This is a genomic window from Pseudanabaena sp. FACHB-2040, assembly GCF_014696715.1.
GTDB lineage: Bacteria > Cyanobacteriota > Cyanobacteriia > Phormidesmidales > Phormidesmidaceae > JACVSF01.
This window is the reverse complement of sequence record NZ_JACJQO010000018.1, coordinates 1-57,232: the sequence shown is the minus strand read 5'-3', so window position 1 is coordinate 57,232 and position 57,232 is coordinate 1. Positions and strand designations below refer to the sequence as shown.

The 57,232-nt window shown below is 54.8% G+C and carries 52 protein-coding genes and 1 pseudogene (1 of these 53 cut by a window edge); 31 read left to right on the top strand and 22 right to left on the bottom strand.

Annotated elements, in window-relative coordinates:
• The 4 genes from H6G13_RS29230 to rpsT form a co-directional block, all read right to left on the bottom strand.
• Positions 1-1,008, bottom strand: partial view of a DNA-directed RNA polymerase subunit gamma gene (locus tag H6G13_RS29230; RefSeq protein WP_190486041.1) — the 5' portion only. Its footprint begins 867 nt before the window's first position; the window shows 1,008 of its 1,875 coding nt (coding positions 1-1,008); its start codon is at positions 1,006-1,008; its stop codon lies beyond the left edge, outside the window.
• Between the two features lie 118 nt (positions 1,009-1,126).
• A complete protein-coding gene (rpoB, locus tag H6G13_RS19840; protein WP_190486039.1) occupies positions 1,127-4,426 on the bottom strand; it encodes a DNA-directed RNA polymerase subunit beta in 3,300 nt (1,099 codons plus the stop codon).
• 488 nt (positions 4,427-4,914) lie between these two features.
• On the bottom strand, positions 4,915-5,763 hold the full coding sequence (locus H6G13_RS19835) for a TatD family hydrolase (protein WP_190486037.1): 849 nt from the start codon (positions 5,761-5,763) through the stop codon (positions 4,915-4,917).
• Positions 5,764-5,812: 49 nt separating this feature from the next.
• Positions 5,813-6,112: a 30S ribosomal protein S20 gene (rpsT, locus tag H6G13_RS19830; RefSeq protein WP_190486130.1), complete on the bottom strand. Its 300-nt coding sequence runs from the start codon at positions 6,110-6,112 to the stop codon at positions 5,813-5,815.
• Between the two features lie 221 nt (positions 6,113-6,333).
• Here rpsT and hisD point away from each other — a divergent pair, with 221 nt between their 5' ends.
• Together hisD and H6G13_RS19820 are read left to right on the top strand one after the other, a co-directional pair.
• Positions 6,334-7,680 carry a histidinol dehydrogenase gene (hisD, locus tag H6G13_RS19825; RefSeq protein ID WP_190486035.1) on the top strand — a complete coding sequence of 449 codons (1,347 nt, stop codon included), beginning with the start codon at positions 6,334-6,336 and terminating at the stop codon, positions 7,678-7,680.
• 154 nt (positions 7,681-7,834) lie between these two features.
• A complete protein-coding gene (locus H6G13_RS19820) occupies positions 7,835-8,281 on the top strand; it encodes a universal stress protein (RefSeq protein ID WP_190486033.1) in 447 nt (148 codons plus the stop codon).
• Between the two features lie 51 nt (positions 8,282-8,332).
• Here the strand turns inward: H6G13_RS19820 and H6G13_RS19815 are convergent, their stop codons facing one another.
• The gene (locus H6G13_RS19815) at positions 8,333-8,722 is read right to left on the bottom strand and encodes a hypothetical protein (protein ID WP_190486127.1); all 390 of its coding nucleotides are present in this window, start codon (positions 8,720-8,722) and stop codon (positions 8,333-8,335) included.
• 145 nt (positions 8,723-8,867) lie between these two features.
• On the opposite strand from H6G13_RS19815, the gene hslO reads away from it, so the two are divergent.
• A complete protein-coding gene (gene hslO / locus H6G13_RS19810) occupies positions 8,868-9,779 on the top strand; it encodes an Hsp33 family molecular chaperone HslO (RefSeq protein WP_190486030.1) in 912 nt (303 codons plus the stop codon).
• Positions 9,780-10,005: 226 nt separating this feature from the next.
• On the opposite strand, the gene H6G13_RS19805 is transcribed toward hslO, so the two are convergent.
• Positions 10,006-11,331, bottom strand: a complete 1,326-nt coding sequence (locus H6G13_RS19805) for a four-carbon acid sugar kinase family protein (RefSeq protein WP_190486028.1) — start codon at positions 11,329-11,331, stop codon at positions 10,006-10,008.
• A gap of 291 nt (positions 11,332-11,622) precedes the next feature.
• On the opposite strand from H6G13_RS19805, the gene H6G13_RS19800 reads away from it, so the two are divergent.
• Positions 11,623-12,570: a LysR family transcriptional regulator gene (locus H6G13_RS19800; protein WP_190486026.1), complete on the top strand. Its 948-nt coding sequence runs from the start codon at positions 11,623-11,625 to the stop codon at positions 12,568-12,570.
• A 145-nt stretch (positions 12,571-12,715) separates the two neighbouring features.
• On the top strand, positions 12,716-14,704 hold the full coding sequence (gene speA, locus H6G13_RS19795; RefSeq protein WP_190486024.1) for a biosynthetic arginine decarboxylase: 1,989 nt from the start codon (positions 12,716-12,718) through the stop codon (positions 14,702-14,704).
• Between the two features lie 98 nt (positions 14,705-14,802).
• Here the strand turns inward: speA and H6G13_RS19790 are convergent, their stop codons facing one another.
• The gene (locus H6G13_RS19790) at positions 14,803-15,444 is read right to left on the bottom strand and encodes an ABC transporter permease (protein ID WP_190486022.1); all 642 of its coding nucleotides are present in this window, start codon (positions 15,442-15,444) and stop codon (positions 14,803-14,805) included.
• A gap of 179 nt (positions 15,445-15,623) precedes the next feature.
• Entirely contained in the window at positions 15,624-15,881 is a 258-nt protein-coding gene (locus tag H6G13_RS19785) for a hypothetical protein (protein WP_190486020.1), read from the bottom strand.
• A gap of 168 nt (positions 15,882-16,049) precedes the next feature.
• Here H6G13_RS19785 and H6G13_RS19780 point away from each other — a divergent pair, with 168 nt between their 5' ends.
• A complete protein-coding gene (locus H6G13_RS19780; protein ID WP_190486018.1) occupies positions 16,050-16,550 on the top strand; it encodes a hypothetical protein in 501 nt (166 codons plus the stop codon).
• A gap of 95 nt (positions 16,551-16,645) precedes the next feature.
• On the opposite strand, the gene glmM is transcribed toward H6G13_RS19780, so the two are convergent.
• Positions 16,646-18,121 (bottom strand): phosphoglucosamine mutase, encoded by a 1,476-nt coding sequence (gene glmM, locus H6G13_RS19775; RefSeq protein ID WP_190486016.1) that lies wholly within the window; start codon positions 18,119-18,121, stop codon positions 16,646-16,648.
• Between the two features lie 91 nt (positions 18,122-18,212).
• Between glmM and H6G13_RS19770 the strand changes: the two genes are divergently transcribed.
• The 4 genes from H6G13_RS19770 (at position 18,213) to H6G13_RS19755 (ending at position 21,503) form a co-directional block, all read left to right on the top strand.
• A complete protein-coding gene (locus H6G13_RS19770) occupies positions 18,213-18,680 on the top strand; it encodes a DUF309 domain-containing protein (RefSeq protein ID WP_199306480.1) in 468 nt (155 codons plus the stop codon).
• 215 nt (positions 18,681-18,895) lie between these two features.
• Entirely contained in the window at positions 18,896-19,444 is a 549-nt protein-coding gene (locus H6G13_RS19765) for an LptA/OstA family protein (RefSeq protein ID WP_190486014.1), read from the top strand.
• 100 nt (positions 19,445-19,544) lie between these two features.
• The gene (gene lptB, locus H6G13_RS19760) at positions 19,545-20,273 is read left to right on the top strand and encodes an LPS export ABC transporter ATP-binding protein (RefSeq protein ID WP_190486012.1); all 729 of its coding nucleotides are present in this window, start codon (positions 19,545-19,547) and stop codon (positions 20,271-20,273) included.
• Between the two features lie 123 nt (positions 20,274-20,396).
• Positions 20,397-21,503 carry an LptF/LptG family permease gene (locus H6G13_RS19755; RefSeq protein ID WP_190486124.1) on the top strand — a complete coding sequence of 369 codons (1,107 nt, stop codon included), beginning with the start codon at positions 20,397-20,399 and terminating at the stop codon, positions 21,501-21,503.
• Positions 21,504-21,617: 114 nt separating this feature from the next.
• Here H6G13_RS19755 and H6G13_RS19750 read toward each other — a convergent pair whose 3' ends face one another.
• On the bottom strand, positions 21,618-22,142 hold the full coding sequence (locus tag H6G13_RS19750) for a hypothetical protein (protein WP_190486011.1): 525 nt from the start codon (positions 22,140-22,142) through the stop codon (positions 21,618-21,620).
• A gap of 206 nt (positions 22,143-22,348) precedes the next feature.
• On the opposite strand from H6G13_RS19750, the gene dxs reads away from it, so the two are divergent.
• Positions 22,349-24,256: a 1-deoxy-D-xylulose-5-phosphate synthase gene (gene dxs, locus H6G13_RS19745; protein WP_190486009.1), complete on the top strand. Its 1,908-nt coding sequence runs from the start codon at positions 22,349-22,351 to the stop codon at positions 24,254-24,256.
• 252 nt (positions 24,257-24,508) lie between these two features.
• Positions 24,509-25,573, top strand: coding sequence for an S-methyl-5-thioribose-1-phosphate isomerase (gene mtnA / locus H6G13_RS19740; protein WP_190486006.1), 1,065 nt, complete (start codon positions 24,509-24,511; stop codon positions 25,571-25,573).
• Positions 25,574-25,578: 5 nt separating this feature from the next.
• Here mtnA and H6G13_RS19735 read toward each other — a convergent pair whose 3' ends face one another.
• Positions 25,579-26,742, bottom strand: coding sequence for a pyridoxal phosphate-dependent aminotransferase (locus H6G13_RS19735; protein WP_190486004.1), 1,164 nt, complete (start codon positions 26,740-26,742; stop codon positions 25,579-25,581).
• Positions 26,743-26,982: 240 nt separating this feature from the next.
• Positions 26,983-27,537 carry a hypothetical protein gene (locus H6G13_RS19730; protein WP_190486002.1) on the bottom strand — a complete coding sequence of 185 codons (555 nt, stop codon included), beginning with the start codon at positions 27,535-27,537 and terminating at the stop codon, positions 26,983-26,985.
• A gap of 401 nt (positions 27,538-27,938) precedes the next feature.
• Between H6G13_RS19730 and H6G13_RS19725 the strand changes: the two genes are divergently transcribed.
• From H6G13_RS19725 to H6G13_RS19710, 4 genes are all read left to right on the top strand, one after another.
• On the top strand, positions 27,939-28,640 hold the full coding sequence (locus tag H6G13_RS19725; RefSeq protein WP_190486000.1) for a hypothetical protein: 702 nt from the start codon (positions 27,939-27,941) through the stop codon (positions 28,638-28,640).
• On the top strand, positions 28,637-28,867 hold the full coding sequence (locus H6G13_RS19720) for a DUF167 domain-containing protein (RefSeq protein ID WP_190485998.1): 231 nt from the start codon (positions 28,637-28,639) through the stop codon (positions 28,865-28,867). Before H6G13_RS19725 ends, H6G13_RS19720 begins: the two co-directional genes overlap by 4 nt.
• A gap of 74 nt (positions 28,868-28,941) precedes the next feature.
• Positions 28,942-29,562: a molybdenum cofactor guanylyltransferase gene (locus tag H6G13_RS19715; protein ID WP_190485996.1), complete on the top strand. Its 621-nt coding sequence runs from the start codon at positions 28,942-28,944 to the stop codon at positions 29,560-29,562.
• 134 nt (positions 29,563-29,696) lie between these two features.
• On the top strand, positions 29,697-30,335 hold the full coding sequence (locus H6G13_RS19710) for a hypothetical protein (RefSeq protein WP_190485994.1): 639 nt from the start codon (positions 29,697-29,699) through the stop codon (positions 30,333-30,335).
• Positions 30,336-30,516: 181 nt separating this feature from the next.
• Here H6G13_RS19710 and dps read toward each other — a convergent pair whose 3' ends face one another.
• Complete coding sequence (dps, locus tag H6G13_RS19705) at positions 30,517-31,047, bottom strand: DNA starvation/stationary phase protection protein Dps (protein ID WP_190485991.1); 531 nt, start codon at positions 31,045-31,047, stop codon at positions 30,517-30,519.
• Between the two features lie 143 nt (positions 31,048-31,190).
• Positions 31,191-31,652 (bottom strand): GNAT family N-acetyltransferase, encoded by a 462-nt coding sequence (locus H6G13_RS19700; RefSeq protein WP_190485989.1) that lies wholly within the window; start codon positions 31,650-31,652, stop codon positions 31,191-31,193.
• A 279-nt stretch (positions 31,653-31,931) separates the two neighbouring features.
• On the opposite strand from H6G13_RS19700, the gene H6G13_RS19695 reads away from it, so the two are divergent.
• The 10 genes from H6G13_RS19695 (at position 31,932) to H6G13_RS19650 (ending at position 38,278) form a co-directional block, all read left to right on the top strand.
• Complete coding sequence (locus H6G13_RS19695) at positions 31,932-32,495, top strand: DUF2808 domain-containing protein (RefSeq protein WP_190485988.1); 564 nt, start codon at positions 31,932-31,934, stop codon at positions 32,493-32,495.
• 77 nt (positions 32,496-32,572) lie between these two features.
• The gene (gene rpmH, locus H6G13_RS19690; RefSeq protein ID WP_190485985.1) at positions 32,573-32,710 is read left to right on the top strand and encodes a 50S ribosomal protein L34; all 138 of its coding nucleotides are present in this window, start codon (positions 32,573-32,575) and stop codon (positions 32,708-32,710) included.
• 95 nt (positions 32,711-32,805) lie between these two features.
• Positions 32,806-33,192 carry a ribonuclease P protein component gene (rnpA, locus tag H6G13_RS19685; protein ID WP_190485983.1) on the top strand — a complete coding sequence of 129 codons (387 nt, stop codon included), beginning with the start codon at positions 32,806-32,808 and terminating at the stop codon, positions 33,190-33,192.
• Positions 33,179-33,574, top strand: a complete 396-nt coding sequence (locus H6G13_RS19680; protein WP_190485982.1) for a PH domain-containing protein — start codon at positions 33,179-33,181, stop codon at positions 33,572-33,574. The genes rnpA and H6G13_RS19680 overlap by 14 nt, the downstream gene beginning before the upstream one ends.
• 76 nt (positions 33,575-33,650) lie before the next feature.
• A complete protein-coding gene (gene yidC, locus H6G13_RS19675; RefSeq protein ID WP_190485980.1) occupies positions 33,651-34,799 on the top strand; it encodes a membrane protein insertase YidC in 1,149 nt (382 codons plus the stop codon).
• 6 nt (positions 34,800-34,805) lie between these two features.
• Positions 34,806-35,315, top strand: coding sequence for a R3H domain-containing nucleic acid-binding protein (locus tag H6G13_RS19670; RefSeq protein WP_190485978.1), 510 nt, complete (start codon positions 34,806-34,808; stop codon positions 35,313-35,315).
• Positions 35,305-35,835 (top strand): YceD family protein, encoded by a 531-nt coding sequence (locus H6G13_RS19665; protein ID WP_190485976.1) that lies wholly within the window; start codon positions 35,305-35,307, stop codon positions 35,833-35,835. Before H6G13_RS19670 ends, H6G13_RS19665 begins: the two co-directional genes overlap by 11 nt.
• Positions 35,836-35,906: 71 nt before the next feature.
• Entirely contained in the window at positions 35,907-37,430 is a 1,524-nt protein-coding gene (locus H6G13_RS19660; protein WP_190485973.1) for an AAA family ATPase, read from the top strand.
• 48 nt (positions 37,431-37,478) lie between these two features.
• Positions 37,479-37,943 carry an SH3 domain-containing protein gene (locus tag H6G13_RS19655; protein WP_190485971.1) on the top strand — a complete coding sequence of 155 codons (465 nt, stop codon included), beginning with the start codon at positions 37,479-37,481 and terminating at the stop codon, positions 37,941-37,943.
• Between the two features lie 170 nt (positions 37,944-38,113).
• Positions 38,114-38,278, top strand: a complete 165-nt coding sequence (locus tag H6G13_RS19650; RefSeq protein ID WP_190485969.1) for a hypothetical protein — start codon at positions 38,114-38,116, stop codon at positions 38,276-38,278.
• Positions 38,279-38,444: 166 nt separating this feature from the next.
• Here H6G13_RS19650 and sigC read toward each other — a convergent pair whose 3' ends face one another.
• Positions 38,445-39,701 (bottom strand): RNA polymerase sigma factor SigC, encoded by a 1,257-nt coding sequence (sigC, locus tag H6G13_RS19645; protein ID WP_242028432.1) that lies wholly within the window; start codon positions 39,699-39,701, stop codon positions 38,445-38,447.
• Positions 39,702-40,059: 358 nt separating this feature from the next.
• Between sigC and H6G13_RS19640 the strand changes: the two genes are divergently transcribed.
• Positions 40,060-40,245, top strand: coding sequence for a PCP reductase family protein (locus tag H6G13_RS19640; protein ID WP_190485967.1), 186 nt, complete (start codon positions 40,060-40,062; stop codon positions 40,243-40,245).
• A 30-nt stretch (positions 40,246-40,275) separates the two neighbouring features.
• Here H6G13_RS19640 and H6G13_RS19635 read toward each other — a convergent pair whose 3' ends face one another.
• The gene (locus H6G13_RS19635) at positions 40,276-43,554 is read right to left on the bottom strand and encodes a DEAD/DEAH box helicase (RefSeq protein ID WP_190485965.1); all 3,279 of its coding nucleotides are present in this window, start codon (positions 43,552-43,554) and stop codon (positions 40,276-40,278) included.
• A 407-nt stretch (positions 43,555-43,961) separates the two neighbouring features.
• Positions 43,962-44,753, bottom strand: a complete 792-nt coding sequence (gene xth / locus H6G13_RS19630; protein ID WP_190485963.1) for an exodeoxyribonuclease III — start codon at positions 44,751-44,753, stop codon at positions 43,962-43,964.
• 98 nt (positions 44,754-44,851) lie between these two features.
• Here xth and H6G13_RS19625 point away from each other — a divergent pair, with 98 nt between their 5' ends.
• Both H6G13_RS19625 and H6G13_RS19620 read left to right on the top strand, forming a co-directional pair.
• Complete coding sequence (locus tag H6G13_RS19625) at positions 44,852-45,157, top strand: Precorrin-3B methylase (RefSeq protein WP_190486120.1); 306 nt, start codon at positions 44,852-44,854, stop codon at positions 45,155-45,157.
• Between the two features lie 1,700 nt (positions 45,158-46,857).
• A pseudogene (locus tag H6G13_RS19620) lies at positions 46,858-47,868 on the top strand (DUF4912 domain-containing protein); the annotation flags it as partial.
• Positions 47,869-47,896: 28 nt separating this feature from the next.
• On the opposite strand, the gene H6G13_RS19615 reads toward H6G13_RS19620, so the two are convergent.
• The 4 genes from H6G13_RS19615 to H6G13_RS19600 form a co-directional block, all read right to left on the bottom strand.
• Positions 47,897-48,706: a hypothetical protein gene (locus H6G13_RS19615; RefSeq protein ID WP_190485961.1), complete on the bottom strand. Its 810-nt coding sequence runs from the start codon at positions 48,704-48,706 to the stop codon at positions 47,897-47,899.
• 105 nt (positions 48,707-48,811) lie between these two features.
• Entirely contained in the window at positions 48,812-51,103 is a 2,292-nt protein-coding gene (locus tag H6G13_RS19610; RefSeq protein WP_190485959.1) for a DUF3769 domain-containing protein, read from the bottom strand.
• A 142-nt stretch (positions 51,104-51,245) separates the two neighbouring features.
• The gene (locus tag H6G13_RS19605) at positions 51,246-51,362 is read right to left on the bottom strand and encodes a photosystem II reaction center protein I (RefSeq protein WP_190485957.1); all 117 of its coding nucleotides are present in this window, start codon (positions 51,360-51,362) and stop codon (positions 51,246-51,248) included.
• A gap of 128 nt (positions 51,363-51,490) precedes the next feature.
• Entirely contained in the window at positions 51,491-52,648 is a 1,158-nt protein-coding gene (locus H6G13_RS19600; RefSeq protein WP_190485955.1) for a hypothetical protein, read from the bottom strand.
• A 43-nt stretch (positions 52,649-52,691) separates the two neighbouring features.
• On the opposite strand from H6G13_RS19600, the gene H6G13_RS19595 reads away from it, so the two are divergent.
• A complete protein-coding gene (locus H6G13_RS19595; protein ID WP_190485953.1) occupies positions 52,692-55,889 on the top strand; it encodes an alpha-mannosidase in 3,198 nt (1,065 codons plus the stop codon).
• Positions 55,890-56,066: 177 nt separating this feature from the next.
• On the opposite strand, the gene H6G13_RS19590 is transcribed toward H6G13_RS19595, so the two are convergent.
• Positions 56,067-56,876, bottom strand: coding sequence for a glucose 1-dehydrogenase (locus H6G13_RS19590; protein ID WP_190485951.1), 810 nt, complete (start codon positions 56,874-56,876; stop codon positions 56,067-56,069).
• A gap of 146 nt (positions 56,877-57,022) precedes the next feature.
• On the opposite strand from H6G13_RS19590, the gene H6G13_RS28475 reads away from it, so the two are divergent.
• The coding region (locus H6G13_RS28475) for a hypothetical protein (protein ID WP_206756532.1) at positions 57,023-57,232 on the top strand (210 nt) is incomplete at its 3' end.

The window sequence follows — 57,232 nt, the reverse complement described above, 5'->3', positions numbered from 1 at the left end:
GATGTCGGATAGGGACTTCAGAGGCCGATTGTTGGCACCAACTACAGTTCGACCCCGACGACCATTGTCGATTAGGGCGTCTACTGCTTCCTGCAGCATCCGCTTTTCATTGCGAACGATGATCTCAGGAGCCAAGATTTCCTGGAGTCGGGCCAACCGGTTGTTCCGGTTGATCACTCGGCGATACAGGTCGTTTAGGTCAGAGGTGGCAAAGCGTCCACCGTCAAGTTGCACCATCGGGCGCAGGTCGGGCGGAATAACCGGAATATAAGACAGCACCATCCAGTCAGGCTTAGAGCCCGTGGCGACGAAGTTGTCGATCACCCGCAGACGTTTGATCAGCTTGGCTCGCTTCTGGCCTTTGGCGGTAGTAATCTCTTCCCGCAGCCGCTCTGCTTCAGATTCCAAGGCTAGATCTTCTAACAGCCGCTGCAGCGCTTCGGCTCCAATGCCGACCTCTACGCCTGAGAGCTGAGACTCTTCGTCATAGAGCTGGTCCTCAATTTCAATCCACTGGTCCTCTGTCAGCAGCTGCTTATAGCTGAGATTGTCAGCATTGCCAGGATCAAGGACAACATAGGCATTGAAGTAGACAATCTGCTCAACATCCCGCAGGGGCATATCCAGCAAAATAGCGATATAGCTGGGAATGCCTTTGAGATACCAGACGTGGGCAACGGGCGCTGCCAGCTTGATATAGCCCATGCGATGGCGGCGAACCCGAGATTCAGTCACCTCTACCCCGCACCGTTCGCAGACAATACCACGGTGACGAACTCGCTTGTATTTACCGCAGTGGCATTCCCAATCCTTGGCTGGGCCAAAAATGCGCTCACAGAAAAGCCCGTCCATCTCAGGCTTGAGGGTGCGGTAGTTGATGGTTTCTGGCTTGGTCACTTCGCCGACCAACATGCCATTAGGCAACGTCCGCTCTCCCCACTGACGAATGCGATCAGGAGAGGCCAGACCAATTTTGACGTAATCGAAACGCTGTTCTAGCTTGGGCATGCTCAGTGATTTCCTTCTAAGCGCGTGCTAAGTGGGAGGCTGGGGCTTGGAGGGGATGAACTAGAAGCAGGGAAACCCTGCTGTCATCACCCTCTTTCGCACCTGGGTAGAGTGAGGATTAATCCTCGACTTCTTCGAGTTCGTCTCGGGTGATGGACTCGTAGGTAGGCCGGGAGGGGGTGCGGCGATTGCTTAGATCAACCATCAGGTCAACCTCTGAATCTCGGCTGGTACCATCTTCGCGAGTTTCGACTTTGTGAACGGCAATATCCAAGCAGAGAGATTGCAGCTCTCGCATGAGCACCTTAAAGGACTCAGGCGTACCCGGACGTGGAATTGATTTGCCTTTGACGATCGCATTGAGCGCCTCGTTACGGCCCTGCATATCGTCAGACTTCACGGTTAGCAACTCCTGCAGGGTGTAGGCCGCCCCAAAGGCTTCCAGAGCCCACACTTCCATCTCTCCGAATCGCTGGCCGCCCTGCTGCGCCTTACCGCCTAGAGGCTGTTGCGTCACGAGAGAGTAGGGACCAGTAGACCGTGCGTGAATCTTGTCGTCTACCAGGTGCACCAGCTTCAGCATGTAGGCTTTACCCACAGTCACAGGCCGGTCAAAAGGCTCACCCGTACGACCGTCATAAACCTGGATTTTGCCGGGTTCGTCAGGGTTAAATACCCAGTCTTTGCCGGTTAAGTCTCTGGCTTCCTGAAGTTTGCCGTGGGTAGAGTTACGAGAGGCTTCCTGGCCGTACATCTCGTCAAAGGGAATGACCTTAAAGCGAACATCTAGATTTTCAGCAGCCCAACCGAGTAGACATTCAAACACCTGGCCCACGTTCATCCGCGAAGGCACGCCCAGCGGATTGAGTACGATGTCGACGGTGGAGCCATCAGGCAGGTAGGGCATGTCCTCAATCGGCAAAATCCGGGAAATGATGCCCTTATTGCCGTGGCGACCAGCCATCTTGTCACCGACCTGAATCTTCCGTTTCTGAGCTACATAGACCCGAACGACCATATTGGCCCCTGGAGGCAGTTCGTCGCCCTGCTCTCGCGTGAAGACCCGAACATCAACTACGCGCCCTTTCTCACCGTTGGGAACCCGCAGAGAGTTATCCCGCACGTCCCTGGCTTTTTCACCGAAGATGGCCCGCAGCAGCTTTTCTTCAGGCGGCTGGTCCGACTCTCCTTTAGGCGTCACTTTACCCACCAGGATGTCGCTAGCATCAACCCAAGCCCCAATCCGGATGATGCCGGTTTCGTCTAGCTGACGCAGCGCGTCTTCACCAACGTTGGGAATTTCCCGAGTGATCTCCTCAGGGCCTAGCTTGGTCTGCCGAGCTTCGATTTCGTACTTCTCAATGTGAATGGAGGTGTAGACGTCTTCATACACCAGCCGCTCACTGATTAAGATGGCGTCCTCGTAGTTGTAGCCTTCCCAAGGCATGTAGGAGATGGTTACGTTCTGACCCAGCGCCAATTCTCCGCCTTCAGTAGCCGAGCCGTCAGCTAGTACCTGGCCCGCCTTCACCTGTTCGCCGGGGAAAACTAGAGGACGCTGGTTTAAGCAGGTGTCCTGGTTGGAGCGCTGGTACTTTTGCAGTTCGTACTCATGCACCCGGCCTTCGGAACTCCGCACCCGAATGTAGTTGGCATCTAGGAAGATCACTTCACCATCCGTACGGCTGATAATCACCATGCCCGAGTCACGGGCAGCCTGAGCCTCTAATCCTGTACCAACTAGGGGCCGCTCCGGACGCAGCAGCGGTACTGCCTGACGCTGCATGTTAGAGCCCATGAGAGCCCGGTTAGCATCGTCGTGCTCTAGGAAAGGAATCAGTGAGGTGGCTACCGAAATAATCTGTACCGGCGAAACCGCGACATAGTCCACCTCATCGGAGGTCGTAGTCGTAAAGTCCTGGCGGTAGCGAACCGGCACCGTATCGCCAATGATGTAGCCATTCTCATCAGTAGCGATATCGCCAGGTGCAACCCGCAGATCGTCCTCCTCATCGGCGGTCATATTAGCGGGAAGGAGGTCTTTGCGCACTCGTCCCCCTTCAACCTTATAGAAGGGCGTTTCGATAAAGCCAAACTCATTGACGCGAGCGTGAGTAGCTAGGGAACCGATTAGACCCGCATTCGGACCTTCTGGTGTTTCGATGGGGCAAATCCGGCCGTAGTGGGAGGGGTGAATGTCTCGCACAGCAAAGCCTGCCCGCTCACGGGTTAGACCTCCAGGACCGAGGGCGCTCAAACGGCGCTTGTGAGTTAGCTCGGCCAACGGGTTGGTTTGGTCCATGAACTGGGAGAGCTGGCTAGAGCCGAAAAACTCTTTAATGGCGGCAACCAGAGGTTTGGGGTTAACCAGAGAAGCAGGCGTTAGCGAATCGGCGTCAGAAACAGTCATGCGCTCGCGGATTATCCGCTCTAAGCGGTTAAGACCGACTCGCACCTGGTTTTGCAGCAGCTCGCCTACAGACCGAACTCGACGGTTGCCCAAGTGGTCAATGTCATCGATATTGCCGACATCGAATTCTAGGTTGATCAGGTAATCGATTGCGGCCAGGATGTCTTGAGGAGTCAGAACGCGAGTGGATTCAGGGACGTTCAGGCGCAGCTTGCGGTTGAGCTTATAACGACCCACTCGACCTAGGTCATAGCGCTTGGGATCGGAGAAGCGAGAATGCAGCAGCTGTTCTCCGCCTGCAACGGTGGGAGGCTCACCGGGGCGCAGCTTGCGGTACAGCTCAAGCAGGGCTTCTTCTTCACTGAACTGCCCTTCTTTTTCAATGGTCTTCTGAAAATACTCTGGGTTTCGCAGAGCATCAAAGATCTCGCCGTCTGTGAGACCTAAGGCTTTCAGAAGGACTTGAGCAGAGAGCTTGCGGGTCTTATCGATCCGCACCCAAACCAGATCGTTTTTGTCTGTCTCAAACTTCAACCAGGCTCCTCGGTTAGGGATCAGGTTGGCGTTGTAGGTGCGGCGACCGTTTTTGTCGATTTCTGCTTTGTAATAAACGCCGGGGCTACGGACGATTTGGTTGACAATCACCCGCTCAGCACCGTTGATAATAAAGGTACCCCGATCGGTCATTAGCGGCAGATCGCCAATGAAAACTTCCTGGTCCTTGATTTCCCCAGTTTCTTTGTTGATCAGGCGGGTCGGGACATACATTTGAACTGCATAAGTAGCGTCCCGACGCTTGGCTTCGTCCACATCGTACTTGGGACTCTTGAGCTTGTAATCTTTGCCGAGGAAATGCAGTTCTAGCTTGCCGGTGTAGTCTGTGATTGGGGAAAAACTTTCCAGTTCCTCAATCAAGCCCTCTTCCAGAAACCAGCGAAAACTGGAGCGTTGGATTTCAACAAGGTCTGGTAGGACAAAGTTTGGGGTGGTGTAGTTCTGGTCAGTCATGCGTCTCCTCAAGCGAGCCAGGCTCTGGGTACAGAAGTTGAACGAGGAAAGTGCGGGGGCGCACTCGTCAATAGCGATTGAATAAGCTGTCGGTTAAATAAAAATGTCTAGGTCACGGGTTGCTTAGTTTAGAAACACTTAGAAACACCTAAGAAAGGAAAATTTTAGAGGGTGGGCTAACGAAAGGGCTAGGCGTGAAAAGCAGATGGAATAAAAGGTGTTTAACGCCTGTAGAGAGTTAGGGGCCTGTAGAGAGTTGGGCAGTCTGGCTAGAAACCACAGCAGCAATAATCTCGTCTACCTTGTCAGCTAGCTCAGCAGCTATCTCAAACGACAAACCGAAACAGCACCTTGATTCCCCTGCCAGCAACAAAACACCCCACGAACCAGGTCCGTGTGGCTTGTCTGCTGCTGATCGCCCTGTAAAGCATGCTCACTATAAACGAACGCATTTTACCGAAATAGTCAAGCTTTTTAATAAAACTTGACTATTGAGGAGGGCAGGCGGCAAGCTCTTGTAAATCAGAGGATCCTCCCAAAGCGGAAGTGGACTGTTCTAGCGGTAGATTAAACAGCCGAACTGCATTCGCCGTTGTCTGGGCAGCAAATTTTTCCAGATCAACACCCCGAAGCTGGGCCAGATATTCTGCTACATGGCGAACGTATGCAGGCTGGTTGCGTCGCTCTTTACGGCGGGGCTCAGGCGAGAGAAAAGGACAATCGGTTTCTACCAAAATGCGATCGCACGGCACCATTGCAGCGGCAGCTTTTACCTGATGAGCATTTTTAAAGGTCACAATACCGCTAAAGCTGATGTAGAAACCCAGATCTAGAAACAGCTGAGTTTCTTCTGGTGTTCCAGACCAGCAGTGCATTACGCCCTTCACCGGACCTTGCTGCTGCCAAAACAATCCTAGCAATTCGGCCATCGGAACGGCAGCATCTCGACAGTGGATAATTACCGGCAGCCCAAGGAACCGAGCAATCTCCAGCTGAGTCTGAAAAGCTGCTTTTTGAGTTTCTTGATCGCTGGACTTATAAAAGTCCAGCCCTATCTCTCCGATGGCGACTACTCGGGGATCAGACTGAGCCAGACTGGCAATCCGTTTAGGCAGCTCGGCTGACCACTTATCCATATCAAGTGGGTGAAGCCCCACTGCAAAAGACACTTCAGGAAAGCGATCGGCAATTGCCCGAATGGCCGGAAATTCGTCTGGCTCAACGCAGGAATGGACCAAGTGAGCCACACCTGCTTTTCGCCAAGCTTGAGCCACCTCGTTCAAATCAGATGAAAAGGTTTCAAAGTTTATGTGAACGTGGGTGTCAACGAGTTGCATGAATCCCCAAGCAATGAGTCAACGGCTAGCTGTAGTGGGCTGCACACCCTTAGGAAGCCACCGGAGTCTCGTGCTGCTTTAGGGTGCGAGCCAGATGGGATTTGCGGCGAGCCCCCGCATTGGGATGAATAACGCCCCGCTTTACGGCCTTGTCAATCTTGCTAAAGGCAGCAGACATGCGAGTTTGAACAGTAGCCATCGCTTCCGGAGAGGGATTGGCTGCATATTCGTCTACCGCTGCCAGGTAGTTTTTGATCATCGTCTTAACAGCAGACTTGTAAGACTTATTGCGGAGTCGGTTGCGTTCAGAAGTTTGAATACGCTTTTGTGCAGACTTGATATTTGCCACAGTTCGCCCTAGCTTGCTTGGAATATTGACCGGATAAAGTATCATAGCACTTAATCCAGCGAATTGATGTCCTACCCTGAGATCCACGTTAAGCTAGAGATCGACTAGGATGGTAAGACCCAGCCTCCGGGGCAGTCTGTCTGCTTGTTGGACTGCTTGACGAACGGGTGAATCTTCAGAACTGTCTTCAGAACTGGTTTACCTCAACGAAACACGACCTAATGCTGCGCATCATACATCAGCCAACCGAGGCCAGAACGGAGCTGCAGCGCATCTGTGCTCGCACCCATGACGATCAGGTTGTTCACAAGGAGGCGACCGTCCGCGAAGTCCTTCAAACGGTGAAGCGGCAGGGAGATCAGGCGCTGATTCGGTACACTGCTGATTTCGATCAGCTCACCTTGACTCCAGAGCAGCTGCGGATTCGAGGGCCAGAGCTGGATGCTGCCTATCAGCAGGTTTCCAAAGAGTTCATAGATGCTGTTCGCGTGGCCTGCCGAAACATTGAGGCCTTTCATCGGCAGCGGATGCCTAAGAGTTGGGTGCAGTTTGAGGAAGATGGGGTAGTTCTAGGCAAGCGGTATACGCCAGTCGATCGAGCCGGCATTTACATCCCGGGAGGCCGAGCAGCTTATCCTAGTACCGTTTTGATGAACGCCATTCCGGCTAGAGTTGCTGGCGTGCAGCGCATCGTCATGGTGACACCCCCAGGAGACAGCTTGACCTTGAATCCTGCTGTATTAGTAGCGGCCCAGGAAGCGGGGATCTCAGAAATTTATCGGGTGGGTGGGGCGCAAGCAGTTGCAGCTTTGGCCTACGGCACTGAAACTGTGCCCAAAGTAGATGTGATCACTGGACCTGGCAACATTTACGTCACGCTGGCGAAAAAGCTTGTGTTTGGCACAGTGGGAATTGACTCCCTGGCAGGGCCGTCAGAGGTACTCATTATCGCTGACAGCAGCGCTAACCCAACCCACGTAGCAGCAGACATGCTAGCCCAGGCCGAGCACGATCCGATAGCGGCTGCTATTTTAATTACGCCCGATGCTGCCCTAGCTGAAAAAGTGGCAAAGGAAGTGGGCCGTCAACTTGAGGGGCACCCGCGTCAAACCCTGACAGAAAAAGCCATTGCCAACTACAGCGTAGCCGTTGTCGTAGATTCACTGGAGACAGCGGCACTGCTCTCTAACGAGTTTGCCCCCGAACACCTCGAGCTAGAGGTGGCTGAGCCTTGGGATCTCCTAGAGCACATTCGCCACGCTGGCGCTATCTTCTTGGGCCATGCTACGCCCGAAGCGGTAGGAGACTACCTCGCAGGCCCGAACCACACCCTGCCAACCTCCGGTGCAGCCCGCTATGCTTCAGCCTTGGGCACAGAGACCTTTATGAAGCACTCTAGCCTGATTCAGTACTCGCAGACAGCGCTGCAGAAGGTGTCGGATGCGATCGCAGCTCTCACTCGAGCCGAAGGGTTACCTTCCCACGGCGAGTCGGTGCGGCTGCGCATCCAAAACAATCCAGGGGCGTCCAACCGTTCCCCCCTACAAGATCCCGACTCTGAGGGATAATGCACCACTGGGCAGTATCCACGTAACCCGAGTGCGGGCCGTTAGCAATCTGATCTCCAAAGCTCCCACTCACCAGCAAGGATAGGCGTTGGCAGAACGCTACAAGCTGCATCTACCGGTACCTGATCGACTCCCTGACCTTTCTGAGAAACTTGTGTTTAAGACGATTTTGGTAGCGCTGGATGAACCCAAGCTGGCAGATGATCTTGTGGAGGCCATTAACCAGATCCGGTGGCACCCAGAAGCAACGCTGATTTTGTCTCACGTCATGTTGCCTCTGGAGGACGTACCTAGTCGGGACGTCACGCTGCCCGGTTCAGCTCCAGCAGAGATTACCCAGCAGCAAATCGAAGAAGAGCTGCGCTCCCATCAAGCTGACTTGCCTGCAGCCACAACTTACATTGAAGTAGCGTTAGGGGATCCGGCTGAAGAGATCGTTCGTTTGGCAAACATCTACGAAGCCGATCTGATTATTCTGGGCAATCGGGGCCTGACAGGGCTAAACCGCATTTTGCAAGGATCTGTCAGCAGCCAGGTGCTAGAAGATGCCCACTGTTCGGTCATGGTGATTAAGTCTAGGCTGCAGGGCGACGGTTCTTAAGGGGCCATGCTTGCTAGGGCTAGCCCCCGGCCCCCAGTCATCGCCTCCGATTTAGCCCTCCTTAGGCTGGCTCAAAAATTGCTTCAAGCGCCACAGATTAAGGCTTTGAGCCAGGTTTAGAGGCAACACAGAAACGCCCTCTAAGCGTGTCTGAACCCAGCCATCGCCCCAGTGCCACTCATGAAATCCATCTACCCCGCCCGACATCAGCAGATGCAGGTGGGTATCGCTGATGGCCTTGACTTCGTGTTGAATCTCGATCGGTCCCACAGAGCTCTTAAAGATTTGCCCCAAAGTTAGGGCATCGGGCAAGCCTTCTGTAAACCGTTGGGGCCACAGCCAGCACTTGAACTGACTAGGAGCAATCAGGCTTTCTCGGATGTCAGATGCGGCGGCATCCACTTCGATTCGTAGGCTGCTGTGCTGAAAAGTGCCTAACATGGCATCGGTGACCGTTGACAGACCATTTTCCAGTATGCCAAAGGGATCAGCCGATGGGGATCGGTCAGTAGGAATCAGCCTGACAGGCCATTCCACCTTCTACAATGGCAGTAGGTAAAGTATTAAGAATTTTTAGGGCGCTGGCATGGCAGATCAACTCATCCGAGCAACAGCCGCAGAGGGCGGCATCCGGGTTGTAGGCGTCATCACCAACCGAGCAGTTGAGACAGCTCGGCAGCGCCACGGACTCTCCTACGTAGCAACGGCTGCGTTAGGGCGCACGATGTCAGCAGGGCTGTTGCTGGCTTCTAGCATGAAGCGATCGCAAGCCCGGGTCAACATCCGTGTCCGTGGCGACGGTCCCCTAGGCGGCATTTTGGTTGACGCTGGGGTAGATGGCACAGTGCGGGGCTATGTAGACAACCCAACGGTCGAGCTACCCCCCAATGCCATCGGCAAACTCGATGTGGGCGGTGCCGTTGGCCGTCAAGGCTATGTTTATGTGGTGCGGGATATTGGCTATGGCTATCCCTACTCCAGCACGGTGGAGCTAGTATCGGGCGAAATCGGCGACGATCTCACGCAGTATTTGGTGAACTCTGAGCAAACCCCCTCAGCGCTGATCCTAGGGGTTTTTGTGGGAGCCAATGGGGTAGAAGCGTCGGGCGGGCTGTTGCTCCAGATTCTCCCTAGGGCCGCTGAGGATGAAGAGATGGTTGCCACTCTAGAGTCCCGCATTGCTGCGCTGAGCGGCTTCACTCCCCTTCTCAAAGCCAACAAGACCCTACCCCAAATCTTCGAAGACCTCGTTGGCGACATGGGTCTGGAAATCCTGTCAGAAACCCAGCTAGTCCGGTTCCACTGTCCCTGCACCTTTGACCGCATGCTAGGAGCACTGAAGCTGCTGGGCGAAGCCGAACTGCAGGACATGATCGAGAAAGATGACGGCGCAGAAGCCACCTGCCACTTCTGCAACGAGGTCTACCAGGCCAGCAGCGATCATTTGGCGAAGCTGATTGAGGATCTGCGAGTAGACAGGGCCGGAGCCTCAAACTAGACACGGGGAAGGGGGACGCGGGGACGCGGAGAGGATGGGGAAGGTGAGGGAGATTGGGGAGATTGGGGAGATTGGGGAGATTGGGGAGATTGGGAGATGGGTAGATGAATGGCTACAGAGATGTGAAAAAACTCTTAGCTCTGGCTCCCTCACCTTCCCTATCTCCCCCACTCTTCTTCCCCGCTCCCCCTCCCCGCATCGTCTTATTCTCTCTCCCCACGTTGTCCTACCCCACCTCTGCCAAGCGTCGATAGACCGTTGCCAAAGCGTGCTCATCGCCGACGTTGCCAGGGAATAGCACGACGGGCAGGTTAGGAAACTGGGGATGGCTCTCTGGGGTTCTGACGATGGAAACGCCGGGCAGAATTTGACCCAGCAGGCGGGCGGTTCTTAGGGTTAGTCCGGTGCTGAGGGTGTCGTTGGAGGTAATGCCGCCCTTGCTGATGAGAAAGCCGATGGCCTCTGGCAGTCCTTGCACAATGTTCATGAGCAGGGCTGATACCTGCACGCCAAAGTCTAGCCGTGCTTGGATGGAATCAAAGGCTAACTCTTCTCGGCTGGTGTAGATGGCAGGTGTTTTGCCCTCAGCATGAATGGCATGAACTTGCTCAAGCACGCTTTGCAGCAGGGCCTGTTGGGTATCTGCGTCGCCCTGGCGGAGTTTTTCTATGGCTACCTCAAGGCCAACGATGCCGGGTTCCTGAAGCAGTTCAGTGAGTTGCTGGGTGGTCTTCTTGACGTGAGAGCCAATGATAACTGCTCCGGGTTGGCCTGCTCGCACATAGGTTCGCATATGGTCGGCATCGACTGGCTGGGTTGGCAGGGCAGCTAGGGCAGTGAGGATGCTAGCAGCGCTGCGAAACAGGAAGCGCTTGCCCTGAGCAGCAGCGGTCAGGACATCTTGAGCAAACTGATTCAAGTCGGTTTGGGTTTCGCCATCAACCGCGCAGCAAACGTTGCTCTGGAGCTGCATCAGGCGATCGAGAGAGCCCGCTCGGATGTCGGCCAGCAAAAACCGCTGCACTTCATCGGCTTTGATGCGGCCCTGGGTCTTTTCCTCAGCGTAGTCGGGCAGGTAGCTGTAGCTGTAGCCAAAGACGGAATCTTTGGCAAATTCGGTTTCGTGAACTGGCGTAGGTACGCCGTTGACAATTAGATAGTGAGTGCTATCTCGGGTGATGCGGCCGCCTTCGAAAAAGGCAGGAATTAGAAAGTGGGCATCGAAGGGGCCTAGTTCGGCTGCGATCGCATCCGTCTCTACCGGATAGTGCCCCCGCAAAGTTGAGTCGGAGCGGCTGACCACCAGGAATTCTTGAATCTTTTCTAGCTCCAGGGCAATTTTGAGGTTGTGGCACACTTCTCGCGTGACCTGATCCGCCTCTTCTGGCGTGCGGGCGCGCGTATTGGTGAGAACAAAGAAGATCGGCGAACTGTCTTGTAGACCCAGCCGCAGAGTATCCACATCCCACTGCAGCAGCAGCAAGCAGCTATGAACGGTTTGAGACCCGGTCGGATCATCATCTAGAACGATAATTTTCGGCTGGCCTGTCATGGCGCTTCTCGCTGAAACCTCTCCTCACACTATTGCCTAAGGCGGAACCCTAGCCAAGGCATTGGCTAAAGTCAGCGATAGGAATTCCTCGAAGCTGCCATAGACTTTTCTGGATTCCTTACTAGCTAGTCACTTCAGCCTTCCTGACGAGCAAAGCTCAAGGCCAAGGAAATTAGGGGGGTTAGCCTTCTGAGCTTGAGGGGTCAGGCTAATATGCAGCATGGGCATAAATTAGGGCTGGCAAAACAGTTCCCCACTTCCCTGCTTAGGTGAGGTTCAGGAGAAGTCTACATGGGTGAGGGATATCCGCATCGAATGAAGCTGTCGCAGCTGCGGGCGCTGGTAGCAATTGCTGACACCGGCTCTTTTAGCGATGCCGCGCTACAAATGGACCTGTCGCAGTCGGCGGTGAGCCATGCGATCGCAACCCTAGAAGAAGAGCTAGGCGTAATTCTTCTCAGCCGGGGACGACAGGGCGCGGTCCTCACACCAATTGGCGAGCAGATCACGGAAGATGCCCGTCAGATTATGCAATCCCTAGACAACATTGGTCGCAAAGCCCATCTCTCTAAGGGGCTCACAAGCGGCCAGGTTCGAATTGCCGCCTTTCGCAGCGTCGCCACCCACATTCTGCCAGAAGTGATCCAGCACTTTCGCCAGAAATACCCTGGCATCAGCGTCGCCATTGACGAGTACCAGCACTACAACCAGGCCGAAGACGACCTGCGCCAGGGCCGGGCCGACATTGGCTTTACCTACCTGCCCACCAGCCCTGAGTTTGAGGCTTGGGAAGTACTGCACGATCGCTACATTATTCTACTGCCGCCCTCCCAACAGCCACCGCCCCACCCCTTCACCTGGGAGGAACTGGCCGCCCACCCCCTAATTTTAGGCCCCAACTACGATGGCGATCGCGAGTATATTGAGCGTCACCTAGCCCGCCACGGACAGCACCTGCAGCCTGCCTATATGGTTAAGGAAGACTCCACTATTCTGGGGATGGTGAGAAGTGGGCTAGGCGCTTCCATCATGGCCCGCCTGGCTGCCGAACCTATTCCTGAAGGCGTCCAGATTGCTAGCCTGCCTAATCCTCTAGCGCGTATCATCGGCGCGATTGTGTTGGCTGATGCCCTACAGCCACCTGCCGTTTTCGCTTTTCTAGACACGTTGAAGGCGTTTTACCGTCCCCCTTTAGGCCACGAAACCACAGATGAAAACACCTCAACCTCTTCCAAGTAGGTCGATAGAAATCAACATTTAGATGGGCCTGTCATGGGTCAGCTGTCTTCTGTCTTTTGTTACAATTTGAGCGCACTATAGCAGCAGTTCTATTCGATCTGCTGGCTCTAGTCATGAACCTTGACAGTGGGAGAACATGGGTACTATGGACGCAACTGAACAACGGCTGAGACGGGAACAGCGTTCTAAAAAAGTAGCCCTAGACTCCTTAGAAACGCCTGCTCTCCCTGCGCCCAAGCAGCAGAAGTGGACGATTGAAAATAGCGAAGAGCTGTACCGCATTCAAGGATGGGGCGACCCTTACTTTTCAATCAACGCGGCGGGTCATATCACAGTGTCGCCTCAAGCCGATCGGGGCGGTTCGCTCGATCTGTTTGAGCTAGTTGAATCGCTCAAGCAACGCAACCTCAGCCTGCCGATCTTAATCCGGTTCTCGGATATTTTGGAAGACCGGATCGAGCGACTGAATGCGTGCTTTTCCAAAGCCATCGCTCGCTACAACTACGATGGCGTTTATCGGGGCGTATTTCCGGTCAAATGCAATCAGCAGCGGCACTTAGTTGAAGACTTAGTGCGCTTCGGTAAGCCCCACCAGTTTGGGCTAGAAGCCGGGTCTAAAGCGGAGCTGTTGATTGCGCTGGCGACCCTCAACACACCCGGTTCTCTGCTGGTCTGCAATGGCTACAAGGATCGGGAATACGTCGAAACTGCGATGTTGGGTCAGCGGATTGGGCAGCTGCCGATTATCGTACTGGAGCAGGTGGAAGAGGTAGAACTGGCGATTGAGGCCAGTCGCCATCTGGGCATTCGACCTATCCTGGGCGTGCGGGCCAAACTCAGCAACAAAGGCGTCGGCCGCTGGGGCGGATCTGCCGGAGATCGGGCTAAGTTTGGGCTCACGATTCTAGAAATTCTCAATGTGGTGGAGCGGCTGAAGCAGGCGGACATGCTGGACTGTCTGCAGCTGCTGCATTTTCATATCGGCTCTCAAATTTCTGCCATTAGCGTGGTCAAAGACGCACTGAGGGAAGCCTGTCAGGTCTATGTGGAGCTGGCTTCGCTGGGGGCCAATATGCAGTACCTGGACGTGGGCGGCGGACTGGGGGTGGACTACGACGGCTCTAAGACCAACTTCTATGCTTCTAAAAACTACAGCACCCAAAACTACGCGAACGACGTAGTGGCTGAGGTCAAGGAAGCCTGTAAAGCCCGCGAGCTGCCCGTACCCACGCTGATTAGTGAGAGTGGACGTGCGATCGCATCTCATCAGTCCGTTCTTGTCTTTGATGTTCTAGGCACTAGCAGCGTCCCTACCGAAAACACGATTGAGCCGCCAAGCGAAGAAGAGCACGCCATCGTTCAGGAGCTGTATGAAACCTACCAGGGTATTCACCTGAACAACTACCAGGAAGCTTACAACGACGCCATCCAGTTTAAGGACGAGGCGATTAGTTTATTTAACTTCGGCTATCTCAGGCTAACCGACCGGGCTAAGATAGAGCGCCTATTTTGGGCCTGCTGCCGCAAGATTCAGGACATTGTGCGCAACGAGGAGTATGTGCCCGATGACCTAGAAGACCTAGACAGAATGATGGCTTCGATCTACTACATCAATATGTCCGTCTTCCAGTCGGTGCCCGATACCTGGGCCATTGATCAGCTGTTTCCGATCATGCCCATTCACCGCCTCAATGAAGAACCCACCTGTCGCGGCACCCTGGCCGACCTGACCTGTGACAGCGACGGCAAAATTGACCAGTTCATTGACCTGCGCGACGTTAAGCATGTGATGGAGCTGCATTCGCTCAAGCCTGCAGAGCCCTACTATTTAGGCCTGTTTTTAGGCGGGGCCTATCAGGAAATCATGGGCAGTCTGCACAACCTGTTTGGCGACACCAACACCGTTCACATCCACCTAACGCCCAAGGGCTACCAGATCGAGCATGTCGTCAAGGGCGACACGATGAAGGAAGTGCTGAGCTACGTCCAGTACGACTCCGAGGATCTGATCGAAAATATCCGTCGCCGCACTGAGCAGGCGCTCCAAGACCGCAGAATCACCCTGCAAGAGTCTCAGCTCCTGCTGCAGCACTATGAGCACAGCATGAGTCGGTATACGTATCTGTCGCCTTAAAGAGCTATGGGGGCAGACGCAGAGAAGAGGGGAACGCGGGGACGCAGAAGAGGGATCTGACTTCTCTCTGTCGCTCGCCTAAGCGGCAACGTGAGCAGCTAGGCGGTGGGGGGTTGAACAGCTCTTTGTAGGGCACTTAAACTGACCTCGGCGATTAGGGCCAGCAGCGCTACCGGCACAGCACCAATCAGCAGAATGGCCGGATCGTAGACAGCAAAGCCCAAGACTACAAAAGTTCCTAATCCGCCTGCCCCAACAAAAGCGGCCAGCGTCGCACTGGCAATTACTTCAACAGCAGCTGTCTTGATGCCAGCAATCACAACTGGCAGCGCTAGAGGAATCTCTACCCGGCGCAGAATGTCGGCCGGCGGCATGCCCATGCCTGTAGCCGCTTCTCGAATGGCCGGGTCGATGGTGCGAAAAGCCACATCCGTACTGATCAAGATAGGCGGCATCACCAGCAGGGTCAGGGCCAGTACAGCTGACCAAAAGCTCAAGCCAAAATAGGGAATTGCCAAAAACAGCACCGCCAGACTGGGGATCACCCGTAAGGCATTAAAGCTGTTGATCATGACCGCCGAGACAACTTGAGAGCGCGCACTCCAAAGCCCCAACGGTAGCCCTACCAGCAGCCCCACTGCTAAGGGCAAAAAGACCAGCCCCAGGTGCTGCTGAAAGGCCGTTGTGAAGCGATCTAAGTTTTCCAGGGTGTAGGTGTAGGCGGAGTGGAATAGGGACATGGAGGCGGGGGAGATAGGGGCAGGGAGGAGAAAGCAGGGAGACGGGGACACGGGGACGCGTAGAGGTGGGGAAGATAGGGAAGCGGGTCTAGTCAAAAAGTCTTTTCTTTTCTATAGCTGTCCTATTGTTCGAGACACGTCTACTGTGCAGACCAGAGCAATGTCTTACCTTCTGCCTTCTACCCTTCACCCTCTTCCTTCAGCTTCGCAGCAATCGCGTCTTCGATCCAGGCTTTGAGTGTGGCGTTGTCGGCTTTGGACTGCCAGCCGACGGCTTGACGCAGGGCTTGGTCTAGGCTGACGGGGAGGCGAAGTGCGATCGCATCGCCCCGCTTCTCCTGGTACATACTGGCAAATCGCCCTGCTTCTCCGCGCGGCTGGTTCAGCCTGAGTTCAGAATGGGCCTCGATGCTAGGTTCAAATCTGTCCTGTTTCATACCCCTCACTCACCCAGTCGTGCTATCCGTACTTTAGCAAAAGAGTGTATCACCAAAACCGTGTAACGCGGCATCCGCAAGCCCCTAAATGGCGGTAAGCCGAACGGCGTTACACGGGAAATCTTCCGTGTAACGCGGCATAATAGATATACAGAGTTTTAATTACCGATGGCTACTCGCTCGACCATGCTCTACTCAGCCGCCGCAGTTCGGCGGATGCTGGGGCTGAGTCCATCAACCCCAGTACAGCTACGAGAATTTTTCAAAGTCATTTGGGTTGCTGTAAAGGGACAGCGCCCTACTTTCATTTCCAAAGCTCAAATGAAGTCGCACTTCGTTCAACACCGTCAGGCTGAGGCGGCTCAGCTCCAAGTCACCGACTGGCTGCGCGACCCAGGGCAGTTCACAGTGACAAACCCTGAGTCTCAGTCTCGCCACCAGGTCTCTTGTCTACGCGATCGCCTTGAGTGCGATTGTGAAGATTACTACTGGCAGAGGCAAGCCTTTGGGCGAGGCTGCTGCAAACATGGGTACGCCGTATTGAACTACCTAGGCTTTGATTCCTTGCGAACTTACCTTAAAGAAGAGCAGCGACAGGCTGAGGAAGAAACCCCCGCCCGTCCAACTAAACCGGCTTACCCCCGGCAGCTCAATTTGTTGGCCAGCTAGGGCTGCTTCTAGGCACTTGTTGTATCCAGGTGTATTCAGCGAGGGAATGAGAGTATTTCAGGCGGCGGAACTACTGACTTCCGCCGCCTTGTTCATCAAACGGCCAGGTAACGGGTCACCATTGCAGAGATGCGATTGGTCCAAAGGTCTACCAGTTCCCGATTAGCAGCCTCAACCATGACCCGGATTACCGGCTCGGTGCCGGAAGGGCGTACCAGCACCCGGCCCTGTTCACCCATTGCCTGTTCAGCTTCGGCAACGGCCTTAACAACAGGGTCGCAGTCCTGCCAATGTAGCCGCCGCTCCCGGTCTTCCACCCGGATATTTTGTAGCCGCTGTGGATAAGTTTCAAAGCTCTGATCCACCAAAGCAGCTAGGGAACCCCCCAAATCTCGGACCAGAGAAGCCAGGTGCAGTGCTGTGAGAATGCCGTCGCCGGTCATGCTGTAGTGGTGGCAAAGAATATGGCCCGACTGTTCGCCGCCCAGCTTAGCGCCCCGCTTCACCATCTCGGCATGGACGTGCTGATCACCCACCTGAGTCCGCACCAGCTGACCACCCAACCCCTTCCAGGCTCGCTCAAACCCTAGATTGGCCATCACAGTAGAGATAATGGTGCTGCCAGGCAGGTTGTGGGCTTCGTTTAACCGCTTGCCCCAGAAGTAAAGAATATAGTCACCATCAACGACGCGCCCTCGGGCATCCACGGCAATCACCCGATCAGCATCGCCATCAAAGGCAAAGCCGACATCGGCTCCGTGAAGCTGAACCGCTGCTTTTAGGGGTTCTAGATGGGTAGAGCCACAGTTGACGTTAATGCGATCGCCATCGGGCAAACCATGAATACCAATGACTTCAGCGCCCGTCGCTTCAAATACCGGCACAGCCAGGCGAGTAGCGGCTCCCCAGGCCATGTCAAGCACAATCCGCATACCCTGCAAATTGAGGCCAGGCTGCAGCGGTTCGTGGAGAAAAGAGACGTAGCGGTTCACCAATTCAGGGCGATGGTAGCAGCGGCCCCATGATGAATCCACCTCTCCCGGCACAATCATGCCGAAGCGGAGCGCTTGCTCAATCTGGGCCTGCAGCGAACTACTGAGCTTAGTACCCTCAGCCCCAAAGAACTTAATACCATTGTCTTCGGGAGGGTTGTGGCTGGCCGAAATCATGACGCCTCCCAGCGCCTTACAGGCGTCGGTCAGGTAGGCCACAGTCGCGGTAGGGCAGAGGCCTAAGTTCCAGACCTCCAGGCCCGCAGAGGTCAAACCTGCTGTCAGCGCTGCCGCGAGCATATCGCCGGAGTTGCGTGAGTCTTGGCCCAAAATAACTGGAGCAGCCTGGTTCTGCTGAGCGCGTAGCACCTGCCCCGCCCAGTAGCCAATCTGCATTGCCAAGGGCGCACTTAGCAGGTCTCCCGCCTTGCCTCGGATACCGTCTGTACCAAAGAGCGGGGACTTAGGCAAATCGAGAACCCCCCAGCTAAGACCTTCAGAGCTATTTGGGGTATTTAAGGAAATCTCAGCCGGATCAGCGGCAATACCACCCGCTGGTTTAATTGGGGAACTTACCATAATAAGTATTTACACTCCTCACCACACACTGGAGAATAGCACCTCTGATTTAGGATGAACCTACAAATCTGTGCCAGTTTTAGCGAGCATTATGTCTGAAGTTGACCTGAGTTCGCCTCCCCCTGAGGAATTTTTAGCGGGCATTGAGCAATTCAATCAGGGAGAGTACTATGCCTGCCACGACACGCTGGAGGCGATCTGGATGACGGCTCCAGTGTTCGAAAAGCCTTTTTACCAGGGAATTTTGCAATCCGCTGTAGCCCTGTACCACTTGGGCAACCACAACTGGCGGGGGGCCGCTATTCTGCTGGGAGAAAGTTTACAGCGGCTGCAGCAGTACGAACCCGAATACCAGGGGGTCGACGTCACCGAGTTGGTAGATTCTGGGTTTGCCTGGTTAGAGGCACTGCAGACGTTGGGGCCAGAGCAGGTCAGGGTCATGGCTAATGCCGTTACACCTGGGCTCACCCCGATTAAAATTAGAGAATTCGACCTTACTCTACCTCCCCTACACATTTCGCTGACAGATCACTCTAGTACAGATAGTTCTGGTAGCTAGGGATAGCTGGCGATTTAACCTAACCGATAGAAAATGCCAAAAGTATGCACTGTCTGATGAGATCCGAGATAGCTGATTAAAAAACTTAATAAGAGCTTCAAAGTGACAATTTTTCAGGGGTCCATATCGCCGTGGATGAAACTGTCTGAAACTGGTATCGTCAAAGGATACAAACCGCATCAATAACGCTCCGGAGTAGCCAGTTGTCTTCCCCTATGGCCCGTGGTTTTCGCCGGTATTACCCCACTCTCTTGTCTCTCGGAATGCTGCTGTCGCTGGGGCTGGGCAGTGCTGTATCTCTGTTGCCTCCCCGGGCCCAGGCTCAGACAGGAGGGGCCATTACACTTCGCGCCGATGTCCAGGAAGCTAATGCGGCAACTGGCGTGATTAGCGCTAGAGGCAATGTCAAAGTCGAGTATCCGGCTCAGGATATCTATGCCACATCAGCCCAGGCTCAGTACTTCAGTAATGAGCGGCGGCTTGTTTTGAGCGGCGATGTCGTGGTGTTGCAGGAGGGTAACCGCCTGCGAGCCGAGACAGTCACCTATCTGATTGATGAGGATCGCTTTGTCGCCCTGCCCCAGCCTAACCAGCAGGTCGAAACTATTTACGTGTTGCCAGAACCCAGCCCAGCTGCCGCTAGCCAACCTGCCGCTCCGCCCACTTTGGTACAGCCTGCGCCAGAACCGCCCCGGTCGTTGGAGGTCAGCCCAGTTGGACCCACCACTCCTGATACCAGTGCCCCCCTCAATCCAGCTCGATAGCTGTCTAGAGCGGGCTACTGTGCTGCTGGTTTACAATGCTACACAACAAGCTTGATACAATTATCCAGCTTTGAATTAAATTAATTCTCCAGCCGTTCCCTTGAAAATCATCCTAGAAGCTGTTCAAAAGACTTACGGGAAGCGCCAGGTGGTCAACCAGGTGAGTCTTTCTGTAGCCCAAGGAGAGATTGTTGGCCTGCTGGGGCCAAATGGGGCAGGCAAGACGACTACGTTCTATATTGCGACTGGTCTAGAGCGGCCCGATGTGGGGCGGGTTTGCCTTGACCAGATTGACATTACCGATTTGCCAATGCACGAGCGGGCTCGCCTGGGTATTGGCTACTTGGCTCAGGAACCCAGCATCTTTCGCAATCTGTCGGTTAAAGACAATATTTTGCTGGTGATGCAGCAAACCAAAGTCCCCGCCGAGGAGTTTGATGCCAGACTGCGAAATTTGCTGAAGGAGTTTCGCCTGGAAAAGGTTGCCAAGACCCTGGGGGTTCAGGTATCGGGAGGGGAGCGGCGGCGAACAGAATTGGCAAGGGCGATCGCAGCTGGAGTTGATGGGCCAAAGTTTCTTTTTCTAGATGAGCCCTTTGCCGGAGTTGATCCCATTGCCGTGTCTGAGATTCAAGAGATTGTCAGCCAGCTGCGCGATCGCAACATGGGCATTCTCATCACAGACCACAATGTTCGCGAGACGCTGAGCATCATTGATCGGGCTTACATCATGAGCGAAGGCCAGATCTTAGCTGCTGGCAACGCCGACGACCTGTATAACAATCCTCTCGTGCGAGAGCACTACCTGGGCAAAGACTTCAAGCTTTAGCCTGGTTTCTTTTACGCCGCTTCGTCTTGCTTATTTATTGTCCGCAAGGGATTTTCGATGGCAACCAGCACGCCTCCTCTGCCTGATTTTCGCCGCTGGGCCTGGCTGCCCGGCATTTCCCTGATGGATCGCTACATCGCCAGGGAACTCACGCTGCCCTTTTTCTTTGGGGTAGGTGCATTTTCGTCTATCGGCATTTCCATCGGGGCGCTGTTTGAGCTGATCCGGCGAGTCACTGAGTCGGGTCTTGCCGTCACCCTAGCCATTCAAATCTTCGCTCTGAAGCTGCCGGAGTTTATCGTTCTGGCCTTCCCTATGTCTACCCTGCTGTCGACCATGATGACCTACAGCCGGTTATCTAGCGACAGCGAGCTAATTGCCCTGCGGGGGTGCGGCGTGAGTGTGCGGCGCATTATTGCCCCGGCGGTAGTGCTGAGTATGCTGGTCACTGGGCTAACTTTTCTCTTTAATGAGCTGATTACCCCAGCCGCCAACTACCAGGCCGCGATCACCCTAGAGCAGGCCCTCAACTCAGAGCGCCCGCCGTTTCAGGAACGCAACATTTTCTACCAGGAGTTTCAGCCCGCCTCAGACAACAGCGATGCTCAAGAGCTAAAGCGATTGTTCTACGCCCGCAGGTTCGATGGCGAAACGATGTATGGCCTGACCATTCTCGATTTCTCCCAAAAGGGGCTAAATCAGGTCGTTAGCTCCGAGGCAGCCACCTGGGATTTTGGCAAAAACACCTGGAATTTCTATAACGGCACGATTTACGTCGTGTCGCCCGACGGCTCTTTTCGCAATATTGTTACCTTTGACAACCAGGAACTGCAGCTGCCGCGCACGCCCTTAGATTTAGCGTCGCGCACCAAAAATGACACCGAGATGAACATTGCCGAAGCTACCCGCCAGCTAGATTTGGTGCGCAAGAGCGGTGATGAACGCAGCATTCGCCGCTGGGAAACTCGGATTCAGCAGAAGTATGCGCTGCCTTTTGTCTGTGTTGTGTTCGGCTTGGTGGGGGCTTCAATTGGCGTCCGGCCCCAGCGCACCAGTAAGGCCACCAGCTTTGGGGTCAGCATTGTGATTATCTTCGGCTACTACCTGCTGTCTTTCATCACCAATGCGATGGGTGAAGTCGGATTTTTGTCGCCGTTCTTGGCTGCCTGGCTGCCTACGCTGCTGGGATCGGTGGCAGGGGTTTTCCTATTGCTCAAAGCTTCCCGCTAGGCTTTTTTGGGCAAACGTTGAGAGGCTTGGGGTTGGCTCCTCACGCCCTTTAGGTGACCGCAGAGATACAGTTGATTGGGTCTCTACGGTCACCGATATCGGTTGAGGCTGGCGCTATTGGGCTGGAATTAAGGTAGGGGCCAGTCCGACAGGCCGATACCCAGCGCTAATGCACTGGTTGAGAGACTCTACCAGCCCCAAACCCGCCCCATCGCTAAGGCCCACTACGCAGGAGGAGTAGCGCTCAGGCAAAATGCTTAAACGGCAGTTGTTTAGCACTTCTGAGGAATTGGTGACGGCTAGAGCCGTATGGATGTTGGTGACACAGGTAGCCAGTTCTCGGGGGCGGCGATCGCGGCTGCAGGCAGATAAAGCCGACAGGGCTGACACATCAGCTACATCCACCACTCCTGTGACACAGGTCGAAACGTCTACAGGACGTAAGGTAGTGCCGCAGGCGTTAGCGGCGATAGCAGCTTCAATGCCTGCCGTGACCAGATCTCGGGCGCAGGATTCATAGTCGTTAGCAGCCGCTGGTCGTTGCCCTGCGAAGGAAAGGGGAGCAGCCATCAGAGCTGCGATCGCAAAGTGTATTGCAGGCCACTGGAAGGGGACTGAGGAGAACCGAGAATGAACCATAACAGAACGTTAAAGGTTATATCGCTTGATTAACGAGCATCAACCCCGGTTACACGGTGTTGATTAATGAGAACAACGGTGATCTAAGAGCCGCTACAGTGATTCTTGCACACTCCGTTGGAAAGCATCCTTTCTCGTTGCGCGAATCTTCTACAGTGAAGGTTAGCAGGAAATTCCAATTTGCATGACTCAGAGGATAATTCAGTATGCACCTGAGTGAATTAACTCACCCCAACCAACTGCACGGTCTATCCATTCGTCAGCTGGAGGAAATCGGCCGCCAGATCCGGGAAAAGCACCTGGAGACAGTCGCTACTAGCGGTGGGCACCTGGGGCCAGGTCTAGGAGTCGTAGAACTGACCCTAGGCCTCTATCAAACCCTTGATTTAGACCGAGATAAGGTGGTTTGGGACGTCGGGCACCAGGCATATCCTCACAAGCTGTTGACCGGGCGTTACAGCAATTTTCATACTCTGCGGCAAAAAGATGGGGTGGCGGGCTACCTCAAGCGCAGCGAGAGTAAGTTTGATCACTTCGGGGCTGGCCATGCCTCCACCAGCATCTCTGCGGCTCTGGGAATGGCAATGGCCCGTGACCTGCAGGGCGATGATTACAAGGTTGTCGCCATCATCGGTGACGGTGCCTTAACCGGGGGCATGGCCCTAGAGGCCATCAATCACGCCGGACATTTGCCCAACACCAACCTGGTCGTGGTGCTCAACGACAACGAGATGTCAATCTCCCCCAATGTGGGGGCCATTCCCCGCTATCTGAACAAGATTCGCCTCAGCCCGCCCATGCAGTTCCTGACAGACAACCTAGAGGAGCAGTTTAAGCATCTGCCCTTTGTCGGTGAGTCTCTCTCTCCCGAGCTGAGCCGGGTCAAGGAAGGCATGAAGCGGTTAGCAGTGCCCAAAGTGGGTGCCGTATTTGAGGAGCTGGGCTTTACCTACATGGGGCCGGTGGATGGCCACAATCTAGAGGAACTAATCAGCACCTTTAAGCAGGCCCACAAACACATCGGCCCAGTGCTGGTGCATGTGGCCACGACTAAGGGCAAGGGCTATGCGATCGCAGAAAAAGATCAGGTTGGCTACCACGCCCAATCGCCCTTCAACCTTGCTACTGGCAAGGGCGTTCCCTCCACCAAACCCAAGCCGCCCGGCTACTCCAAAGTCTTTGCCGAAACTCTGATCAAGCTGGCCGAAGACAATCCCAAAATTGTCGGCATCACCGCTGCGATGGCCACCGGAACTGGGCTTGATAAGCTCCAGGCCAAGCTGCCCAAGCAGTACATTGACGTGGGCATTGCTGAGCAGCACGCCGTCACCCTAGCCGCTGGTTTGGCCTGCGAGGGCATCCGTCCTGTTGTCGCCATTTACTCCACCTTCCTACAGCGGGCCTTTGATCAGATCATTCACGACGTCTGCATTCAGAAAGTCCCCGTCTTTTTCTGCCTAGATCGGGCAGGCATCGTCGGTGCAGATGGCCCTACCCACCAAGGCATGTACGACATTGCCTACCTACGCTCCATTCCCAACATGGTGTTAATGGCCCCCAAAGATGAGGCTGAGCTGCAGCGCATGGTCGTCACCGGCATTGGCTACACTCAAGGCCCTATTGCGATGCGCTACCCCCGAGGCAACGGCTACGGCGTGCCTCTCATGGAGGAGGGCTGGGAACCCCTGCCCATCGGCAAGGGAGAGCAACTGCGCCGGGGCGAAGACATTCTCCTGGTTGGCTATGGCTCTATGGTCAATCCGGCTATGCAAACCGCCGAGATCCTCAGCGAGCACGGCATTGAGGCGACGGTGGTTAACGCCCGCTTTGCTAAGCCCCTCGACACCGAGCTGATTTTGCCCCTAGCCAAGGAAATTGGCCGAGTGGTGACGCTAGAAGAAGGGTGCATCGTGGGCGGCTTTGGCAGCGGCCTAGCTGAAGCGCTGTTAGATGCCCAGGTGAATGTTCCAGTGTTGCGCCTAGGTATTCCTGATTTGCTGGTCGATCATGCTACGCCAGAAGAATCTAAGGCTGAGTTGGGCCTAACTCCGGCTCAAATGGCTGCTAAAATTCTGGCGACCTTTGCGGTCGAAAAGCCGGTTCTGCGGGTTTAGACGCGGAGGGGGGGAGGCACGGAGACGTGGGGACGCGGGGAACCTGTAAGAGAGGTGTCTGTGTCCTGCCCCCTTTATGCGAAAACTAGGGAGGCCAGATGGGGAAGGTGAGGGAGATGGGAAAGCAAGGGTCTGAAGAATCAAGGCTTTGCTGCTCTATCTTCTCAACTGCCCCTGTCTCCTTTCTTGACAGGCTGACAGAAAACTCCATACTGGGGTCAGTTCCTCGTTTTTTAGCGGCCTGGGTTGCCTATGATTGAGACCTCCGATACCCACGTTTTTCCGGTTCGTTGGCAGCGGGATCAGATTATCTTGATTGACCAGCGGCGGTTGCCCAACGAGTATTCAGTCGTCGCAATTCATCGCTGTGAAGATGTCGTTCGGGCGATCCGGTCCCGCATCGTTCAAGGCAGTTCTGCGCTGGGCATTGCGGCTGCTTACGGCATCTATCTGGGTGCCTGCGAGATTAACACAGAAGACCGCAGTGCCTTTTTGGAACGGTTAGAGGCCATCTGCGAGACGCTGAAAAATGTCCGGCCGGACAAAGAGAATTTGCGCTGGGCTGTGGTTCGGATGCTGCGGCAGGCTCAGACGGCAGAGGGTTCTGTGGCAGAGGTAAGGACACACCTGCTGGCTGCTGCCCAGGCCATTCAAGCTGAGGACTTTCTCACGTGCCATGCCATTGGCGATCATGGGGTCGCCGCTCTGCCCGACTCCCCAGCTCAGCTCACCCTCTATACGCACTGCAACCACGGGGCGCTGGCCACCTCTGGCTACGGCACCTCCCTTGGGGTAGTGCGCTCTGCCTGGCGCGAGGGCCGGTTAGCAGGCGTCTATGCGGGCGAGACTCGACCCAATTTTCAGGGATCGCGATTGACTGCTTGGGAATGTGTTCAGGAAAAAATCCCGGTTACGATCGTGACTGACAGCATGGCAGCTTACTGCATCCAGCAGGGCTTGATTCACGCCGTTTTGGTGGGCGCAGATCGAATTGCCGCTAACGGCGACACGATCAACAAGATTGGCACCTATAGTCTGGCTCTGGCAGCCAAGGCTCACAACGTTCCCTTTTTCGTTGCGGCTCCCCTGTCAACTGTGGATTTTGCCCTAGAGTCGGGGCAGGATATCAGCGTCTCAGAAGGGCCCGCCGAGGCAATCTACAGCGTTGGCGAAATGGTTACCGCTCCCGAGGGAGCTAGGTATTACAATCCCTCTGCCGACGTCACTCCAGCTAACCTGATTACCGCATTTATTACCGAGCAGGGTGCGATCGCACCCTCCCAGCTGATCCACTGTCGGGTGGGGGTTCAGCCCTAGCCGTTCTACAGCTGCTTTACGGCTTGGGCTATTCGCTCTAGGGCGATGTGAATGTTCTCTAATGAGTTGGCGTAAGACACCCGCAGATAGCCCTGCCCATACTGGCCAAAAGAGCTGCCTGCCAATAGGGCAACGCCCGCTTTTTCGAGCAGGTGGTCGGCCAGTTCTCGGTCCCCCAACGGCAGACCCTGGACGTTGGGAAAGGCGTAGAACGCGCCCTGCGGCAGGCGGCAGGAGATCCCCTCAATGGCGTTTAGCCCTGCTACAATCGCGTCTCGCCGCCGCTGAAACTCGCTGACCATCTCCTCTACAAAGGTTTGTGGCCCAGTCAACGCCGCAACTCCAGCTATTTGGGTGAACGAAGCAGTGCAGGAGTTGGAGTTGATCATCAGCTGCTCTAACTTTTGAGCTACCGTCAACGGGGCAACGGCGTAACCTAGCCGCCAGCCAGTCATTGCGTAGGTCTTGGAGAAGCCCTCTAGCAAGATCGTTCGCTCGGGCATTCCCGGCAGGCTAAGAATGCTGTGATGCTCAGCCTCATAGAGCATGCGAGAGTAGATCTCGTCAGCTAGAACATAGAAGTCGTGCTGCTGCGCTAAATGTGCGATCGCACCCAAATCTTCCTGCGTCAGCACGCCTCCAGTCGGGTTTTGAGGTGAATTTAAGATCAGCAGCTTGGTGCGATCTGTGATCCGGGCCTGCAGATCCTCTACTCGAAAGCGAAAGTCCACCGCTTCTAACAGGGGCAGGGGCACAGCCTGGCCGCCGACAAAGTTAATCACCGACTCGTAAATAGGAAACCCAGGGTTGGGGTAAATTACCTCGTCACCCGCCTCAATCAGGGCCAACAGCGTGAAGAAAATAACCGGCTTAGCCCCCGGCATCACAACTACCTGCTCTGGCTGAACCGAGATTCGACGGGTTGCAGCAATGTGATCTGCGATCGCAGCTCTTAAATCAGGCAGCCCTGCCGCTGGGCCGTAACCCGTATATCCAGCCTGCATCGCTCGGTAGGCCGCCGCACAAATTGGCTCAGCCGTCTTAAAATCGGGCTGACCAATCTCCAGGTGAATCACCGAACGCCCCTCGGCCTCTAAGCGTTTGGCCCGAGCCAGCACCTCAAAGGCCGATTCAGTCCCTAAACGCGCCATCCGGGCCGCAAAGTTCATAGCCCCTCCCAGACAATAAGCATCGGTTTGTGTACGCACATTAGCAAAGTTTCGCCTAGCCAGAAACGAGCGAATGGAGAGCCTTTTGAAAAGCGGGGACGTGGGAAGTCAGGGAAGGTGGGGAAGTGAGGGGAGGGTTTGGCAAAAGACTTTCACAACGTTCTCCCAATCTTCTATCCGTCCAAGGCAGTGGCCACACTAACCCCTTTGACCCTATACCCTTTGCCCTTTACCCTCTGCCTACATACCCACCCGCTCTAGCAGCGCAGTAGATGGCCGCTGAGTCTGCGCTCTATTAGCCTCGGGCAAAGCCAGCATAGGGGATCGACGAGAGCGGGTGCGCGTGGGTGCAGCTTCTTCTAGCAGTCCCATTTGATAGAACTCCAGCAGCGCTAGCCCAACGCTTAGCAGCAGTCCCCCAATGCCCAGTACAAACAGCACCAGCGCCAGCGGAATCAGCCAGTTGCCGCCCATCAGCGTTCGTAATGCCAGGCTAAAAACGCTGCTCACGAGTGCCAGCAAAACTACGTGCATTACTAGCGCGCTGTGGCGGGTGAGGCGGTAGCGGGCCTGGATCTGTAGTCGCAGCTGCCGCTGGTGGGCGATTTGATCCAGGCTGTGCCCCTCGGCCCCTCTCAGGTGGGCCATGCGCCGCTGGTGAGCCTGCAGTTGGGTTGAGATCGCACTGTGCCGCAGCCACACCACGCCCCACCAGGCCAGTGAGATCGCCATCATCAGCGCCGAGTTGAGGATGAGCTGAATCAGCTGAGTCGTTTGTTCCACGGTGATTGCCATAGCCAGCCCTCAAAATTAGAACAAATGTACTGAATTTTCTGCTATTTCTCAAGGGTCTTCAACAAACCGTCATGGCCTGTTGGGAAGGTGAGGGGCTGATTGACATCCTCTCTGGCCTAAAGGCGCGGGGATTCGCTGAAAACGGCATCACGCCGGATCCAAACAGGCGGACGGTTCATTGCAAACAACAGCATTAGAACATCCTCGGCGCGTTTGAACATTGCTGAACACTGCTGAACATTCGGAAAACAATGCAAAAGTATTTGACTTTTCGGCACGAGCGGAGGATTATGGGCGCATTCAGGTCGCCCGTCAACCTTTTAGGGGTTCTTTCCAGCGTATTGGCGACTGTGGCGAGAGTAGTCGCTAGCTAGCCGCCCCTCTCCCGAGGGCTTTAACCCATGCTGCCAATCAAATCCAAATCCCCCGTTGTGCAATACCTGTTGACTGCCCTCCTCGTCATCCTGGGGCTAATGGTGCTCAAAGCGTTGGTAGCGTGGACGGCTGAGGTATTTCTTCACCCCATTCCGATTTTGGGAGGCTGGTTAAAGAGCCTAGAAATTGTTGAATTCATCAACGTGGTAGTGTTTGCTGTGCTGGGGTTTAGTCTGGGAGCGGCCACGATGTACTTTCCGCCTCGCCTGCCCCTTTGGAAAAAATCGCTGGTTCTTGCGATCGCAATTCCCCTCGTCTTCTTTAGCAGTTACTGGGTGCGGCAAACCCTCTGGCTCAACCAGATATCAGCCTCTTCAGAACTAAATTTTGGCCAAGCGAACCAAATTGCTAATCGGGCGCTTAAAAGTGCTAGCGGCAGCGATGGCTTTTGGGGGTATTTCCGCTACACCACTCAGATGCCCATCCTGCCAACCACGCTGGAAGGGCTGCAGCGCCTGACCGACGATCAAAAGTGGTTTCGCTCGGAGCTAACTCGATTTAGCGGCGTACAGCCGGGAATCTTTTCGCTGATATTCAACGGGGCTGGCTGGGGCATTCGGCTTTTTCTCATGCTGGTGTCGGTACTGACCGCCGTGATTTATTTCATCAAAGGCTTGGCTTGGGCCGATGCGATGCGCCTGCGTCGCCTTGCTGCTGGGCCGTCATGAGCATTTTGGAAGTCCAGGTCAAACCCAACACCAAGCAGCAGAAAATTGACAAGACAGATGCGGGCATTTGGGTTGTTTATCTGCGCTCTCCCCCCGTTGACGGCAAGGCCAATAAAGAACTGATTCAGCTAATCGCCAAAGAACTGGGCCTACCCAAATCTCGGATTTCCATCAAAGCAGGGGCTAATTCTCGCCGAAAATGGGTCGAGGTTTTGGTAGAACCTTGACAAGGAGAGAGGCCAACCGTTCGCAAATTGCCTATCCTGAGCTCAAGTAACCCATTCCCCTCCCCAATAACGCTATGGCTCAAGTCACTGCTCTCATTCTGGCCGGGGGACAAAGCTCACGCATGGGGTACGACAAAGCCCTGATTGACGTGGAGGGAACGCCCTTACTCGGGCGCACCTGTGAAGTTGCGTTGGCCTGCACCCCCACGGTCAAAGTTGTCACGCCCTGGCCAGATCGTTACCAAGCAGTGGTACCTGCTGCCGTTACCTTTGTGCAGGAGCAGTTTTTGCCGCAGGAAGTGCCCCAGTCCCACGGTCCCCTAGTGGGGTTGGCCCAAGGGCTGGCCCAGGTTGAGTCAGAGTGGGTGATGGTCTTAGCCTGTGATTTGCCTCATCTCAAGGCCGCTGTCCTACAGACCTGGGCGCACCAGCTAGAGAGCCTACCGCCATCCACTCTGGCCTACCTGCCTCAACTCAAAGGCCGCTGGGAACCGCTCTGTGGATTCTATCGGCAAAGCTGTCTGCCTCACCTAGAAGCATTTATTCAAACTGGGGGTCGATCGTTTCAGCGGTGGCTAGACCATCAGCCCGTGACCGTTATTGCCGACGCTGATCCCGCTCTGCTGTTTAACCTCAATACTCCTGGAGATGTTGCCAGCCTGCAGCAAATGACTTCGGCATCAGGAAAGATTTAAGGAAAAAACCAGGGAGAACCCTTGAGGAAGAACCTTGAGCGGCCGCTCTTTGACGACTAAACGATAAAAAAACGTCTGAGGAAAAGGGATTCCCTAAACCGAAGGCAAATTCCCCTGCGACTGGAGACATTGCAATGCTTGATTGGATTACCGGCAAAAAAGTTCGCCTCAACCTGTCCTTAAGCCCGGCTTGTTTGGAGGCGCTAGATGCGATCGCAGATCACACGCAGCTAAACCGCTCCGAAGTCATCGAGCACTTGACTCAAGGCACCCTAGCCCTAAACAGCGATACCGCCACCACCTGCTTTAAAGCATCTCCAGAGGGCGTTTCTCTAGATAGCTCAGCCACCGCACCGCCTACTTCAGCACCCACAGCGTTAGCAGCACCGCCGCCAGATCCTGTCGCCCAGGCAGCCGAACCTGACACCAAACCCTCGCTCGAGCCAGTTCAGAAAACCGCCAGCCAAAAAATCTCCGAGCAAGACGGCCCTAGCCCAGTTCAACCAATGCCAGGGCAAAGCACCGAAGTCGAACAGCTCCAGCGCCAGATCAGCTACCTCAACCAGCAGCTTACCAGCCTGAAAGCAGCGCTATCCCAGGAGCGGCAGTCACAGTCGGCCCAGCAGGCAGAGCACCTTGCGTTGTCTCAACAGTCCCGTCAACAGCAGCAGCAGCTCGAAGAACTGGAGAAACAGCTAGATCAGCTGCGCTCAATGGCCACCATCGGTGAATCTTTTATCAACCGTTGGCAGCGTCAACGCTATTCCCAGTAGCAAACTCAGTCGCAAACCCAGAGAATAAAAACAAAAAACGGAGCCACAGCAGCGCTGTAGCTCCATCAACCGTTGGGAGTGTTCTAAAAAACCAGATCGAGCCTAACAAAGAAAAACCGGTAAGCAGAGGCTAGCCCTCTCTACGTCTCCGCGTCCCCTGTCTCCATCCAACCCCTAGCGCCTAGGCCAAATCAGCCTTCTTCACTAGGTGTGCCTCCAAGAACCAGAGACGCTTGTCAATGGTACGAGAGATCTCGGTATAGAGGTCAGCCGTATCGGCGTCGCCTGCGTTGTCAGACTCGTCAATGGCTTCCCGTAGGTGCTTGGCATAGACCGCAAACCGCTCGGCCAGCGCCGTTACGTGGTCCGCCCCATCAATAGCCTCTAGCGGATACTCCGGCAAGATCGACTCTGCCGCTGCAATGCGGGCCGTGCCCAGAGCGGTGCCGCCTAGCGCGGTGACTCGCTCAGCTACCATATCAACATATTCTTCAAGCTCTGAGGCGAGTTCATCAAACAGCTCATGGAGTTGGTAAAAGTCCATGCCTTTGACGTTCCAGTGGGCCTGTTTGCTCTGGGTTTTGAGATCCAGGGTGGCTGCTAGGGTCTGGTTGAGCAGGTTCACAACTTGCGATCGCACCTCCACCGGCAGATCGATGCGAGTGGGGTAGAAACGCCGGGCAGCCTCAGTTTTAGTCGGGGTTGCAACCATAGAAATCTTCTCCAAAGAATTGGCAAGCGATCGGGCTAATCCACACTTGCCTGAATACTATCACTCAAACTGAATGTTCACCTCTTAATCATAGTCGTTATGACTACGACTTGCAATCTGGCTGCCCTATTTCCAGAAACTCCCTAAAACAGAGCCTCAAAGACCTGATATCCAGCGGGTTTCATGCCCAGCGCAGTATAGGTAGATTGGGCCGAGTGATTCGCTGCCTCTACGTACAGCCGCAGACCGCAGGCTTCCTCTGCTTGAGCCCACTCGCGCACCTGGGCATAGAGCTGCTTAAAAAGGCCCTGCCGCCGGTAGTCTGGATGGACGTATACACTCTGAATCCACCAGATCAGGCCGTTGCGCCAGTCGCTCCATTCGTAGGTAATCAGCAAACACCCAGCCAAGCCTGTCTGCGTCTCGACCACGGTATAGAAACCATATTGGGGCTGGTGCATTAGCGACACTACACCGGCTCCCACAGTTGCCGCATCCAGCGCTTTGCCCTCGGTTTCCTGAGCCATTGCCAGGTTAAATTGTGCGATCGCATCACCATCCGCCAGCGTAGCCCGGCGAACTTGGGCCGTTATCTCAACTGTCATAAATCCCTTACCGCTCACTCTGCCTCTTAGGATAGGCTGCAGCAATCCCCGCTGTTTGCTCTATAGAGAACGGCTGAACAAATGGTAGGATCCGACTTGTCAAGGGCGAAGTTGGATCGACCCTGTGTTTCGTTAAAGCTTGCTCTTAGTGTCCTTAGGGGAGAGAGCCTTGACCTGGGCACCTTTGGGACAAAAGCAACGTCATCGCATCAGCGGGAAGAATTGACAATCCCTCTATTTGCCTATCCCTGCTCGTTTTTTCTTGGGAGTTATGGACTTATGACAATTAAACTCAAGTCTCGCGCTGCCGCTGTAGGCCTAATCACGTTGGGGCTTGCGATCGCAACGGGTTTCGCGCCAATGATCTCTAGCCGCCTCATGGCACAAGAGACCACTAGCGGCATCACCATCTTTGGCGGCCTCGCCCCTGAAAACCGGCTGGCCTACAGCATTGACCGCAATCGACCCAGCAGCCCCAATGCCCGCTACTACCTGCGAGTTGCCAACAACAAGCTGCCTCGCGAGGTACTAGAGATGGAAATCACCTACCCAGAGACTTTTCAGGGCCAGTTCAACGCTGACAACATCGAATTGCGCCAAGGCCGCTACCGCGGAGACTCCGTTATTCCCGTTGATGACGTGATCTGGGACGAGGCCAACCGCCGCATCGAGATTTACCCCAGCGAACCCATCCCGGCCCGCTCCAACCTAGTCGTGGTGATCTCCAACGTTCAAAATCCTCGGCGATTTGGCGTCCACTACTTCAACTTGAAAATGATGTATCAAGGCGACGTCATTCGACAGTATGCTGGCACCTGGCCCTTAGAAGTTTCTGCCGAATAGCTATGGTAGCCAGCCTCTAGAGTGCTACAATTCTCATTTGTGACTTTTTAGAGATTTGGCGTACGGGAGACTGATCAATGACTAAGCGCACCCTAGAAGGGACCAACCGAAAACAGAAACGAACCTCAGGGTTTCGGGCCAGAATGAGAACTTCAAATGGACAGAACGTAATCAAAGCCCGTCGCCGCAAGGGTCGGGCTCGTCTGGCCGTGTAATCTCCTGAGTGCTGCAAATGTCCTTGTTACACCCAGCCCCCTTTGGGAAAATGGGTAGGACAGTGAGTTTATAGTTCTCTTGGCGAGACAGTTAGGTGGCTTTACCCAAGCAACATCGCCTGAGACACTCCCGAGAGTTCTCCGCCGTTTACCGGCACGGCAGCAAAGCGGTTTCTGAGCACCTTGTAGTGCGAGTATTGGCCCAAAACACGGCTGCTTCACCTGGGTTAAACGAGGTTAAAGCAGATCCTCCTAAATTTGGCATTTCCATTAGCCAGAAAGTTAGCAAACGGGCGGTTATCCGTAATCGGCTTAAGCGCCAGGTTCGGGCAGCAATCCGTCAGCTCTTGCCATCGATTCGCTGCGGCCTACAGATCGTCGTGATCGTGCGCCCTGACTCAGTTGAATGCGAATATGGCGAATTTTTGCGAGAATTAGAGCAGCTACTTTCAAAGCTTGAGGTAATTGATGGGCATTCGTGAGGATGTGTTTTACGAAGGGGGTCCTCATATTGGGGATCTTATTATCAATGTGCTGCTGGCCTTCACGGTGATCTGCATCCCCCTGACCGTAGGTGCTGTAACTCGCGCTATCTGGCTGCGCTACCGCATTACCAACCGGCGGATTTCGGTCACAGGTGGCTGGGGCGGTCGCGATCGCACTGATATCGTCTACTCCGAGATCGCCAAAATCGTCACCGTACCTCGTGGTATTGGGCTATGGGGCGACATGGTCGTCACCCTCAAAGACGGCAACCGTCTAGAGCTTAGAGCCATGCCCAACTTTCGGGGCGTGTACGACTATATCAACGAAAAAATTTCACCCCAGGCCCGCGCCGTGAGCGGGACACTGGGTAGCCGGTAATTTCAACTGGTTGAGACTCTTTCAGATAGAGTAGAGTCGTAATTGAAATTGAGGCCACGTTTAGGGCAGAGCGCGCATGGACTTCGGTATCGGATTTCTTTCTGACAACATCATGCGGCCAATCCTGGATTTTTTCTACGGGATTGTGCCGAGCTATGGATTGGCAATTGTGGCGTTGACCCTGGTCATCCGGTTCGCGCTCTACCCTTTAAATGCTGGATCGATCCGCAACATGCGTCGCATGAAGGTCGCCCAACCCGCTATGCAAAAGCGGGTCAAGGAACTTCAAGAGCGCCACAAAGACGATCCGGCTAAGCTCCAGGAGGAGATGGGCAAGGTTTACAAGGAGTTTGGCAACCCGCTGGCTGGGTGCTTGCCAGTGCTGGTGCAAATGCCTATTCTCTTTGCCCTCTTTGCCACGCTTCGGGGCTCGCCGTTTTCAGACATTCCCTACAACGTCAACTTCCAGATCTTTCCGCAGGAAAAAGTCGAGCAAATTCAGCCGCAGACTTTTTCGACCTCCCCTCAGACTGTCTACGTTGCCGATGGGGTTCACGTTCCTGTAACAGCCGTTGTGCCGAGCGGCAACCGGCTGCTGGTAGGCGAGAAAACAGACATCAAGCTGCAGACCGCAGACGGACGGTCGCTGTCTGACCTGATCGCTGAGAATAATCCCGAGGAGACTCTGCCAGTTAAGGTGGAGGTCACTAAAGGCCAAGAGCTGATTGAAGTTGACGAAGCAGGCAATATCAAAGCCTTAGCTCCAGGAGACGCCACAGTTCAGATAAAGGTTCCGGGGCTAGCTTCCAACAAAGGGTTTCTATTCATCAAGGCCCTAGGCCGGGTGGGCGTGACCGGAGATGGGGGCGACATCCACTGGGATATCTTGATTATGGTGTTGCTCTTTGGCGTTAGCCTCTATGCCAACCAGGTTCTGTCGGGTCAAGGCCCCACCAGCGACAACCCTCAGCAAAACGCGGTCAACAAGTTCACGCCAATCATCTTCTCGGGCATGTTCCTGTTCTTCCCGCTGCCTGCTGGCGTTCTGATGTACATGCTGATTGCGAACATCTTCCAAACCCTACAGTCTTTCATCCTTTCACGCGAACCGCTGCCTGAGAATCTGCAAAAAATTGTAGATGCTGAAGCCGCTAAAGCCAGTAGTGGAGATGGTCGCCAGGCGCTTCCCTTTGAACCTGGCAGCCGGTCTAAGAAAAAAGCCTGATCTCCTATGAACGAACAATCTCAAGCCGCAGGAGTGTCCTGGTTAGAAAGTCTGCTTTCGTTTCAAGGGCTCGAGGCAACTGTTTCCCCCCAGCTGGTTGAAGATGCTGCCGGTTCTAGCTGCTGGTTGGTTATCGATGAAACCCATCTTTCTCAAGCTCAGGTAGAAGGGCTGATTGGTCCCCGAGGGGCAACGCTAGATTCGATGCAGTATCTAGCCAACACGCTGCTTAACCTGGGCAAAGACACAGACGGGCAGCAAGCCTTTACGATTGAATTAGCAGGGTATCGAGCTCGCCGGCAGGCTGAGCTTGAGGCCATAGCAGCCCAGGCGGCAGAGCAGGCTCAGGCCACCGGGAAGGAATTTGAAATTCGGGATTTGTCTTCAGCTGAACGCCGCCAAGTCCATCATTTCCTCAAGATCCATGAAGGACTAGAAACCTTTAGCCGAGGCAGAGAGCCGGATCGTCGTCTAGTGGTCCGCCAGGCGGGACTTCAAGAAGGTCATGAAACCTAGTACGGAAGCGGTCTACATTCCGAACCTGTTGCAGGCTCCGGCAAAGACCAAAGCGATCGATATCGAGACTTACTACCCAGAACTAGAAACGTTGACTCCTGTGCGGGGAGAAGTCACAGTCACACACCAAGGCAACTATCTGGAAGTGCAGGGTCGGGGTGAAGCCATTATTACCCTGACTTGCCACCGTTGCCTGCAAAATTACAACCATCGGCTGTTGGTTGCTCCTAAGGAACTGATTTGGCTGCAAGATCCTGATGTTGAGGCTGAGAACTACTCGTTAGAACGGGAAGTCGCTGTCGAGGATCTGGTAGAAACCCTACCGCCCGACGGCTATTTCTCGCCGCAAGGTTGGCTCTATGAGCAGCTTTGTCTAGCGCTGCCCCAACAACAGATCTGCAGTGCCGACTGCCAGGGTATTTCGCTAAAGCAAAGTAACGCCAAGGCTAGCGATGTGGATCGCCGCTGGGCGGCCCTAGCTCAACTGAAGGTGCATCTGCCCGAAGACACCGCTCAATAGCTCAGCCCAAAGCCGCACCTCGTATCGGCCAGGTTACCCTAGGCTAGAAGTGGTCATTGCAGGGCAGCGGTATGAACTTTGCAGACGAACTCAGTCTTCTGATCCGGGCACGGTACCCCATCGTTTACATTGCCACCTCCGAGGAGGAACGGGCAGAGGGTGCGATCGCACATTGTGCCCGAGATCAGGGCGGTCGGGGCGTCTATGTCTGGGACTTTGTTGACGGCTACCAGGGCAACCTCAATGATGCTGGATTTGGTCGCCGCAATCCACTTCAGGCCCTAGAGCTGATTGAAAAACTGCCGGCATCAGCGGCAGCAATTTTTATCCTGCGCGACTACCATCGCTTTTTGGATGACACTGCCATCTCTCGAAAGCTGCGGAATTTGGCCCGACTACTCAAGTCCCAGCCCAAGAACATTGTTATTCTGTCTCCCCAGCTCGCTATTCCAGACGACCTTAGTGAGCTAGTCACAGTTCTAGACTTTGCCCTACCTGCCCCGGCTGAGATTCGAACCGAGGTCGAGCGACTGCTGCTGGCAACCGGCAGCTCTCTCTCTGCCGCCTTAATTGACGAGCTGGTGCAAACCTGTCAGGGACTTTCCCTAGAGCGCATTCGGCGGGTGTTGGCCCGCGCCATTGCTGCCCATGGATCGTTTCAGGCCAGCGACCTGGACTTAATTCTGGAGGAGAAGCGGCAGACCATCCGGCAGACCCAGATTCTCGACTTCTACCCAGCCACCGAGCAAATTTCTGATATTGGCGGTCTCGACAACCTCAAGGACTGGCTGCTCAGACGTGGCAGTGCTTTCTCAGAGCGAGCCCGCCAATACGGCCTGCCCCATCCCCGAGGGTTGCTGCTGATCGGCATTCAGGGCACCGGCAAGTCTCTCACGGCCAAAGCCATTGCCCACCATTGGCACCTTCCCCTGCTGCGGCTAGACGTAGGGCGGCTGTTTGGCGGCTTAGTGGGCGAATCTGAGTCTCGTACCCGCCAGATGATTCAGCTAGCAGAGGCGTTGGCTCCCTGCATTTTGTGGATTGACGAAATTGATAAGGCCTTTGCCGGGCTCGATGGCCGCAGCGACTCTGGCACCACCAGTCGGGTCTTTGGCACCTTCATCACATGGATGGCCGAAAAGACCTCTCCTGTCTTTGTCGTCGCTACCGCCAACAATATTCAGGCGCTGCCACCAGAAATGTTGCGACGGGGCCGTTTCGATGAAATTTTCTTTGTGGGCCTGCCCAGCCAAGAAGAGCGGCAGGCCATCTTTGGCGTTCATTTAGGCCGTTTACGCCCACACAATGTGCAGAGTTACGACCTCTCTCGCCTGGCCTACGAAACGCCCGATTTCTCTGGGGCTGAGATTGAGCAGGCCCTTATTGAAGCCATGCACATTGGCTTTAGCCAAAACCGGGACTTCACGACAGACGACGTTTTAGAGGCCGCCAGCCAAATTGTGCCCCTAGCCCGTACCGCCCAGGAGCAGATTGAAGCGTTGCAGGCTTGGGCCGCTTCTGGCAAGGCGCGCTTGGCCTCTCGAGGCAATGAATTAAGTAATCGGCTGAAGCAGCAAATTCAGCAGCCTGAGTGACCGTCCCTGTGCTATAACCGTAGGCTAGCTGGGGACGGACTGACAATTATGAAAGGATTTCTCACGGGATTATCTAAGCTGGTGTTAGGGGTTGTGACAGCCCTGCTGCTGCTGTCTTTAGCGGGAGTGGCAACTGCTCGCTACTTCATGGCACGGCTGGCGGTGCTGCCGCCTAAGCCAGCCTTTGAGAACGATGCGCTGCCGCAGCCACCCCAAACTCAAGCAGGCGAAGCCGAAGCCGCGGCGGCCCCGGCAGAGGCAGCGCCTACCCCCGACCCCCCTCCTACTCCTGAGCTGGAGGAGGGAGCCTATGAAGCCGTTGTGGTCCAGCCTATTGGTCTGGTGCTGCGGGAAGGTCCAGGCACCACGTTTGCCCAGTTAGGCGGCATTGACAATAACGACGCCGTTGTGGTGTTGGAGGAAAGCCCGGACAACCAATGGGTTAAAGTCCGAGTTACTGAAAACGGACAGGAAGGCTGGATCAAAGCAGGCAATATTCGTAAGACTGAGTGATAGCCTTAATCCTACAAATTTAATATTCGGCAATACTCGACTGGCAGTATGTAAAGAAAACTATCTCTACCTAAAGCTTAGTTTCAGGTCGGGGGTGCGATCGCAAATGCCCTCCCCCCGGATGATAGCTTGAGAACTAGTTTGATACCTCTGAGGGGTTCTTTTGTCGTATGTACAAGGCTCGTAAAGACTGGGTAGAGGCTGCTGTCACCGCAGGGTTAGGCGCAGGCGTAATTACTTCCTTTGCCGTCGCTCAGGGTCAAAACCCGCTAGTGGCACTAGGCATTACCGTTTTTGCCGCCCTATCTGCCGTCGTTATTGACCACTACGCCTAAGCTCATCTTCCGACAAGTTTTTCCTAAAAAGTTCCTAGCCGTTTCATTCTCCTGACATCCAATCTACGCAGACTAAGCCGCCAGAGGCACTCTCTGGCGGCTCTTTTTAGGCAAAAAATAAGGGGCAAAGCATTGGTTCAGAATGCTTTGCCCCTGCCAACAGCGTTTAACCCAGGGCTTCCAGATAGTCGCGAATGCGGTTGCGGCGCTTAGGCTGACGCAGTTTTTGCAGCGCTTTGGACTCAATCTGGCGCACCCGCTCTCGGGAAAGATCTAGCGCCCGACCAATTTCTGCTAGGGAGTAGGGGTTGCCGTCTCCTAGACCAAAGCGCATCTGAATCACGTCTCGTTCGCGGCTGGTGAGGTCGGTCATGAGCTGCTGCAAATCTCGTCGCAGAGACTCGCGCATCAGCATATCTTCAGGAGAGATGCTGTCGGCCTCTAGCAGGTCGCCGAGTTCAGTGTCACGCTCTTTGCCCACCTTGGTCTCCAGGGAAACTGATCGGGGCACCCGCAGCAGCACCTCGCGCACCTGTGGCCCGGTCATGTCCAGTTCGCGAGCAATGTCGTCTACCGTAGGCGTGCGGCCATTTTCTTGAGACAGCTTGCGTTGAGCCTTCTTGATTTTGTTGAGCTTTTCGGTAATGTGCACCGGTAGGCGGATAGTGCGGCTCTGAGTTGCGATCGCCCGCGTAATCCCCTGACGAATCCACCAATAAGCGTAGGTGCTAAAGCGATACCCCTTGGTCGGGTCAAATTTTTCGACTGCCCGCTCTAGACCCAGCGTGCCCTCCTGAATCAAATCCAGCAGTTCCAGGCCCCGGTTTTGATACTTCTTAGCAACAGACACGACCAACCGCAGGTTGGCCTTAATCATGTGCTCCTTAGCGCGGGTGCCCTCTGTCATCATGACTTCCAACTCAGCAACGGGCATTTGAGCCAGTTGCGCCCACCGCCGCTTGCCTTGGGAAAGGGTTGGCTTCAGTTCTTCGACTGGTACGCCACCCTCACTAGCCCAGCGCTCTAGAGAGGGGCGATAACCTAGGTGTGAGGTCAAGCGATCTCGAACCTTGAGCAGGTTACTGTAGGTAGCCAAAATACCTCCTTCCTGCTCAGCCGACTGCTCCAGCATTTCCAGCAACTGCATGTAGCGCTGCACGTGCTGGGCCTCGGCTACCTCCTCGTCGCGACGAAGCAGGTTTACCCGGCCAATTTCCTGTAAATACATCCGCACAAGGTCGGTCGTGCGACGTCCCTGGAGCAGGGCAGCAGCATCTGCCTCAAAGTCAGCAAGTTCGGGGTCTGCTTCAGCTAGTTTGCCGACATCGAAGTTATCGGCTCCTGCCGCTACGGCAGACTTCTCAAAATCAGGGGACGCTTGGCCGTATTCCATATTGCTGCTGGGGTGGGGTGTTGCTACCATGACAATCGCTCGGTTGTATATACGGACAGGGGGGAAGTCGGAGCCTCTTCTGGCCTAGTGTGCCCAGGTTTCTAAGACTTTGGAACAGCAGGCCAGGTTCCATGTACCAATGCCTGCAGGCCCATAGATAGACCCGAACAAAGACCTAATAGGCCACCGCCGAGACAGGCCAACGCCTCTGAAATGGCTACTTAAGTTTGCTGAGATTGTCTGACTTTAAGGGGATACCTATCAGCAGACACTTTAATCTACGTCACCACTTAGGGAGATTCCTGATTACATTGAAGTTTTTATCGGAAATTACATAGACTGACCGCGACTATTAGGATAGGAAGAAGGTTTTCCCAGAAAAAGCACGATGATCGAGCGACAACCCACCGATTTGCCCCAGTGGACGGCTGAGGCCAAAGACAAGCTCAACAGCATTCCGTTTTTTGTGCGATCTCAGGCTAGAAATCGAATTGAAGCCGTAGCCCGCAGCCAGGCACTAGAAACCGTTACCGCTGATTTGGTAGAACAGGTGCGGCTGCAGTTTGGTCAATAAAAAGCAGAGCCAGCTAAATCGATAGCTAATCTATTCGTCGTCGATCACGGCACTGCGATCTAACAGCAGCAAGTTTCGCAGCTGGTCGGTGCCTAGCTCAGTTAGCCAAGCTTCTCCCGCGCCAACCACCTGCTCCGAGAGCGCCTGCTTGCTCTCGATCATTTCGTGGATGCGCTCTTCTAAGGTGCCGGTACAGACAAACTTGTGCACCTGGACATTGCGGGTCTGACCGATGCGAAAAGCTCTATCTGTCGCTTGATTTTCGACGGCAGGGTTCCACCAGCGGTCGAAGTGGAAAACGTGGTTGGCTCGGGTTAGGTTGAGCCCCACCCCGCCCGCCTTGAGGGACAAAATAAACAGGCGCGGCCCGTTGGGATCGAGCTGAAAGCGGTCAACCATGGTCTCCCGCTGCTGCTTGGAAGTGCTGCCGTAGAGAAACAGCGATTCTTCTCTAAAGTGATGCTCTAGGTGAGCTTTGAGCAGCTTGCCCCACTCAGCGAACTGGGTAAAGATCAAGGCCCGGTCACCTTCCGAAAGCATTTCCTCGACCATTTCATTAAGACGCTGCAGTTTCCCGGAGCGGGTGAGCCCGCCAAGGCTATCTTCCTGCAGGAACTGGGCTGGATGGTTACAGATCTGCTTAAGCCGGGTGAGCAAAGCCAGAATCTGGCCGCGCCGCTGAACACCCTCTGCCTCGTTCAAAGCCTCCAGCGACTGATCAACCGTTTTCTGATAAAGGGCAGCTTGTTCGGCGGAGAGGCCACAAAAGACGGTCATTTCCTGCTTTTCAGGCAGATCTTGAATGATGTCGCGGTCGGTTTTGAGGCGGCGCAAAATGAAGGGCTGCACAAGCGATCGCAACATCTGGAGTGAAGCCGTATCGCCGTATTTCTCAATTGGAGCGGCAAAGCGACGCTGAAAGAAGTTGCGCGGTCCCAGATAACCTGGGTTTAGAAAGTCCAGGATCGACCACAGTTCGCCGAGGCGGTTTTCCACTGGGGTGCCGGTCAACGCGATGCGGAACTGCCCTTCTAGCTGCCGTACAGCCTTTGCCTGCTTAGCCTCGGGATTTTTGATGTTTTGGGCTTCGTCTAGCACAATCCCTTGCCAGGCCACTGCCTGCAGATCCTTCAAGTCACGGAAGACCAGCGGGTAGCTAGTGATGACCAGCTGCACTGACTTGATGCTTCTCAGCAGAGCAGCCCCCCGAAACCGTTTATCTCCGTGGTGCACCAGGGTCTTGAGATCTGGAGCAAACCGCTTGACCTCCCGCTCCCAGTTGCCCAAGACCGAGGTGGGGCAAACCAGCACGGTAGGCGAGTTTAGAAACCCCTCTTGACGCAGATGCAGCAGAAAGGCGATCAGCTGAATCGTTTTGCCTAATCCCATATCGTCGGCCAAACAGGCCCCTAAGCCCCACTGCTCCAGAAACGCTAGCCAAGCTACCCCTCTGGCCTGATAAGGTCGCAGCTGCCCCTTAAAACCATCGGGTTCGGTCAGGGGAGCCAACGTCTGGTTGCCGGTGGTCAGCGTGTCAATCAGCGCCTGCAGCGCTCCTGAGGCTTCAAAGCTAACGACAGGTAGCTTGTCGATGACCTGGGTATCGCCAGTGCTAATTCGGAGGGCATCTTCGACGGAAAGAGGCGTTTCGGTTTTGCGGCTGGTCAAAAATACCTGGGCGGCTTTGACCTCCTGGGGCCGCAGCTCTACCCATTTGCCGTTGATTTCTACTAGGGGCGAGCGCTGGGCCAACAGCCCCTCAAAATCAGCTTTAGTCAGCGTCTCACCGGCTAAAGACAGCTCCCACTGGAAGTTCAGCAGGCTTTTTAGGCCCAACCGCTGACCTCGGCCTGGCACCTCTGCCTTGATCTTGAGACCAATGCGGCTATCTAAGCTGCTAGCCTGCCCAGTGAGCCCTGCCGGTAGCTCAACGCTAAAGCCGTTATCCTGCAGCCGCCACACCACTGCCCGAATAAATTCGTAGGCCTGAATCGGATCGAGGGCACACCCCGCAGGCTGCTGGCCTAGTAGGCTCTGGCGAATCGGTTCATACAGACGAGCTGCCCGACCTAAACCTCCTAGGAGCGTTTCTTGAGGCGACTCAATGGTTTGCCCCCGAATCTGAAACTGATCTACCGGATGCTGCCAGATCAACTCCGCGCTGACAGACCAGTCTGGATCAACGACCGACTGCAGCGCATAGGCCAAATGCCAGTCGCCCCCCTGCTGCTGGGGCGGCGAAAGCACGAAGCGAGTACGAAACTGAGCTGTCTGCTCTGTCTGGTTTTGGAGGGGGGCAGTCCAGGTAGCTAGGGCATCGCGCAGACGGGATGTGGTAGCAGGGCTGGCTTCTAGCACTGGATTGGGGTTAGACAGAGCGCTGAGCCACTCGCGGACCGGCAATTCTCGGCTCAGGGGGGTGGTGGCGGGTACCGGCTGGGTCTTGGCGGTGGTTCGCACTCGACTGTCAATGATCTGGCTGAGAAACTGTAGCAGCAGATCCTCGGGCGGCGGCAACAGCTCTACAAACGGCCCCTGAACGTCTGGGTGATCGCTGCTGCCATCTCCGCCTCGACAAACACTCAGGCAGGAGGCGGGCATTCTGCGAGCAAACTGCCGCAGTCGGTCTTGATCTACGGCGCTGTCGAGCAAGGGCTGCCAAAAGGCTTCTTGACGCTGGCTGGTAAGTGCGATCGCAGGCAGCACCTTCCCTCGAGCCAGCAGATCCAGCCCCCATCGGGCGACGTGCCCCCAGTAGCGCAGGTCAGAGCCCAGATTAGAAGCGGCCTCTCCAACAGACTGGCCCAAAGGCAGCTTCAGCAAAATCGTCAGCGCCACCGGCGGCGGCACCAGCCATCCACTGACCCACCAGGGATAAAGCGCGCTGGGAAACTCAGCCGCGGCCGAGTGAATCGGCTGGAGATAGCCCTTCTCCAAACCTGTCGGCAGCACCAGAGGCATTTTGACCCAAGGGTAGGTAATCGGTTGAGCCGTGACTGGGGCAGTTGAAGTCGCTGGTGCTTTACCTCGGCGGCGCTTAGCTGGTTCCGGCGGCGCTACCTCTGGAGTCAATCCGGCCAAAATACCGCCCGGCAGCACCAGTCCTGAGGCAGTCACGCCCTCTCCATTAGACTCGCGCTGAGCCTGAGCTTTTAACCAGGCAGCCAGATCGATTTGCGCCAAGCTGTAGGGATGTTCATACACCCCGGCAGCAGCAGGAAATGACTGTGTCTCAGTTCGCTGCCAGGCTTCTCCCCAAAGGAAAAACTGCTGACGCTCCGGAAGCCAACTGCCGTGTAAGATTGTCATGAACCATCAACCGATCTACGCCACACATTCTGCCTGGGCACTTGCCTAGAGCCTTCAAGGCCAGGAACTTTCTTGCCAAGGCACCCGTTGCCTGAGCTTAAAAGCTTTTCTCAGTTCTTATCCAGCCTGGTCCTGTGACCTCTATTAGCGAACCACGGGCTTCTTTCCCTCGAAAAGGCGACCAGAAAAAAGCTGTTCGCTAGGCTAGTACATTCTCTCCTACTTAGACTCCTCGATTGCGATAAGGAGACGTTACCTGGACCATCTCTCGACTGCCAGCCGTACAGCTAATTGGCCATCTCGCCTATATTCTACTGCCTCATTCCAGCAAACTTGACGCAGAGAGCACTGTTGGTGGAATGGAAGACGCGGAGACATGGGAACGCGAGGATACCCTTCAAGAAAACCTAAACTAGGTATTCAACAATAACTGGAGTGTGGTCGCTAGGCTGCTCTTGTTGGCGCGGCTCAACATCGATTGTGCAGCGCTGAGCCTGTTCATAGAGAGTAGGAGACAGATAGTGGTGATCAATCCGCCAGCCGTGGTTGCGACGAAAGGAGGCAGCTCGGTAGTCCCACCAACTGTAATGCCCTCCCTCCTGAGTGAACTTGCGAAAAGCGTCTTTTAACCCAACCGAGAGCACTGCCTGTAAAGCCTCCCGTTCAACTGGAGAGGCCATGATGTGAGTCTCTTTACCAGCAGGATCATAAATGTCTCGATCTTCGAGAGCGATGTTGAAGTCGCCGCAGACGTTCACCTGCTGATACTGGGTTAGTAGGGCAGCCAAATATTTCTGCAGCAGCGCCAACCAACGCAATTTGTAGGCATATTTGTCACTGCCCACGGAGGAGCCATTCGGCACATAGAGATTAACAATACAAACGCCTTTTGTAACGCCAGCGATAACCCGCTTTTGCTCATCAAGATCTCCTACTTCAACCGGGTCCAAGACCCCGACAAACCCTAGTTTGACATCATCGAGCGGTTGACGGCTGAGCAGGGCCACTCCGTTGTAGGTTTTTTGTCCATAGATATAGGGGTGATAGCCCACTGCCTCAAAAGCAGCACCTGGAAATAGCTCATCAACTACCTTAGTTTCTTGAAGGCAGAGCACATCGACCGGTCGAGCCTGCAACCAGTCAACCACATGGTTTAACCTCATCCGGATCGAGTTTACGTTCCAGGTGGCAACCTGCATACTTTTCAAACCTGTCTTGGTAAGGACACAACCCCTTAGCTTAGACTCAAATGGTTGCTGCCTCCACTGCAGCCTGGCTTAAACCTGAGGTCGCTACTATGCCCATCCCAGATCGTCCCCTGGAAGGCGAGGATCTCATTAAAGAGGTCTGCCGCCGCATTAGAGCCGCTCGTAGCCTATGGGATGCTCACAAAAATGCTGCCTGCCGTAAAGAGCGAGAGCAGGCCCTGGCGCTATACAGCACCCTAACTCCGGAGCAAAAAGACAAAGTTCCCCAGGCGTTGCGAGTTTGGCTGCGCTACCGCAGTGAAAAATATTTTGGCACCCATCAGACTCAGCCCGGATCAGCCCATCGCTCCTCAAAGCGATCGGGTAAACGTCGGGGGCAAAAGGGAGGTTCTTGAGAGGTGGGAAAGGCAGAGGGAGGCAATAAAAAATATGCTGACTCTCTAGCTTTGGTGGAGCAAAAGTTCTCATTAGGTAAGAGCATGAGGCTTTGCATTTAAGGGGAGGCGCAGAGGAAAACCTATCTTGATTAGATAGGTAGATCAGAACCTTTGAATCTCCATTGACGGGTCAGGCGAATACTGCGATATTTAGCGTGTCTCCTTTTATAAAGTTTTAAATAAGCGGCCCACTCTGTAGGCTCACCTGATTAAAAATGCGCCATAAATCTCCTATTCTGGCAGCCTTACTGCTTTCTGCTTGTCTCCCTCAAGCAGCCGCTTTTCCCGCAGGTCAAGCTCAAGCCCTACTGTCTAAGATTGCACTGGAGACAGGCAGCTATGATGAAGCGATCGCATCTTCCCTAACTAACGACGTTGCTACTTCTTTAAGCCATGTCACTGCCGCTCAGGGCCAGGATATTATTGCTGCCCGTCCGCAGGAAGACGCTGTAGCTGCCGGTGCTCTGAGAGTTGTTGCTCAGGCTCATGAGACAATAGCCACCGCTCCCACCTCGCCCGCTGATTTTGAGGTTGCAGCAGGACCGAATGGAACGGATCGGACCCAGAATCAAGGCGGTTCAACCTGGTTGTGGATTTTGCTGCCCCTGGGACTTTTAGGCGGTCTTCTATGGGGCCTAATGCGCAGGCGTACCCCTGCGGTTACCCCTGTCGACGACGGAGTTACGCCAATTCCTCAGCCTCCCACCACGCCACCAGTTGGCCCTAGCGCTGCCCCCCCGGCTATTCCTCAGCCAGAAGCTGCCCCTATCGAGTCTGATCCAGTATTGGCTGATTTTGAACCCACGCCCCCTACACCAGCAGTAGCCGAGTCAGCCCCCATTGAGCCCAGTCCAGTACCAGCTGACGCTGAGCCCGCACCTCCCATATCCGAAGCTCCCCCCGTTGAGCCTAATCCAGTACTGGCTGACTTCGAGCCTACTCCGGTACCAGCTGATGCTGTGCCCTCCACGCCGGCAGTGGCCGAGTTGACCCCGATTCCACCTGCACCAGATCCTATTGAGCCTAGTCCGGCACCAGTTGAACCCGCTGTCTCTGCTCCAGAAGCCGTCCCCACTGAGCCTGAGCTAATCCTGGCTGACTTTGATCCTAGTCCGGCATCAATTGAACCTGAACCCACTGCCTTTGCTCTAGAAGCCGTCCCCACTGAGCCTGAGCCGATCCTGGCTGACTTTGATCCCATCCCAGTATCAGCTGAACCTGAACCCGCTTCGACTCCAGAAGCTTTCACTACCGAACCTGAGTTAATCCTGGCTGACTTTGAACAGGTTCCCTCTATCCCAGAAGTAACCGAAGCAGATCCCGTTCCACCTGCCCCTGCACCGCTATCAGTTGAGCCGGAACCAACGACAGCAGCAGCACCAGCGGTGCCCGAGGCACTTGAATCCGAGGTGGTTGAGCCCGAGGTACTTGAGCCCGAGCCAGCGCCTCAACCCGCGCGGCCCTCGCCACAACCACCAGCCGAACCTCCTTCTCCCTACCTGCCTACAAATCCCCTAATGGCGAGCGCAGCAGGTCTGGCCGCCGGAGCAGGCGCAGCCGGACTTGCCGCTGGAGCCACGGCTGCCAACACAGAAGACCAGTCCATCATTGAGGCTAGCAAGTACAACGTAGTCGGTCGGCCAATCGAGGATCTAGATCTCTCTGATGTTGATCAGGGCTTGTCGGACTTGCCAAATGGCTACGGGGAAAGCCGTATTGTCCTATTGCCGCGCGACCCTCAATGGGCCTATGTCTACTGGGACACTCCGAGTGAGCACAAGGAGCAGCTTCGCCGTCAAGGAGGAGAGCGCTTGGCGCTGCGGCTGTATGATGTCACCGACGTAAACCTGAACTATCAAAATTCCCACAGCCTGCAGCAGTACGACTGTGAGGAGATGGCCCGAGACTGGCATCTGCCGATTCCGGTGAGCGATCGCAACTATCTGGCCGAAATTGGCTATCTCACTGCTGATAGCCGATGGCTGGTGCTGGCCCGCTCCAATACTATTCACGTTCCGCCCGTCTACCCTTCCGACTGGATAGAAGATCACTTCCTCACGGTGGGTTGGGATGAAGATTTGCGGGGTCAGACCCTATTCACCCTAGTTCCGCCCGAGCAAAGAGCCACTGGCACGTCTCCCATTCATGAAAGCCTGTTTGCCCTGGCCCAGTCTACCGAATCGCTTCGGGTAGCCGGTTCTCTGTTTGGATCTATGCAGCATGTTCCAGGTTCGCTGACTCCTGGCCAATCAGTCAGTTCCTACGGATTTCCTTCTGGCATAGGCCTTTGGGCCCTGCCAACTGTGTCTGGGGCCCTGCCAACTGTGTCTGGAGCTTTACCAACTCTTTCTGGGATCGGCTTTGCCGCCTCTATGCCGCCCATTCGTCCCCGTAAGTTTTGGCTGGTTGCTGATGCCGAACTGATCGTGTACGGAGCAACAGAGCCCGATGCCACAGTCACCATTGGCGGACAGCCGATTAGGCTCAGTCCTGACGGTACTTTCCGATTGCAAATGTCCTTCCAGGATGGCGTGATTGACTACCCAATCATGGCAGTTGCGACAGATGGAGAGCAAAGCCGCTCTATTCACCTATCCTTCGAGCGCGAAACGCCAGATCGCAACACCAACACCCAAGACGAAGCCCAAGATGAGTGGCCCACCCCTTAAATCTCCCCTTTCCAGGAACCTGATAGGGCTAAGAGGAGTGTTCGGGTCTGCGGGCCACTGCCTGCAATCGCTGATCCAGTTCAGTCGAGTTTACCTGAGGAACAAAGGTTTGAATGGGTTCAGGATGACCTGCACTCATATCGACCGGAGCGCCAAGCCAGCCTTCAGTTTTTTGGTGGAGTGAGGGCAACGGCTTGAAAGGCTCAATGCCCAACGGCCCCGGACTCGCCTCGGAGGAGGCTGTATAGACACCCGGATGATTTACAGACAGCTCAGCCCAAAGTTCTTCGGCTGGGCCGTCTGTGGATACAGCTTCGGAGGCAGCTTCTGGTACTGCGCTCTCCCAGGGATCTTCGACTGCTGGTGCTTCTATTTCTTCAGGGGATGGGTCGGGCGGCTGAGCCGAGAGATAGCCCCATTGACCAGGCTGCGGCTGGAGAAACGGATTGTCTCGATGGGGTGAGTCCGTTTCTTCAGCAGGCAAGGGGGCAGCGGGGAGCAGCGGTATACGCGGCTTTGTGGCGGGCTTTAGTTCACTGGTTGGCAGTGGGTTGGGAAATAGGACGGGCTGACCTGAGAAGATGGCTTCAAACTCTCGGTTGTAGTGACGCAGAGGCTGACCTCGCCGCCCCCACAAGCGCAAGATGTGATCGACGGAGAGAATTTTGTATCTGCCCTGATAAAGGGCTTCTACAATTGCGCTCTGAATCCACATCAGTTCAAACTGCTGTAGCCAGTCGGTCATCACTGCATCTACTTCACAGGAGCCAAGGTCAAAGTATTTTTCCAGCAGAATACAAACTTGTTCAATTTCTTGACGAGGGTCTGTGATTGCCATAACGATGGGCCTATCAGATAAACCCAGTTGAAGAATAACAAACCGTAGGTAGCATACCCCTACCTGCATCTTAAGGGCTGAGTCTCAAAAGTGACTGTTCATTCCTTAATAGTCTCGACTATCAAAGGGGCTACTACGTCCTACCCAATCAAAATTACTCAGCCGAAAGCCCAGATAGCCTGAGGTTTGGGCAGGATTGTAGCGAAGAAGAAAGCCATAGGCCCGACGGCTGTATTCAAACACCAGATCCGTTTCAATAAATCGTCCGGTGTCTAGGTTGAGTGCGGTTTGAAAGCCTGCTCGGAAGGGGCCATAAATCTGCTGTAGTAGCCCGCCCGAAAGTACGTTCTGGTCTACGTTGCGGTCAAATAGAAAAGGAGAGGTTGCCCCTCCTACAAAGGTTCTAGAATAGCCTAGATTGAACTGGGTATAGTCTAGAAATGGGCGAGAAAAATGACCAAACTGGCCTTCTAAACGAACACTCGCCGTTAGACTTTCCTGAAGATCGTCGCTGCTGTAATAAGTTGCAATCCCCCTTAGCCTGGTTGCTAGCTGGAGAAACGGCACGACTGGTCGGGGAGAATAGCGCAGCCCCTGGGTAGGCGTGGGCGGTAAACCCTGGCCCTGCCACAGCAAAAACGCCCGATCGAGAGTCGCGCTGCCCTGAAATCTAAACAGACTGGTGAGATTGCTAGCATTATTCGCTCCAATCAGTTCAGGGCGATCAGTCCCTGCCGTAACATATTGCCCCGATAGCTGATAGGTCAGATTAATTTGGGTATCTCCTAGCGGAACGACGGGCGACAACAGCACTGCCCCAAGGCTGGACTGGACATCCTGAAATCCCAAAGAACCGTTGAACAGGCGGTCGCGGTAGCTGTATTCCAAATTGAGGATGTGGTCACCAATTAGCTGCTGACCACGAACGCTAGCCCTCAGACGCTCGTTCAGGTTTGCGAGATCAAGCCCTGGCAGGCTGGCCGTAGCCGTTATTAACGTGCGGGGGCCAAGGGGGCCATTTAGAGAAGCAACTACCCCAAAGTTGGCCGGATCGGCAATATTGCTCCCAGACTCGGTGACCCACCTCTGCAGGTAAAACTGGGGCCTCACCGAGAGTTGCCACAGTCCCCCGGGACTAAAGGAAAATGCCCGTTCAACAAAGAAACCACCCCGATCCTGGCCATCTATCCCGACATTCGTTGGGATAGGGTTTAGCTCACTGGGGTCGACTTGTCCCCGCCGAAAAGTGATGCGATCGCGCAGCAGCGGAATGGAAAAGCCCTGGTCAAAAACCACTCGGGCATTGGTAATGACAAGCTCATCTTCTTCTGGGCTAATTGCAGTTAGTCGGGCGGTATCTCCCCTGAATTCAATCTCCGGCGGGGAGAAGGGGTCATTGGTCAGCCGAATGCCTTCGGCATACCAGCCAGTCGCATCAAAATCAATGCGCTCGGCCTCAAACCGCAGCCGGTTAATGTCGCCTTCCTCTCCGCCAGCCAAATTCCTGTTATCAGTTCCTAGGCTCAGGCCGCCGGGGCTGGTGACAGAGGAAATCGTTCCCTGCTCCTGGATAGGTCGGCTAGCTGGGGCTACAACTTGGGAGGAGGAGCCGACAACTTGAAAATCCGCAGAAAAGTCCCTTTCAACCTCGGTTAGAGACAGTTCTCCCTGGGCTTCGAGAATGCTGCCTGATCCTTGAAGCAGGTTATAGGTAGCAGAACTACCGGCAATAATCTGATTGTTGCGGTTGAAGAGGACATCTTCTTCGGCTCTGAGAAAACGGTTTCGCAGGTTGGCCCACAGCCGGTTGGAAAATAGCTGGGCATCACCAAACTGAACCTGCACGTTGCCAGAGGCGGTGACGATTTGGCTAGATGGGCTGTAGGTTTGCCGATCTGCCCGCAGCAGCAGCGGCGGGTTTTGGGTAGGCTCAGTAGCAGGCTCTGGACTGGCTGCCTCTAGTCCCGCCAAAGCTGGTAGAGGAAAGGCTCCGTCATTCCAGAGGGTTGAATGGTTGAACTGTTCAGTGGGTACTGGCGTTGGCGCTCCCACACCCTGCCCCAAGCCTGAATTGGGCTCGTTCGCTGGCGTATTTAAAGGCATCACGGGCGCTAGCGGATCTAGCGTCAGAAAGCCTGAGGTGGGAGAAATTCGAGGAATCTGGCTCGCCTGACTGCTCTCTAGCTGCTCTGAATCGAGCAAAAGGGAGTGGGCAGAAAAGCTCACTGGAGCTTCAGCTGGGTCAGGGCGAGGGGCTAACTCGGTGGGGCTGGCACTTGCTGAGAACGGCAGCGGGTCGTCGGCGTCTACCGAGCCGGTGCTTTCTGCCAGATGTGGCGATACCTCAGCCGCAGGGAAGACAGCTGGGATTTCCGACAGAATCAGCGGGAAGGGCATGCTTCTTCTTCAGGGCACTAAAAATAAAGCCCGTCAGAGCGGGCTTTGAGTACAAGTAGGTAGCTTAATCAGGGACTTTGCTCTGGCTTCTTTTCCGCTGGCCAACTTACTCACAGGGAGTAGGGGCCTTAGGAACCGACGCTTATTCTGAATCTTGACGTCCGGGGTTCCGAGCGGGGTCTCCATTGAGGAAGCCGAATACAAACAAAGACACAAAGAAGGTCACTACAAGGTAAACAACAATCTTAAGGGTCAGCATTGATGGCTCTCCAATGAATCAGCAACTGGAATTTGCAAAGTTATAGCTATCATATCGCCAAACGTCCTTTCCCCCTTAGGGATCAAGCCCATCTCCACGTCTTTTTAGAGGCTCTAAGGCGGCTAGGGCTAGAGGGTAAAGTGCGATCGCAACCAACTCCATACCTGCCCGGCCGAACTTTCTAACCAGAGCAGCCCTTTGTCGATCCACCGCAGCAGGTATACCAGCGGGTGGTCAACATAGTCAACCACGACGGCCTTAGCCTCGATCCAGATCGGATGGGTTTCGGAAGCAGTCGTAATCAGGCGATCAGACACTACCGTCACTTCTCCATCAGGATTGCCCTCAGAGCTGACGATTGACGAACCTTGCTTCAACTCCAGCGCACCTTGCCTGCCCATAGCCGGTAGGGTTAACACCGGGTCGGCTGCTGGCAGTAACGGCACTGTCTCCACGAAAGCGGTTTCGGTCATGACTAGGGGTTGAATGTGCGATCGCGCCTGATTCTGGCTCTGGAGTAAGCGAAGGGCTCTTTGATGTTGAACCATTTCCGCTTCTCCAAACAGGTCAGTCATCGTCGCCACCGGCCCCATCATCATCCACCGCATCAGATGGTGAAATAGCTGAACCGGCCACCAAGATCGCCGATTGAGAGAAGGCAGAGGTAGTCTGCCAGCCTGCAATCGCTGTTGCTGTCGCCAATGGTAGTGTCCCTGCTCTGCCAGGAGCCAGGCAATAGCTCGGCTCAAAGCAGCCTGTTCTTCTATAGACAGCAGATTCAACAGTTGGTTCCCGGCGGCCACCAGCACTAGGGAGCGATCTTCAAGCTGCGTTGCGATGCCTTGAATTCGGGTGCGCTGGGAGACTTTAGCCAGCCTTGACGACGAGAGATCAAGCGCCTGCCCAGCCGCCAGCACCAAGCCTTTGAGCGGAGCAGGCGGCAGATACCCTTCAAAGAGCGGGCTACTCGGCTGCTGCAGCCATCCCAGTAGGATCTTGATCGGCCCATCACTTTGATTGGGCTCAATCCAAGCGCGATGGAGCGCAGGCTGGCGCTGCCGCAGACGGCTCAGCTGACCCACCGGATCAGCCGCTGCAATTTTTCGATAAATCAGCCGCCCCGCCTGAAACCCAACATAAACCGGGTATAGCGTGACCTGCAAGGCCCAAGCAGCCCCTACCTGCAGCCGCCTCACAACCCGTTCGGCCCTTTGAGCCCAGCCGTGATAGGTTCCCAATAAACGGTTGATAGTTTGGCTTTGAAAGGAGCGTGACGAGGATGCCATAACCCTGCTTGAATGGCTTCAATGTCCCAATCTTACCGAAGTCATGACCACCTCTGGATCGCCTGCGCTACTTCCATCGCTTAAATTCATTGAGGACACCCTTCATCGGCTTCGGTCCCTCTCCCAATGCTCGGTTCTAGAGAGCTGGCGTTTTTTAGCAGATCCCCACGGCATCCATTCGCCCCATCAGCTGCCCGAGGAGGAATCCCTTCCCCTAGCCCCTTTGAACCAGCGGCACCACATTCCCTGGAACCGAGGTCAACAGGTTTTATGGCTTTATCAGCAGCTGCAGTGGCCGGCTGCTTTACAAGGTTTTTCCCTTCAAGGCTATAGGGTTAAGCTGGCGCTGCGCTGGTGGGCTGACCTGGCCGAACTCTATGTCAATGGGGCTTTGGTGCAAACGGGCGATATCTTTGACTGCTTCACGCGGCTGCCGCTCTGTGATGCTATCGTGCCCGGAGACTCGGTAGAGGTTGCTTTGCGGCTGGTTAGTCCAGGGCATGATGAGGGAGCTTTGGTGCGATCGCACCTCATCTTCGAGTCCACCCATGAAGATTTGCCTGAACCTGGCTTCGTTGCGGATGAACTGGCCGTGCTTTACCGATACCTCCAGCAGTTTGCCGCTGATCAGCTAGAAGACTTCTCTCAAAAGCTAACCATCATTGACTGGGAGCATGTAGACAATCGCCCCCACTTTCAGGAATCCCTCCAGGCCCTGCGTCAGCAACTCACCCCTTGGAGCACCTGGATCAAGCAGCGCCAAATCCATTGCGTCGGCCATGCCCATCTCGATCTGGCCTGGCTCTGGCCCGTTGCCGACACCTGGAATGCTGCCGAACGCACTTTTCAGTCTGTACTTTGCCTGCAACAAGACTTTCCTGAACTCACCTACACCCACTCCAGCCCAGCCCTCTTCGCCTGGGTGGAAGCGCATCGACCCGAACTTTTCCAGCGCATTCAGGAGCAGGTCAGACAGGGGCGGTGGGCGATTGATGCTGGGCTTTGGGTCGAGCCAGAGCTAAACATTATCGGGGGTGAATCGATCGTTCGGCAGCTTCTCTACGGGCAGCGCTACTGCCGGGAGAAGTTTGGCAAAGTCAGCGAAGTAGCTTGGCTACCCGATACCTTTGGCTTTAACTGGCAGTTGCCCCAACTCTTCACCCAGGGCGGCATCCGCTACTTCGCCACCCAAAAACTCCGCTGGAACGACACCAACCCCTTTCCCCACGACTGGTTCTGGTGGGAGGGTTTAGACGGTACCCGCATTCGCAGCCTCACGCTGCCGCTGATCGGCAGCGATATTGAGCCGGTTGAGATGGCACATTACGCCTGTGAATGGGAAGCGAAAACGGGTTTTTCCCAGAGCCTCTGGCTACCGGGAGTGGGCGATCATGGCGGCGGACCGACACGAGACATGTTGGAAAAGGCGCGCCGCTGGGCCGAGTCACCGTTTTTCCCAGAGCTAACTTTTGGCCATGTTGGCGAGTTTGTAGAAAAGCTAACGCCCTTGACGGCTGGAGTAGAGCAAACCACAGAAGAGAAGGACACGGTTCACGATTCTAAGAATTCGTCTCTTCCTGTTTGGCAAGATGAGCTTTACCTTGAGCTGCATCGAGGTTGCTACACGACCCACGCCGATCAGAAATGGTACAACCGCCGCTGTGAGGATGTGCTTTACCAGGCGGAGCTGTTCTCTGCTCTAGCGGCTTTAATCAGCCACCGGCCTTACCCCAAAGCTGAACTCGAAGCAGCTTGGAAAAACGCGCTGTTCAATCAGTTTCACGACATTCTGCCAGGGTCTTCGATTCCAAAGGTCTTTGCTGATGCCAATCAGCTGTGGGAGGAAGCGCTTCAGAGAGGAACCGTGATTTTGCAGGAGGCGTTGGGTGCGATCGCAACCCATCTCGCTCTACCCAATCCGCCCCAACCCGATGCCGTCCCGCTAATGCTGTTTAATCCCCTGAACTGGAAGCGCTCAGAGGTTGTTTCTATCCAGGCTCCCCATGAACCACAGCCAGGATACCGCTGGCAGGTTCAGGATGTATCCGGTCAGGTGCTTTCAGATTCTTCAGGAACATTTGAATCCAAAACTGTTCTCTTCTTAGCTGTTGCCGTTCCTTCTGTGGGGTACAGGCTTTTCTGGCTAGTTCAGACTCCAGCAGTAGAAACCGAATCCCCTCAACCTCCAAATCACTGGAATTTAGAAAACCCATTTATCAAAGCTGAGATTGATCCCAACACTGGAGACATCACCAGCCTCTTTGATAAGCACCATCAGCGGGAGACATTGAGCGGCCCTGGCAACCAGCTTCAGGCATTCAAAGATCAAGGCCAGTACTGGGATGCCTGGAATATTGCCCCCGACTACGCCGATCATCCCCTGCCCTCCGCTCAGCTAGAAGCAATCCAGTGGATAGAGTGGGGATCGCTGCGGCAACGGCTCCGGGTTGTTCGTCAGCTCAATCAGTCCACCTTCACCCAGGACTACATTCTCGACAGCCACTCACCCATTCTCAAGATTGAAACCGCTGTTGATTGGCAGGAAAGCCAGGTAGTGCTGAAGGCAAGCTTTCCGCTAACAGTGCAATCCGACCACGCGACCTACGAAATTCCTTTTGGTGCGATCGCACGTTCCACCCAACCCCAAACACCTCAGGAAAAGGCCAAGTGGGAAGTGCCCGCTCTGCGCTGGGCCGACCTCAGCCAAGACGACTATGGCGTGAGCCTTCTGACCGACTGCAAACACGGCTTTGACGCCAGCCCCCAACAGCTGCGGCTAACCTTGCTCAAAGCTCCCCTCTGGCCCGATCCCACCGCTGATCGAGGAAAACACCACTTCACTTACGCCCTCTACCCCCATCCCGGCAACTGGAAACTGGCTCAAACAGCTCACCATGCCCACAGCCTTAATCTGCCTCTACACAGCATCACTGCCTCCAACCAGCAGAGCCAACCTCAGCTAGAGGTGGGAGCCGCCGTGAGTTTTCTAGAGCTAGGAGACAATAACCTCATCCTGGCAGCCTTTAAGCAGGCAGAAGCGAACCCCCATCAGTTCATCTTGCGCTGCTACGAAGCTTACGGGAATCCAGGACACCTGACACTGCAAAGCCCCCTGCCCATCAACCTCGCTTCCCCCGTAAATTTGCTAGAAGATCCTCAGGATAGGCTTCCTGAAGACCCTCTCAAACTAGCCCCCTGGCAGGTAGCAAGCTATCAAATTCTCCCTGTCGACGAGCTTTGACACTAGTGGATCTAGGTCGCCATCAGAGTTGTGATCCTCCCGCATCGTTTCTCACTGGCGCTCACCCAAGTAGGGATTCTAACGACGCCAGTAAGCTTGACGGGTGCGGTCTTCCTCCAGCCTCCATTCTTCCACCGTCATAATTTTTCCTGGCTAGATAACTAAAGTTAAGTTCGCCTAGGCAGACCAAGGCTCCTGAAAATCGGGGTAAAGCGTTAAGCCCCCATCAATAAATAGAGTTTGGCCTGTAATATAAGTCGCCTCATCAGAAACTAAAAAGGCTACAGCTGCCGCCATCTCATCCGGCGTCCCCGCTCGCCGCATGGGAATGTGGCTCTCTACCTCAGCCTGTTTTTCCGGATCTTCGGTCCAGGCTTCATTGATAGGCGTCACCGTTGCCCCCGGTGCAATGCCATTGACTCGAATACCAGCCTTGGCATATTCCAGAGCCAGCGTTTTCGTCAAATTGCCCATTCCCCCTTTGCTCATGGAGTAGCTGATATACATAGGCCGAGGAATGATTTCGTGCACGCTCGAAATGTTGATAATGACGCCAGACTTGTTCGTTGCCAGAAAGTGCCTTAAAGCCTCCCGCGCACAGAGAAAAGCACCCCTCAGGTTGACGTTAAGCACCTGATCTAGCTCATCTGCCTCAATTTCGTGGGCAGCTTTTTCGGTTTGAATTCCCGCATTGTTAATGAGAATATCTAGCCCCCCCAACTTTTCAATCGTGGTGCCAACCATCTCAACAATGTCCGACTCCTTCGAGACATCCCCCTGCACCAGCAAGGACCGAACTCCGCAGGCATCTACATCATTACAAGCCTGACGCATTGCCTTTTCTTCAGTGTCTTCAGCCCCACTTGGGTCTTTGCGGTAGTTAATGGCAATGTTGCAGCCCTCTTGAGCAAGACGAATTGCGATCGCTTTGCCAATACCTGAACTCGCTCCTGTGACTAGAGCCGTTTTACCTTTCAGTCCTTTCATAAAACTTTGCTACTCCCCTATCTACAGAGCGTCAGCTTTGGAAACCCATTTTATGACAAGGGTTATGCTCCAAACCTCTAACCACAAATTAACACTGGCCTCCATTCCCAAGAAGCCTTGCAAATGTGACGGAAAGGTGACGTTAGTTGGCTCAGCCAGCAAAAAGGCTATTCCAACACTCATCCACAGAAGCTGTTCAAAGCAAAAGCCCTCATCCATTGAAGGAAGAGGGCTTTTGGAAGATAGACCAGGCATCGAGCTATTTTGACAAGGGGCAACCCCCTCACTATTTTCGCCGCTGCTGCGTTTCACGTTCCGAGTTCGAGATGGAGTCGGTGTGGGTCCACAGCGCCATT

Excerpts from the sequence above, each read along its gene's own strand:
- rpoB (WP_190486039.1), bottom strand. The coding sequence starts at position 4,426 with ATGACTGACCAGAACTACACCACCCCAAACTTTGTCCTACCAGACCTT.
- H6G13_RS19835 (WP_190486037.1), bottom strand. The coding sequence starts at position 5,763 with ATGCAACTCGTTGACACCCACGTTCACATAAACTTTGAAACCTTTTCA.
- hisD (WP_190486035.1), top strand. The coding sequence starts at position 6,334 with ATGCTGCGCATCATACATCAGCCAACCGAGGCCAGAACGGAGCTGCAG.
- H6G13_RS19815 (WP_190486127.1), bottom strand. The coding sequence starts at position 8,722 with ATGTTAGGCACTTTTCAGCACAGCAGCCTACGAATCGAAGTGGATGCC.
- hslO (WP_190486030.1), top strand. The coding sequence starts at position 8,868 with ATGGCAGATCAACTCATCCGAGCAACAGCCGCAGAGGGCGGCATCCGG.
- H6G13_RS19805 (WP_190486028.1), bottom strand. The coding sequence starts at position 11,331 with ATGACAGGCCAGCCGAAAATTATCGTTCTAGATGATGATCCGACCGGG.
- H6G13_RS19800 (WP_190486026.1), top strand. The coding sequence starts at position 11,623 with ATGGGTGAGGGATATCCGCATCGAATGAAGCTGTCGCAGCTGCGGGCG.
- speA (WP_190486024.1), top strand. The coding sequence starts at position 12,716 with ATGGACGCAACTGAACAACGGCTGAGACGGGAACAGCGTTCTAAAAAA.
- H6G13_RS19790 (WP_190486022.1), bottom strand. The coding sequence starts at position 15,444 with ATGTCCCTATTCCACTCCGCCTACACCTACACCCTGGAAAACTTAGAT.
- H6G13_RS19785 (WP_190486020.1), bottom strand. The coding sequence starts at position 15,881 with ATGAAACAGGACAGATTTGAACCTAGCATCGAGGCCCATTCTGAACTC.
- H6G13_RS19780 (WP_190486018.1), top strand. The coding sequence starts at position 16,050 with ATGGCTACTCGCTCGACCATGCTCTACTCAGCCGCCGCAGTTCGGCGG.
- glmM (WP_190486016.1), bottom strand. The coding sequence starts at position 18,121 with ATGGTAAGTTCCCCAATTAAACCAGCGGGTGGTATTGCCGCTGATCCG.
- H6G13_RS19770 (WP_199306480.1), top strand. The coding sequence starts at position 18,213 with ATGTCTGAAGTTGACCTGAGTTCGCCTCCCCCTGAGGAATTTTTAGCG.
- H6G13_RS19765 (WP_190486014.1), top strand. The coding sequence starts at position 18,896 with ATGGCCCGTGGTTTTCGCCGGTATTACCCCACTCTCTTGTCTCTCGGA.
- H6G13_RS19755 (WP_190486124.1), top strand. The coding sequence starts at position 20,397 with ATGGATCGCTACATCGCCAGGGAACTCACGCTGCCCTTTTTCTTTGGG.
- H6G13_RS19750 (WP_190486011.1), bottom strand. The coding sequence starts at position 22,142 with ATGGTTCATTCTCGGTTCTCCTCAGTCCCCTTCCAGTGGCCTGCAATA.
- dxs (WP_190486009.1), top strand. The coding sequence starts at position 22,349 with ATGCACCTGAGTGAATTAACTCACCCCAACCAACTGCACGGTCTATCC.
- mtnA (WP_190486006.1), top strand. The coding sequence starts at position 24,509 with ATGATTGAGACCTCCGATACCCACGTTTTTCCGGTTCGTTGGCAGCGG.
- H6G13_RS19735 (WP_190486004.1), bottom strand. The coding sequence starts at position 26,742 with ATGAACTTTGCGGCCCGGATGGCGCGTTTAGGGACTGAATCGGCCTTT.
- H6G13_RS19730 (WP_190486002.1), bottom strand. The coding sequence starts at position 27,537 with ATGGCAATCACCGTGGAACAAACGACTCAGCTGATTCAGCTCATCCTC.
- H6G13_RS19725 (WP_190486000.1), top strand. The coding sequence starts at position 27,939 with ATGCTGCCAATCAAATCCAAATCCCCCGTTGTGCAATACCTGTTGACT.
- H6G13_RS19720 (WP_190485998.1), top strand. The coding sequence starts at position 28,637 with ATGAGCATTTTGGAAGTCCAGGTCAAACCCAACACCAAGCAGCAGAAA.
- H6G13_RS19715 (WP_190485996.1), top strand. The coding sequence starts at position 28,942 with ATGGCTCAAGTCACTGCTCTCATTCTGGCCGGGGGACAAAGCTCACGC.
- H6G13_RS19710 (WP_190485994.1), top strand. The coding sequence starts at position 29,697 with ATGCTTGATTGGATTACCGGCAAAAAAGTTCGCCTCAACCTGTCCTTA.
- dps (WP_190485991.1), bottom strand. The coding sequence starts at position 31,047 with ATGGTTGCAACCCCGACTAAAACTGAGGCTGCCCGGCGTTTCTACCCC.
- H6G13_RS19700 (WP_190485989.1), bottom strand. The coding sequence starts at position 31,652 with ATGACAGTTGAGATAACGGCCCAAGTTCGCCGGGCTACGCTGGCGGAT.
- H6G13_RS19695 (WP_190485988.1), top strand. The coding sequence starts at position 31,932 with ATGACAATTAAACTCAAGTCTCGCGCTGCCGCTGTAGGCCTAATCACG.
- rpmH (WP_190485985.1), top strand. The coding sequence starts at position 32,573 with ATGACTAAGCGCACCCTAGAAGGGACCAACCGAAAACAGAAACGAACC.
- H6G13_RS19680 (WP_190485982.1), top strand. The coding sequence starts at position 33,179 with ATGGGCATTCGTGAGGATGTGTTTTACGAAGGGGGTCCTCATATTGGG.
- yidC (WP_190485980.1), top strand. The coding sequence starts at position 33,651 with ATGGACTTCGGTATCGGATTTCTTTCTGACAACATCATGCGGCCAATC.
- H6G13_RS19670 (WP_190485978.1), top strand. The coding sequence starts at position 34,806 with ATGAACGAACAATCTCAAGCCGCAGGAGTGTCCTGGTTAGAAAGTCTG.
- H6G13_RS19665 (WP_190485976.1), top strand. The coding sequence starts at position 35,305 with ATGAAACCTAGTACGGAAGCGGTCTACATTCCGAACCTGTTGCAGGCT.
- H6G13_RS19660 (WP_190485973.1), top strand. The coding sequence starts at position 35,907 with ATGAACTTTGCAGACGAACTCAGTCTTCTGATCCGGGCACGGTACCCC.
- H6G13_RS19655 (WP_190485971.1), top strand. The coding sequence starts at position 37,479 with ATGAAAGGATTTCTCACGGGATTATCTAAGCTGGTGTTAGGGGTTGTG.
- H6G13_RS19650 (WP_190485969.1), top strand. The coding sequence starts at position 38,114 with ATGTACAAGGCTCGTAAAGACTGGGTAGAGGCTGCTGTCACCGCAGGG.
- sigC (WP_242028432.1), bottom strand. The coding sequence starts at position 39,701 with ATGGTAGCAACACCCCACCCCAGCAGCAATATGGAATACGGCCAAGCG.
- H6G13_RS19640 (WP_190485967.1), top strand. The coding sequence starts at position 40,060 with ATGATCGAGCGACAACCCACCGATTTGCCCCAGTGGACGGCTGAGGCC.
- H6G13_RS19635 (WP_190485965.1), bottom strand. The coding sequence starts at position 43,554 with ATGACAATCTTACACGGCAGTTGGCTTCCGGAGCGTCAGCAGTTTTTC.
- xth (WP_190485963.1), bottom strand. The coding sequence starts at position 44,753 with ATGCAGGTTGCCACCTGGAACGTAAACTCGATCCGGATGAGGTTAAAC.
- H6G13_RS19625 (WP_190486120.1), top strand. The coding sequence starts at position 44,852 with ATGCCCATCCCAGATCGTCCCCTGGAAGGCGAGGATCTCATTAAAGAG.
- H6G13_RS19615 (WP_190485961.1), bottom strand. The coding sequence starts at position 48,706 with ATGGCAATCACAGACCCTCGTCAAGAAATTGAACAAGTTTGTATTCTG.
- H6G13_RS19610 (WP_190485959.1), bottom strand. The coding sequence starts at position 51,103 with ATGCCCTTCCCGCTGATTCTGTCGGAAATCCCAGCTGTCTTCCCTGCG.
- H6G13_RS19605 (WP_190485957.1), bottom strand. The coding sequence starts at position 51,362 with ATGCTGACCCTTAAGATTGTTGTTTACCTTGTAGTGACCTTCTTTGTG.
- H6G13_RS19600 (WP_190485955.1), bottom strand. The coding sequence starts at position 52,648 with ATGGCATCCTCGTCACGCTCCTTTCAAAGCCAAACTATCAACCGTTTA.
- H6G13_RS19595 (WP_190485953.1), top strand. The coding sequence starts at position 52,692 with ATGACCACCTCTGGATCGCCTGCGCTACTTCCATCGCTTAAATTCATT.
- H6G13_RS19590 (WP_190485951.1), bottom strand. The coding sequence starts at position 56,876 with ATGAAAGGACTGAAAGGTAAAACGGCTCTAGTCACAGGAGCGAGTTCA.